This window comes from Actinomadura sp. NPDC000600, assembly GCF_040492135.1.
Classification (GTDB): Bacteria; Actinomycetota; Actinomycetes; order Streptosporangiales; family Streptosporangiaceae; genus Spirillospora.
In genome coordinates, this window is the sequence record NZ_JBEUPD010000052.1 from 1 (window position 1) to 48,655 (window position 48,655).

At 73.0% G+C, this 48,655-nt stretch carries 42 protein-coding genes and 1 riboswitch; of the genes, 25 read left to right on the plus strand and 17 right to left on the minus strand.

The window, feature by feature from the left end; all coding sequences use genetic code 11:
- On the minus strand, positions 1 to 2,397 hold a 2,397-nt coding region (fxsT, locus tag ABWI07_RS40415; RefSeq protein ID WP_353821760.1), incomplete at its 3' end, for an FxSxx-COOH system tetratricopeptide repeat protein.
- Here fxsT and ABWI07_RS40420 point away from each other — a divergent pair.
- Together ABWI07_RS40420 and ABWI07_RS40425 are read left to right on the plus strand one after the other, a co-directional pair.
- Complete coding sequence (locus tag ABWI07_RS40420) at positions 2,398 to 2,697, plus strand: hypothetical protein (RefSeq protein WP_353821761.1); 300 nt, start codon at positions 2,398 to 2,400, stop codon at positions 2,695 to 2,697. It begins immediately after the preceding gene.
- Positions 2,698 to 2,760: 63 nt separating this feature from the next.
- Entirely contained in the window at positions 2,761 to 4,311 is a 1,551-nt protein-coding gene (locus ABWI07_RS40425) for an nSTAND1 domain-containing NTPase (protein WP_353821785.1), read from the plus strand.
- A gap of 36 nt (positions 4,312 to 4,347) precedes the next feature.
- Here ABWI07_RS40425 and cmk read toward each other — a convergent pair whose 3' ends face one another.
- The gene (gene cmk, locus ABWI07_RS40430) at positions 4,348 to 5,277 is read right to left on the minus strand and encodes a (d)CMP kinase (protein WP_353821762.1); all 930 of its coding nucleotides are present in this window, start codon (positions 5,275 to 5,277) and stop codon (positions 4,348 to 4,350) included.
- A gap of 216 nt (positions 5,278 to 5,493) precedes the next feature.
- A complete protein-coding gene (add, locus tag ABWI07_RS40435) occupies positions 5,494 to 6,471 on the minus strand; it encodes an adenosine deaminase (RefSeq protein ID WP_353821763.1) in 978 nt (325 codons plus the stop codon).
- A 76-nt stretch (positions 6,472 to 6,547) separates the two neighbouring features.
- Between add and ABWI07_RS40440 the strand changes: the two genes are divergently transcribed.
- Positions 6,548 to 7,561 (plus strand): LacI family DNA-binding transcriptional regulator, encoded by a 1,014-nt coding sequence (locus ABWI07_RS40440; RefSeq protein ID WP_353821764.1) that lies wholly within the window; start codon positions 6,548 to 6,550, stop codon positions 7,559 to 7,561.
- Positions 7,562 to 7,590: 29 nt separating this feature from the next.
- On the opposite strand, the gene ABWI07_RS40445 is transcribed toward ABWI07_RS40440, so the two are convergent.
- From ABWI07_RS40445 to ABWI07_RS40460, 4 genes are all read right to left on the minus strand, one after another.
- Positions 7,591 to 8,166 carry a hemerythrin domain-containing protein gene (locus tag ABWI07_RS40445; protein ID WP_149264558.1) on the minus strand — a complete coding sequence of 192 codons (576 nt, stop codon included), beginning with the start codon at positions 8,164 to 8,166 and terminating at the stop codon, positions 7,591 to 7,593.
- A gap of 56 nt (positions 8,167 to 8,222) precedes the next feature.
- The gene (locus ABWI07_RS40450; RefSeq protein WP_353821765.1) at positions 8,223 to 8,594 is read right to left on the minus strand and encodes a hypothetical protein; all 372 of its coding nucleotides are present in this window, start codon (positions 8,592 to 8,594) and stop codon (positions 8,223 to 8,225) included.
- A 92-nt stretch (positions 8,595 to 8,686) separates the two neighbouring features.
- On the minus strand, positions 8,687 to 9,220 hold the full coding sequence (locus ABWI07_RS40455) for a thioredoxin family protein (protein WP_149264556.1): 534 nt from the start codon (positions 9,218 to 9,220) through the stop codon (positions 8,687 to 8,689).
- 48 nt (positions 9,221 to 9,268) lie between these two features.
- Complete coding sequence (locus ABWI07_RS40460) at positions 9,269 to 11,623, minus strand: arylsulfatase (protein WP_353821766.1); 2,355 nt, start codon at positions 11,621 to 11,623, stop codon at positions 9,269 to 9,271.
- Between the two features lie 350 nt (positions 11,624 to 11,973).
- On the opposite strand from ABWI07_RS40460, the gene ABWI07_RS40465 reads away from it, so the two are divergent.
- Entirely contained in the window at positions 11,974 to 13,779 is a 1,806-nt protein-coding gene (locus tag ABWI07_RS40465) for an alpha/beta fold hydrolase (protein WP_149264554.1), read from the plus strand.
- A 54-nt stretch (positions 13,780 to 13,833) separates the two neighbouring features.
- On the opposite strand, the gene ABWI07_RS40470 is transcribed toward ABWI07_RS40465, so the two are convergent.
- The gene (locus ABWI07_RS40470; protein WP_353821767.1) at positions 13,834 to 14,778 is read right to left on the minus strand and encodes a LysR substrate-binding domain-containing protein; all 945 of its coding nucleotides are present in this window, start codon (positions 14,776 to 14,778) and stop codon (positions 13,834 to 13,836) included.
- Between the two features lie 72 nt (positions 14,779 to 14,850).
- Here ABWI07_RS40470 and ABWI07_RS40475 point away from each other — a divergent pair, with 72 nt between their 5' ends.
- Genes ABWI07_RS40475 through ABWI07_RS40485 form a run of 3 tightly spaced genes read left to right on the plus strand, consistent with a single transcriptional unit; the run spans position 14,851 to position 17,412 of the window.
- Positions 14,851 to 16,062: a thiolase family protein gene (locus ABWI07_RS40475; protein WP_353821768.1), complete on the plus strand. Its 1,212-nt coding sequence runs from the start codon at positions 14,851 to 14,853 to the stop codon at positions 16,060 to 16,062.
- Positions 16,059 to 16,754 (plus strand): 3-oxoacid CoA-transferase subunit A, encoded by a 696-nt coding sequence (locus ABWI07_RS40480; protein ID WP_149264551.1) that lies wholly within the window; start codon positions 16,059 to 16,061, stop codon positions 16,752 to 16,754. The genes ABWI07_RS40475 and ABWI07_RS40480 overlap by 4 nt, the downstream gene beginning before the upstream one ends.
- Position 16,755: 1 nt before the next feature.
- Positions 16,756 to 17,412: a 3-oxoacid CoA-transferase subunit B gene (locus tag ABWI07_RS40485; RefSeq protein ID WP_149264550.1), complete on the plus strand. Its 657-nt coding sequence runs from the start codon at positions 16,756 to 16,758 to the stop codon at positions 17,410 to 17,412.
- Between the two features lie 61 nt (positions 17,413 to 17,473).
- Here the strand turns inward: ABWI07_RS40485 and ABWI07_RS40490 are convergent, their stop codons facing one another.
- Positions 17,474 to 18,367, minus strand: coding sequence for a hydroxymethylglutaryl-CoA lyase (locus ABWI07_RS40490; RefSeq protein WP_235037407.1), 894 nt, complete (start codon positions 18,365 to 18,367; stop codon positions 17,474 to 17,476).
- 112 nt (positions 18,368 to 18,479) lie between these two features.
- Between ABWI07_RS40490 and ABWI07_RS40495 the strand changes: the two genes are divergently transcribed.
- Genes ABWI07_RS40495 through ABWI07_RS40515 form a run of 5 tightly spaced genes read left to right on the plus strand, consistent with a single transcriptional unit; the run spans position 18,480 to position 25,025 of the window.
- Positions 18,480 to 19,172 carry a GntR family transcriptional regulator gene (locus tag ABWI07_RS40495; protein WP_353821769.1) on the plus strand — a complete coding sequence of 231 codons (693 nt, stop codon included), beginning with the start codon at positions 18,480 to 18,482 and terminating at the stop codon, positions 19,170 to 19,172.
- Positions 19,173 to 20,396, plus strand: coding sequence for a CaiB/BaiF CoA transferase family protein (locus ABWI07_RS40500; protein ID WP_149264547.1), 1,224 nt, complete (start codon positions 19,173 to 19,175; stop codon positions 20,394 to 20,396).
- Positions 20,397 to 20,416: 20 nt separating this feature from the next.
- The gene (locus ABWI07_RS40505) at positions 20,417 to 22,480 is read left to right on the plus strand and encodes a hydantoinase/oxoprolinase family protein (RefSeq protein WP_353821770.1); all 2,064 of its coding nucleotides are present in this window, start codon (positions 20,417 to 20,419) and stop codon (positions 22,478 to 22,480) included.
- Positions 22,480 to 24,381, plus strand: coding sequence for a hydantoinase B/oxoprolinase family protein (locus tag ABWI07_RS40510; RefSeq protein ID WP_353821771.1), 1,902 nt, complete (start codon positions 22,480 to 22,482; stop codon positions 24,379 to 24,381). Before ABWI07_RS40505 ends, ABWI07_RS40510 begins: the two co-directional genes overlap by 1 nt.
- Positions 24,378 to 25,025: an isochorismatase family protein gene (locus tag ABWI07_RS40515; RefSeq protein ID WP_149264544.1), complete on the plus strand. Its 648-nt coding sequence runs from the start codon at positions 24,378 to 24,380 to the stop codon at positions 25,023 to 25,025. The genes ABWI07_RS40510 and ABWI07_RS40515 overlap by 4 nt, the downstream gene beginning before the upstream one ends.
- On the opposite strand, the gene ABWI07_RS40520 is transcribed toward ABWI07_RS40515, so the two are convergent.
- The 5 genes from ABWI07_RS40520 to ABWI07_RS40540 form a co-directional block, all read right to left on the minus strand.
- Positions 24,999 to 26,480 (minus strand): CoA-acylating methylmalonate-semialdehyde dehydrogenase, encoded by a 1,482-nt coding sequence (locus ABWI07_RS40520; protein ID WP_353821772.1) that lies wholly within the window; start codon positions 26,478 to 26,480, stop codon positions 24,999 to 25,001. The two genes, ABWI07_RS40515 and ABWI07_RS40520, sit on opposite strands and share 27 nt — an antisense overlap.
- A gap of 10 nt (positions 26,481 to 26,490) precedes the next feature.
- Positions 26,491 to 28,341, minus strand: coding sequence for a 3D-(3,5/4)-trihydroxycyclohexane-1,2-dione acylhydrolase (decyclizing) (gene iolD / locus ABWI07_RS40525; RefSeq protein ID WP_353821773.1), 1,851 nt, complete (start codon positions 28,339 to 28,341; stop codon positions 26,491 to 26,493).
- 145 nt (positions 28,342 to 28,486) lie between these two features.
- The gene (locus tag ABWI07_RS40530; protein ID WP_353821774.1) at positions 28,487 to 29,395 is read right to left on the minus strand and encodes a Cgl0159 family (beta/alpha)8-fold protein; all 909 of its coding nucleotides are present in this window, start codon (positions 29,393 to 29,395) and stop codon (positions 28,487 to 28,489) included.
- A complete protein-coding gene (gene iolC / locus ABWI07_RS40535; RefSeq protein WP_149263892.1) occupies positions 29,392 to 30,351 on the minus strand; it encodes a 5-dehydro-2-deoxygluconokinase in 960 nt (319 codons plus the stop codon). The genes ABWI07_RS40530 and iolC overlap by 4 nt, the downstream gene beginning before the upstream one ends.
- A complete protein-coding gene (locus ABWI07_RS40540; protein WP_353821775.1) occupies positions 30,348 to 31,274 on the minus strand; it encodes a TIM barrel protein in 927 nt (308 codons plus the stop codon). The genes iolC and ABWI07_RS40540 overlap by 4 nt, the downstream gene beginning before the upstream one ends.
- Positions 31,275 to 31,391: 117 nt before the next feature.
- Here ABWI07_RS40540 and ABWI07_RS40545 point away from each other — a divergent pair, with 117 nt between their 5' ends.
- From ABWI07_RS40545 to ABWI07_RS40600, 12 genes are all read left to right on the plus strand, one after another.
- Positions 31,392 to 32,129, plus strand: a complete 738-nt coding sequence (locus tag ABWI07_RS40545) for a GntR family transcriptional regulator (RefSeq protein WP_235037338.1) — start codon at positions 31,392 to 31,394, stop codon at positions 32,127 to 32,129.
- A 127-nt stretch (positions 32,130 to 32,256) separates the two neighbouring features.
- Positions 32,257 to 33,609, plus strand: a complete 1,353-nt coding sequence (locus ABWI07_RS40550; RefSeq protein WP_149263893.1) for a phytase — start codon at positions 32,257 to 32,259, stop codon at positions 33,607 to 33,609.
- Between the two features lie 69 nt (positions 33,610 to 33,678).
- The gene (locus ABWI07_RS40555) at positions 33,679 to 34,599 is read left to right on the plus strand and encodes a LacI family DNA-binding transcriptional regulator (protein ID WP_353821776.1); all 921 of its coding nucleotides are present in this window, start codon (positions 33,679 to 33,681) and stop codon (positions 34,597 to 34,599) included.
- 412 nt (positions 34,600 to 35,011) lie between these two features.
- Positions 35,012 to 36,007 carry a Gfo/Idh/MocA family protein gene (locus ABWI07_RS40560; RefSeq protein ID WP_149263895.1) on the plus strand — a complete coding sequence of 332 codons (996 nt, stop codon included), beginning with the start codon at positions 35,012 to 35,014 and terminating at the stop codon, positions 36,005 to 36,007.
- Positions 36,004 to 36,984: an inorganic phosphate transporter gene (locus ABWI07_RS40565; protein ID WP_353821777.1), complete on the plus strand. Its 981-nt coding sequence runs from the start codon at positions 36,004 to 36,006 to the stop codon at positions 36,982 to 36,984. Before ABWI07_RS40560 ends, ABWI07_RS40565 begins: the two co-directional genes overlap by 4 nt.
- Positions 36,981 to 37,640: a DUF47 domain-containing protein gene (locus ABWI07_RS40570; RefSeq protein WP_200842348.1), complete on the plus strand. Its 660-nt coding sequence runs from the start codon at positions 36,981 to 36,983 to the stop codon at positions 37,638 to 37,640. The genes ABWI07_RS40565 and ABWI07_RS40570 overlap by 4 nt, the downstream gene beginning before the upstream one ends.
- A 60-nt stretch (positions 37,641 to 37,700) precedes the next feature.
- Entirely contained in the window at positions 37,701 to 38,894 is a 1,194-nt protein-coding gene (locus ABWI07_RS40575; protein WP_353821778.1) for an ABC transporter substrate-binding protein, read from the plus strand.
- Positions 38,895 to 38,957: 63 nt separating this feature from the next.
- Positions 38,958 to 40,781 carry an ABC transporter permease gene (locus ABWI07_RS40580; RefSeq protein WP_353821779.1) on the plus strand — a complete coding sequence of 608 codons (1,824 nt, stop codon included), beginning with the start codon at positions 38,958 to 38,960 and terminating at the stop codon, positions 40,779 to 40,781.
- A gap of 2 nt (positions 40,782 to 40,783) precedes the next feature.
- Positions 40,784 to 41,917 carry an ABC transporter ATP-binding protein gene (locus ABWI07_RS40585; RefSeq protein WP_353821780.1) on the plus strand — a complete coding sequence of 378 codons (1,134 nt, stop codon included), beginning with the start codon at positions 40,784 to 40,786 and terminating at the stop codon, positions 41,915 to 41,917.
- The gene (locus ABWI07_RS40590; protein WP_353821781.1) at positions 41,914 to 42,699 is read left to right on the plus strand and encodes an HAD family hydrolase; all 786 of its coding nucleotides are present in this window, start codon (positions 41,914 to 41,916) and stop codon (positions 42,697 to 42,699) included. Before ABWI07_RS40585 ends, ABWI07_RS40590 begins: the two co-directional genes overlap by 4 nt.
- Entirely contained in the window at positions 42,696 to 43,520 is an 825-nt protein-coding gene (locus ABWI07_RS40595; protein ID WP_353821782.1) for an inositol monophosphatase family protein, read from the plus strand. Before ABWI07_RS40590 ends, ABWI07_RS40595 begins: the two co-directional genes overlap by 4 nt.
- The gene (locus tag ABWI07_RS40600) at positions 43,517 to 44,335 is read left to right on the plus strand and encodes a Cof-type HAD-IIB family hydrolase (protein WP_149263901.1); all 819 of its coding nucleotides are present in this window, start codon (positions 43,517 to 43,519) and stop codon (positions 44,333 to 44,335) included. Before ABWI07_RS40595 ends, ABWI07_RS40600 begins: the two co-directional genes overlap by 4 nt.
- 208 nt (positions 44,336 to 44,543) lie before the next feature.
- On the opposite strand, the gene ABWI07_RS40605 is transcribed toward ABWI07_RS40600, so the two are convergent.
- Positions 44,544 to 45,230: a hemerythrin domain-containing protein gene (locus ABWI07_RS40605; protein WP_149263902.1), complete on the minus strand. Its 687-nt coding sequence runs from the start codon at positions 45,228 to 45,230 to the stop codon at positions 44,544 to 44,546.
- A 145-nt stretch (positions 45,231 to 45,375) separates the two neighbouring features.
- Here ABWI07_RS40605 and ABWI07_RS40610 point away from each other — a divergent pair, with 145 nt between their 5' ends.
- Positions 45,376 to 46,482: a response regulator transcription factor gene (locus ABWI07_RS40610; RefSeq protein WP_353821783.1), complete on the plus strand. Its 1,107-nt coding sequence runs from the start codon at positions 45,376 to 45,378 to the stop codon at positions 46,480 to 46,482.
- A 40-nt stretch (positions 46,483 to 46,522) separates the two neighbouring features.
- On the opposite strand, the gene ABWI07_RS40615 is transcribed toward ABWI07_RS40610, so the two are convergent.
- Complete coding sequence (locus tag ABWI07_RS40615) at positions 46,523 to 47,566, minus strand: NlpC/P60 family protein (protein ID WP_149263904.1); 1,044 nt, start codon at positions 47,564 to 47,566, stop codon at positions 46,523 to 46,525.
- Between the two features lie 3 nt (positions 47,567 to 47,569).
- Positions 47,570 to 47,714: riboswitch (cyclic di-AMP (ydaO/yuaA leader) on the minus strand.
- A 104-nt stretch (positions 47,715 to 47,818) separates the two neighbouring features.
- The coding region (locus ABWI07_RS40620; RefSeq protein WP_353821784.1) for a M56 family metallopeptidase at positions 47,819 to 48,655 on the minus strand (837 nt) is incomplete at its 5' end.

The following is a 48,655-nucleotide window of genomic DNA, read 5'->3' on the forward strand; positions in this document are numbered from 1 at the left end:
CGAGTTGCCGTCCATGGATCTCGAACTTGGCGAGTTCTTCCGTGAGCGCTTGCTGCGCGGCCTTCTTCGGGCGGCCGGCCGGCCGGCCGCGGCGAGGGCCGCGGCCTTTCCGAGGGCACTGATCAAGGTGAGGTGGTGCGTCTCGCCGAGCTTGGCGGTGAGCGCGTCCACCGAGGCCTTGTTGAGCTCCAGGGCCTTGCCGGCGTCCCCGGTGAGGCGCAGCAGAATGCCGAGGTTGCAGCCCGCGGCATGGGTGTAGGGGTGATCGTCCGTGTAGACGCGAGGGTAGGCCTCGTACGCCGTCCTCGTGAGTTCCAGGGCCTCCTCCAGCCGCTCCGCCTCCCGCAGGCAGTTGGCGCTGAGCAGCATCGCCGCGAGCGTGTCGGGGTGGTGCTCGCCCTGCGCCCGGCAGGTCCGCTCGAGGATCTCGGCAGCGAAGTCCACGGCGCCCGCCGTGCCGCCCTCCGTCAACCGGATGGCGATCCCGAGGTCCTTCGCGCAGCGCAGGGTGATCGGATGGTCGGGCCCCAGGTCCCTCTCGTCGATCGAGCGCAACTCCTCCCCCATGAACAGCGCCCTCTCGAAGTCCCCGCTCAGCCGGATGGCCCTGATCTGGTTGTTGCGCACGATGCGCACCATCGCGTTGCCGTCGCCCTCGCGTGCGCGCATGCGGGTGTACACCTGCTCCAGCAGGGCCCCGGCATCCGCGTACCGGCTACTGAGGATGAGGTCGAGGCCGAGATTGTTCTGCGCGCGCAGCGTCCGCGGATCTTCGGGGCCGAAGGCCAGCAGATGCCTGTCGACGGACTGCTCGGAAAGGGAGAGGGCGCCCTCGAAGTCGCCCTCCGCCCGCAGATCGATGGTGTGGCTGTTCGCCAGCCGGTACATCTCGTCCTGCAGGCGCAGCCTCTCCTCCGGGTCAGAGGGCTCGGGCAGCGCCTCAGCCTCCTCCAGCACCGTCCGGTTCAGCGCGGACGCGTCCGCGAACCGGCCGAAGGCGCGCAGGGCGAACGCCAGGTGCCGCCGGACGGCCAGCAGGTCGAGCGACCCGGGGCCGGACGCCGCGCGCCAGTGCTCGTAGCACTCCTCGGCGAGGCCGATGGCCTCCGGCGCCCGCCCCGACTCGTACAGGTAGCGGATGATGCTGCGCATCAGGTAGCGGACGCGCGGGTCCGTGCTCCGTGCCGCCCTCGTGGGCCCGATGTGCGGGATCAGGTGCCGGTAGGACGGCCAGAGGGCGCTGTTGTCGGGATTCTTCGGGTCGGCCTCCGCCAGCAGGAGATGGACCTGCTCGGTCAGGCGCCGGCTCTCCTGCGGGGGGACGGTCTCCCGGATCCAGTGCTGGAGCACCCGGTGCATCTCGAAAGTCCGGTCCATGGGGTTCACCGGGAGCAGGGAGAACCGGTTGAGGTCCCGTATCGCGCGGTTGAACCTCATCGGGTCCGCCAGGATCTCCTTCAGCGGGCTGTCCAGCGCGTCCGCACCGCCCATCAGGATCGCCCTCGATATCGGGTCGGGGCCGAAATGCGCGATGAGCTTGGCGATCTGCTGGGCGTCGGGGGTGAGCCGGCTCAGCGCCAGGAACCAGGAGGCGTTGATCCGGGCCTCCTTCTGCGGAGTGCCCTGCAGGAGCAGTTCGCCCATCCTCGCGTTGAAGAGGTCGAGGTATTCGTCCACGGACAGGCCGGTCGCACGGTTCCACCCGCTGGCGTGCTCGAGCAGGATCGGCAGATGGCCGAGCGCGGCCGCCAGGCGCTCGGCCTCTTCCGGCCCCACGTCCGGCATTCTCTTGCTCAGGAATTCGATGCTCTCCGAGGGATCGAAGACCTGGACCCCGAGGGAGCGGACGTCCGGCGTCCAGTCGAGGTTCTGCGAAGTGATGATCACTTGGCCGGGTCCGTCCGGGGTCCAGGCGAGGGTGGCCTCGGGGTCCACGGCGTTGTCGTACACCAGCAGCCAGCGGGACACCGGGTTCCCGGAGTTCAGCGCGTCCAGGACCTGGCGCGCCGTGTTCTCGACCAGCCCGCCCGGCGGAACGGAGTCGGTGGGGGAAGGGACGGGGACCGGTTCCAGGCCGAGTCGCGGGGCGAGCGCGGCCAGGGCGGCGGCGATCAGCGCGGGCTGCTCCGCCTTGATCCACCAGACGAGATCGAACCGCTCCCGGTGGCGGTGCGCGTACTCGACGGCCAGCTGCGTCTTGCCCACCCCGCCGAAGCCGTGCAGGGCCGTCGCTCCGCCCGCCACCGCCCTCGAAGGCTCCTCATCCGGGACGACGAGGGTCACATGGCCGGATTCGGCCGACAGGCGAGCGAGCAGGTCCGCCCGGCCGGTGAAGGACCGGTTGCGCCGGGGGACCTCTCCCCAGATCTGGGGGCCTTCGTACTCGGCTGTCGCCATTTGTCCTCCCCGGAGGTCGACAATATTGCTCATTCTAGGCAAGAAGAGGCCATCGGGCTCCCGGACGGCGCGCTTTTGGTGCATGATGAAGGGGCCGGACCGAACGGGGCCAAGGTGACGCGACCACGACGTTTCGAGAGTCAGATCTTTGATCTGACGGATATCGATCTGTCCGAGGTGATCAATGTTCCGGAATCGGAGCTCGAAAGGTCGCTCGGCTGGCTCATGCGCCAACGGAAACGGGTCCCCGACCCGCTGTTCGGCGGTTCCACCGGCGAGTGGGATGGTGATGAGATCTAGAGGCGGAGCAGAGCGGACTTGCCGATCAGGCACCCCGGTACAGGACCCCCCGTCGTGACCGGTATGGGAGAATCCCCGCCGGGGCGGGAGCCGCCATTTCCCGGATCGCGCCCTTACCGCCCTGACGAGGCCGCCTTCTTCCACGGGAGGAGCGAGGAGACCCGGAGCCTGGCCGCCCTCTGGGGCACGTCCCGGGTCACGGTCCTCCACGGCGCCCCGGGCACCGGCAAGACGTCGCTCCTGGAGGCCGGGGCCTATCCCCTACTGCGTGAGACGGCCCACGACGTGCTGCCTCCCGGGCGCCTGGCCCGCCACGCGGACCACCCCAGCGGTGCGCTGCCGGAGAGCGGGCGGCCCGCCTACTCGCTGCTCCGCGGCTGGCTGCCGGAGATGCCGCCGACCGCGGTGGCCGACACCACCGTCGGCCGGTACCTCGACGAACTCGCCTACCGCCCCGGCCCGGTCCTCCTCGCCGTCGACCAGGCGGAGCGGCTGTTCGGCGGCTGCGATCAGGACGGCCACCGCGCGCTGCTGGACGATTTACGGGAGACGGTCCGGCGCCATCCCTCGCTGCACGTGCTCTTCAGCGTCCGGTCCGGTCATGAGAACGAGATCGCCGAGGCGTTCGCCTTCGCCGGGACGGCGGAGTTCGAGCTGACCGGCCTGCCGGCGCCCCGTGCCGCGGGCGCGGTCGGTGCGGCGCTGGAGTCCGCCGGGCGACGGAGATCGCTGTCACGCGCCGCCGTCGACGCGCTCGCCCGGGCCCTCGGCCCGGCGCCCGAGACCGGAGAGCACGCCGAAGAGGGGGAGCCCGCCTCGGACGGTGCCGGGGTGGTCCATCCGCCCGTTCTCCAGCATGTGGCGGCAGGCCTGTGGCGCGCCTGGCCGGAGGCCCCGTTCCTCGGACCGGAGCGCATCACCAGGAGCCTGGTCAGCGACTGGATCGCGGAGGGCATCTGGAAGGACATCGCCTGGGCCGCCGCCCTCACGTCCGATGACCCCCAGACGATCGCGGAGCGGTTGGCATCGCTGGGCCGTGAGCCCACCACGCCCCCGCTCCCCCAGGACGTCGCGGATGTACTGACGGACAGGCACGTCCTGCTCCCCGCCCGGAACGGGCTCTTCACCACCGCCTCGCCGCGCCTGGCCGAGCCGATCGACGCATTGAGCCGGCGGGCGCCGTCCTTGCCGAGCCCCTCCTTCCGAGCCGGGGATTGGGTGGCCGCGGCGGCCCACGCGCTCGACCGGTGCGACACCCGCCTGGCCCGGCAGGCCGCCCTGACCGCGCTCGACCTGGCCGAAGGCATGGGACAGGGCCTCCAGGCCCGGATCCTGCTCGGCGACGCCGCCTACGAGGCCGGTGATCCGGCCGAAGCAGAGCACTTCTACGCGGAAGCGGCGGTCCTGGCCGAGGCGCACCGGGCCGGAACCCTCGTCGGCGCCCTGCTGGCATCGGTCGGCAGGATCCAGATGGCTCGCGGCGAGACCGGTGAGGCCATCCAGTCGCTGTCCTGGGCCTCGGCCCGGCTGCCGGGCGACGGGCTCGTCAGCCGGGAACTGCACCGGGCCTTCGCCCGCATGAGCGGCGGCTGGGCGGCGCGCCACTCCGTGTGAAGGGAAGCCGCCGCGGTCGGCGGGCGCCCCCGGCGGTCACCAGGGGGCGCGGGCGCCGGGGGGCAGATGGCGCGGCAACGCCAGATCGATCGCATAGGCCCGCCGCCAGCTTCTGATCTCCTCGAGCCCGGTCCGGCTCTCGAAGAAGCGTTCCGCCGTCGTTCCCTCGGGGAGCTCCTCGCCGTCTTCCGCCACCAGTTCGGCCCGGACGAAGGGGCGCCGGCCGGCCAGGGCCGCCGCGACATGCCGATGGCCGCGCACGACGAAGAACCGGGTGCCGGAGCGGCCGACACCGATCTCCGACGCGTCCGGGGCGGAGTGCGCCGGGAGGTCTAGGTACGCGTCGGGGCGGTCGGGGTGCCGTTCCGTCGGATAGAGCCTGGCCGGATGCAGCAGCAGCGCCGGCCCGCCGCCCTCCTGCCTCGACAGCGCGTCCACCACGATGTCAGCGGCCCGCTCGGGGCTGATCTCCGTCGTGTCGAGAACCAGGTCGTAGTTCCGGAGGCGGGCCTTGTCGACGTGGTAGCGCCGCAGGAAGCGCTGCCGCTCGCTCTCACTGCGCTCTTCGAGGTGCCGCCGGGCCTCGGCCTCGGAGGCGTACCGCTCGACGGCTCCCGCGCCCCGCCCCATCACCCGGCGGGCGGCCACCTTCGGATCGACGATGAAATGCGCTTTGAACGCGTCCGTGAAGAAATGCCACCCCAACCGGCTGTCGACGATCACCGGTTCGGCGGAGGCGGCCATCTCCCGCTGGATCCGGTCCACATGGTCGTCGATCGACGGGTCCCGTTCCGACTGCCGGTTGAACTGCAGGGACGTCATTCCGCGCTGGGCCGCCATCCGGCGGTGGACGTCGCCCATGGTGACGGTGGGCAGCCCGAGGCGCTCGGCCAGAATTCGGGCGACGGTGCTCTTACCGCTGCCCAGATCTCCGTTGATGGTGATCGACCTCGGCGCGTCCATCATTTCTGCCCCCGCAAGCAATACCGTCGATAGCGGCGGGAAAGTCGCGACACACGGAGCCATAGCGACGTAGTGCCGCGTATCTCAAAGATTACGCCCCCTCATGATAGCCAGGACAATGGACGCCGTCCCGGCTTTTCCGACCGATGGGGTCGGCCTCTCCGAAGTGCACGGTCTTCGCACCGGCGCGTAAGGGTGCCCGCAAGCGGTGATGCGCCTTTATCGATCACGTTCGCTCGAGGCGCCGTCGCGGGTGAATGCGGCTTGGGCGGCGGTGGATTGGGTTCGGGATTCTTCGGTGGCGGTCCAGCGGGCCGTTCTGCGGAGGGCGTCGAACTCGTGCTGGAGGGTGGTGGCGGAGGTGGTGCGGCAGTCGGTGCTGATGGTGACCGGCACGCCTTCGGCCAGCAGGGGGGCCGCGGGGTGGGCGTGGAGACTCGGTACGGCGCCTGTCTGGACGTTGCTGGTGGGGCACAGCTCCAGGGCGATCCCGTCGGTGCGCAGGCGGTCGCGGAGTGCGGTGTCGGCGGTGCATCGGACCCCGTGGCCGATGCGGTGGGCGCCGAGGACGTCGATGGCCTCCCACATGCTCTCCGGCCCTGCGGCCTCACCGGCGTGGACGGTGCAGGGCAGGCCGGCGGCGTGGGCCAGTTCGAAGGCGGCCTTGTGGGAGCGGGCGGGGTAGAGGGTCTCGTCCCCGGCGAGATCGAGACCGGCGACCAGGCCGCGGTGGCGCACGGCGGTCTCGGCCACGGCGAGGCTTTCGTCCGGGGTCTGGTGGCGCAGGCAGCACAGCAGCAGGCCCGTCCCTACGCCGGTGGCGGCGCGTCCTTGGGCAAGGCCCTCGGCGACCGCGCGGACCGCGTCGTCGAGGGTCATCCCCCGGCGGTGGTGCAGCTGCGGCGCGAAGCGGACCTCGCCGTACACGACACCGTCGTCGAGCCAGTCCTCGACGAGTTCACGGGCGGCGCGGGTGAGAGCCTCGGGCGTCTGGAGCACTTGGAGTGGGGTGTCGATGTAGGCGAGGTAGGCGGTCAGGGTGCGGCAGTGGGCGGGGGCGATGACGAGGTCGTCGACGGGCCGGTCCAGTTCGACGCCCTGCCGGCGGGCGAGGTCGGCGACGGTGGACGGGCGGACGGAGCCGTCAAGGTGGCAGTGGAGTTCGTAGCGCGGTAGCGGCGCCGCATGAGTGCTCATCGCGAGGTCCAGATCACCGGGTGGAGGAGGCGGGAGTGAGTATCTAAACGTTTAGACAGGCAGAATGCAAGGCGTCATGACGAAGCGAGCAGCAGGCAGGCCGGCGACGCTGGCGGACGTGGCCCGGGCGGCCGGGACCTCGACGGCGGTCGTCAGCTACGTGCTGAACAACGGGCCCCGGCCGGTCGCGCCCGCCACCCGGGAGCGGGTGCTGGCCGCCGCCGCCGATCTGGAGTACCGGCCCAACCGCATCGCCCGGGCCCTGCGCTCCCGCACGAGCGGCGTGGTCGGCCTGGTGCTGGCCGACGCCTCCAACCCGTACTTCGCCGCGCTGGGACGCCACATCGAGGACCTTCTAGGGCAGCGGGAGAAGCTCTCCCTGACCGGGAACGCGGGCTACTCGCCGGAGCGCCAGGAGCATCTGGTCGACCGGTTCCTCGCGGCACAGGTCGACGGGCTCGTCATCGTCTCCGCCGACGGCGGGCCCGACGCCGCCGTCCATGCCCGGCGCGCGGGGGTCCGCGCCGTCTACGTCCACCACGGGCCGCAGGAGCCGCAGGCCCCCGTGGTGCGCGCCGACAACACCGCCGCCGTGCACGAGGCCGTCGAGCACCTCCGGTCCCACGGGCATACCGAGATCGCCTTCCTCGCCGGGCCGGACGACGCCGGCCCGGTCGGCGAGCGCCGCGCCGCCTGGGAACGCGCCGGAGCGGGCACCGCCGCCCCCCTTCTGCGGTCGGAGTACACCCGCGCCGCGGCGGCCGCCCTCGTCCAGCGCTTGATCGGCGACGGCGCCCTGCCCGCGGCGCTGGTCTGCGCCACCGACGAGCAGGCCATCGGGGTCCTCGCGGCCGCCCATGCCGCCGGACGGCGCGTCCCCGGTGATCTCGCCGTCGTCAGCCTCGACGGCACCCCCGACACCGCCTACACCGCCCCGGCGCTCACCGTGACCGAGCAGCCCCTCCAGGCGATGGCCCACCAGGCCGTGAGCCTGCTTCTCGACGACCGCGCCACCACACGGCCCCTGCGCGCCGCGCTGATCATCCGCCGCAGCTGCGGCTGCCCCCTGACTCCCCCACGCCGCGGTTGAAGCCGCCGTGTGTGCGAGCACGTCGGGCGTCAGTCCTTCTGCCTGCTGAGGGCCTTGCGGATGGCGTCGCGGGCGCGGTCGGCGGCGGCCGCGAACGGTCCGGCCACCAGGTTGGCGGTGGCGGACTCGAACCCGACGTGCGGATGGGTGGGCGCCACGGCCTCGGCGGCCTTGACGGCGGTCGCCATCCTGCGCAGGTCGTGCTCGGAGGCGTGTTCGCGGAGCTGCGGGAACTCCGCTTCCTCCTCGTGCCGGGCGTGGTCCATGACGGACAGGCGCAGGTCGCCGAGCCGCTGGAGGAAGTCGGGACTGGTCGGGCCGAAGTAGTCGAGGTCCGACAGGAGCTGCTTGGCCTGGTTCTCCTCGGCCAGGCGCGCGTCGACCACCTCCCGGCCGCCCTCGATATGGCGGCGGGCGTAGGGATGCACGACCTCCTCCTCGGCCGTCTCGTGGACGGCCAGCAGCCGGCGCAGCCGCTCGAAGGCGGCGGTCCGCTCGTGCCCGGCGGCGGCCTCCACCTGGTCGAACAGCTGCCGGATCTCGGCGTGCTGCCGCAGCAGCAGGTCGACGACGTCGTGGGCCGCCGCTTCCGATCGCTCGCTCACTCTCGCCCCCGCAGAGTCGACGGTGGTGGCGAATAGGACCTGCCCCCGCTGCGGAATCAAAACACTCGGGCCTGCGCGAACGTCACCGCCGTCACCCGGTCGATCACCGGTGGGAGGCACACGCTGCGGCTGCACGCGCCGTACGAGACGACGATCTCCGCTGCGGGACCCGTCCGGCGCACCGGGAGCGAGATCGTCACCGGTCCGTCCGGGTAGACCGGGAGCCGCGTGTCCAGGAGCGGCAGATCCAGCCAGCGCACCGCCTCATCGGCGCGGGGTGCGCCGGTGGCCTCCAGGCCCGCCCGCACGCCCACCCGCGTCGGGACGCCGAGCCCGCCGGACGGCAGATCGAGGCCGTAGATGTGGAAACCGGGCCGGGTCGGGCGGAAGGTCACCTCCACCGCATGCGTCGAGGCTGCGATCGTCACATCCACCTCCCCCTCCGTGAACCGGGCGGCCGCCGACTCCTGAGCCGGCCCGCACCCGGTGAGGAGTACGGCGGCGAGCAGGAGGGCCCGTCTCACTTCCAGCGCCGGAGGAATGCGACGACGTTCTCGGACAGCAACCGGTCGCCGGCGGAGGCCGGATAGAGGCTCTTGTTGCCGGCCGTCCGCACTTCACCCTCGGGCGAGAGGACGACCAGGGCGGGGATCCCGGTGCGCTTCAGGTCCACCCCGTACTTCCTGGCCAGGTCCAGATGCCGGTCGATCCGGCCGACATCGACACTCACCAGGTGATATTGGTCGAGAAGAGGCCGCACGGTCTGGAGGTGGAAGAAGTACTGCAGCGTCGCGCATTCGCCGCACCACCCCGCACCGAAATCGAGGAGTACGGGGCGTCCGTCCGCCTTGGCCCCCGCGAGCGCGGCCGCGATCTCGGCCCGGGGGTCGGCCTTCCGGTCGTACGCGCGCGGCGACTTCGTGGGCGAGGCCGGGGCCGGTCCGGTCGTCGCGACGGTCTCGGGGCGCTCGACCCCGTCGGCTCCCCCGGCCGGTCCGCAGGCGGCGGCCAGCAGCGGCATGGCCAGGAGCAGACGTAATCTGACGGCGGACATACCCCATTGTCCCAGCAACAGGGGAAATTGTCGCTGGAACGGCCGCAGTCAGTCGACCATCAGCCAGCCGCGCACTTCCGCTTCGTGGTCGATGAAGCGGTCGCCGGAGACGTCGATGACGACGCGGTCGATGGTGCCTCCGGTGAACCGGAACGGCGGCCGGTAGTCGGGGGTGACGGGTGAGCCCTCGGCGCGGCCCACGCAGAGCCCGTCCCCGACGGGGCAGAAGTAGCTGGGCTGGGTGACGAGGCGGGCGCCGGCCATCCGCTGCTCGTTCACGTAGAGGGTGAGGTCTCCGGTGGTGCCGGGCATCTCGGGGTCGGTGCTGCGGCCCTCGGCCCTGAACTCGGCCGTGAACGTGTGCCTGCCCGGCTCGATGGCCAGGTCGGCCGTCACGACCTGCAGGCGGCTGCCCACCCAGTTGTAGACGTAGGTCAGGCGGCCGTCCTTGATGTAGAGGCTGTGCCCGCCGGAGACGCCGCCATGGACGAACAGGACGCCCTCGACCTCGTCCGAGTGGACGTCGACCCCGGCGACGATCGTGTACGACCGGCCGTTGGTCATGACGGCGGACTGCTCCGGCACCGGCGCGCAGTCGGGGTAGTAGACGTACCGGTCCCGGGCCGGGGTGCCCTGCGGGCGCTCGGACAGGGTCTGTTCGAGTGCGGTGCGGTCGTCCAGCGGAAGGCCGTTGTAGATGCCGGCGTGGTAGTGCCACAGGCCCTTGAGCCGTTCGAGCCGCTCGGGCTCCCGGTCGGCCAGGTTCCTGGACTGGGCGCGGTCCCGGGTGAGGTCGTAGATCTCCCACACGTCCTCCTCGAACCTGCCCCAGCCGCTCAGCGGCGGGTGGACGGTGCAGGCCAGCCACCCGTCGTGGTAGATCGCCCGCTGCCCCAGCATCGCGTAGAACTGCGTGAGCTTGCCCAGTGCGGACGGGTCGGTGATCGAGGCCGCGAAGCTCTGCCCCTCGATCGGGCTCTGCGGGCGGCCCTTCAGCACTTCCGGCGGTTCGATGCCCAGCAGGTCGTAGAGCGTCGGGGTCACGTCCACGGCGTGGACGTACTGGTGGCGCACCTCGCCCCGGGCCTTGATCCTGGCGGGCCAGGCCACCAGACACATGTCCGCGACGCCCCCCTCGTAGCCGGCCCAGCGCTTCCAGTACGGGAACGGGGTGTCGAACGCCCACGCCCACCCGGTGTTGTAGTGGTTGTAGGACGAAGGGGTACCGAGTTCGTCGATGTGCTCGAGAACCGACTCCGCGGGGGTCGGCAGGCCGTTGAAGAACCGCCACTCGTTGAAGGTGCCGTCCGGTCCGCCCTCGCCGCTTCCGCCGTTGTCGGAGACGGCCACGATGATGGTGTTGTCGAGCTCGCCGGCCGCCTCCAGGAAGTCGATCACCCGGCCGAGCTGCTCGTCGCTGTAGGAGACGTAGCCGGCGAAGACCTCGGCCATCCGCACGAACAGCCGGCGCTCGCCCTCGCTCAGCGAGTCCCACGGCCGGACGGTGTCGAGTCGCGGCCACGGCTGCCCGGCCGGTCCGGTGGCGTCCGGCTCGCCGTGCGGATTGATCGCGGACAGTTCGGTGTCCTCGGGCAGCAGGCCGATCTGCTTCTGGCGGCGCAGGATCTCGGGCCGGATCGCCTCGTACCCTTCGTCGAACACGCCCTTGTACCGGTCGGCCCACTCCTTGTACACGTGATGCGGCGCGTGGGCGGCGTCGAGCGCCAGGTACATGAAGAACGGCTTGTCGGGCTGGACCGCCTTGGCGTCGCGGATGAACTGGATGGCCTTGTCGGACAGGTCCTTGGCGATGTGGTAGCCCTCCTCGGGCGTCCCGGGCGTGCCGATCTGGTGGTTGTCGTGGACCAGGCTCGGATACCAGGAGCTCGACTCGCCGTTGAGGAAGCCGTAGAACCGCTCGAACCCGCACCCGAGCGGCCAGCGGCCCTTGTAGGCGGCCATGCTGGTCTCCCACCCCGGGGTCAGGTGCCATTTGCCGACGCAGTAGGTGTTGTAGCCGTGCTCGGCGAGGACTTCGGAGACGAACCCGTTCTCGACCGGGATGCGGGTGGAGATCCCGGGGAACCCGGCGCTGAACTCGGCGACCGTGGCCATCCCGTTCGAGGTCGCGTTGCGGCCGTTCAGCAGCGAGGCCCTGCTCGGCGAGCACAGCGCGGTGGTGTGGAAGTTGGAGTAGCGCAGGCCGAGGTTCGCGATCCGGGTCATCGTCGGCGTCTTCACCGGGCCGCCGTAGCAGTCCATCGTCCCGTAGCCGACGTCGTCCCACACGATCACCAGGACGTTCGGGGAGCCCTTGGACGCCCACGGCGACAGGAACGGCTCCCAGTCCGGCTCCGAATCGCGGATGTCCAGGGCGATCCTGCCCTTGAAGCCCTTCGCCATGACGTCTCTCCCCCGCAGCCCGATGCGCAGCAGCGCGCGTGGCCCGATGTGTACCGGCCGGCGCCGCCGTGAATGGCGGCGCCGGTCGCGTTCACCGGTGTGCCTGTGCCGCGTTCGTTCCCGCCATGGGAGGAGGCACCCTACGCCCCTCCTCAAGGGATCCCGATGGAACGGTCACTTTCCGGCGGGGCCGTCCGCCGAGGGGCCCGCGTCAATCCGTCTGCCGGGTGATCTTCCGGGGCGGATGTCCGGCCCGATGGTGGATCACAGGGATGAGCGCCGCGGCCGAGAATTCGGGGGACCAATCCGCACCCCGCGCGGGAATGCACCGATCCCCTGAAGGGAAGCGCATGCGCCTCAGACGAAGGATCCTCGCGGTCGGCGTGGCCGGGGCGGCCCTCGTACCCGCTTTAAGCGTCACCGCTCTGGCCGAGCCGGGGACCGCCGGCGTCCGGGCAGGCGACACGACGAGCCCGGTCGAGAAGAAGCGCGTCGACCGCGTGCCCGCCCCGAAGCCCGCCTGGTACAAGTGCTACGGCTACGCCGAATGCGCGACCGTCCGGCTGCCTCTCGACTACGACGACCCGAAGGGCGCGACCACCGAGGTCGCCGTCCTCAGGGTGAAGGCGCGGAACGCCAAGAAGCGGATCGGCAGCCTGTTCGTGAACCCGGGCGGGCCCGGCGGCCAGGGCACCGCCATCGCGTACCAGGCTCCCGACTTCCTCGGCAAGGACGTCCTCGACCGCTTCGACATCGTCGGCTTCGACCCGCGCGGCATCGGGTTCAGCTCCAACGTCGCGTGCTTCAAGTCGACCAGGGACCAGAGCCTCGCCTTGGCCGGGATGGACGTGGCGTTCCCCGTCGGGGCGAAGCAGGAGGCGGCCTACATCAAGTCGGCGAAGGCGCTCGGCAAGGGCTGCTCCACGACCGGGAAGAAGCTGGCGGGCGCGATGTCCTCCGCCGAGGCGGCCCGCGACATGGACGTCCTGCGCCGCGCGGTCGGCGACAAGAAGCTGTCCTACCTGGGCTTCAGCTACGGGACGGCGATCGGCCAGTACTACGCGAACATGTTCCCCGACCGGGTTCGCGCCGTCGCCGTGGACGGCGTCATCGACCCCGTCTCCTGGGTCGGCACCCGGAAGACCGCGGGCCAGATCCTGGACGACCGGCTGCGGTCCGCCGACGGCGCCTACAAGGCGCTGAGGGAGATCCTCGTCCGCTGCGGCAAGGCGGGCAAGGCCAAGTGCACGTTCGCGGCCTACGGGGATCCCGTCAAGAACTTCGACGTGCTCGCCAAGCGGCTGAAGGCCAAGCCGGCCGACATCGAGGGCGACAAGATCACCTACGCCGACTTCGTCGGCGGCGCGCTCGGCATGCTGTACGACCCGAGCGGCTACGAGATCATCGACGCGATGGCCACCGACCTGTGGAAGGCGACCTCGTCCTCCTCGACGGCGGCGCAGAAGGCCGAGGCGCGCAAGGCCCTCGCCAAGCGCATCGCGGAGCGCCGGGCCGAGGTCGAGCGGAGGAAGGAGGCCGCGGCCAAGGTCTCGGCCAAGGACTTCCCCTACTACAACGACCTTGAGGCGTTCAGCGGCGTCACGTGCACCGACGGCCTGCACCCGAAGAAGGCGGGGAGCTGGCCCGCGCAGACGGCCGCGTCGGACAAGCGGGCGCCCTACTTCGGGCGCGCATGGGGCTGGGGCAGCGTCCAGTGCGCCGGCGACGCCTGGAAGGTCCGCGACGAGGACGCCTACACCGGTCCCTTCAACCGGCGTACGAGCGCTCCGGTCCTGTTCGTCGGGAACTACTACGACCCCGCCACGAACTACAAGGAGGCGGTCTCGTCCAGCAAGATGCTGCCCAACAGCCGGCTGCTGTCCAGCAACAGCTGGGGCCACACCGCCTACGGAACCTCGGACTGCGTGACGAAGGCGGTCGAGGGCTACCTCGTCCGCGTGGCGCTGCCGCCCGCGGGCAAGGTGTGCGTCGGGGACGTCCAGCCGTTCGCGGGGAACCCCGGACAGGCGCTCGGCACCAGAGGGCCGGCGGACGCGAGCGCGATGGCGACGCAGGTGAGCGCCGCCGGGAACGGCGCGAAGCTGCCGCCGGTGGCGACGCGGGTGCCGTCGTCCGTCCTGCTCGGCACGCGGTGAACTGACCGCCCGTGACGCCGGGCGGGCCCGCCTCGGGCCCGCCCGGCGTTCGCGTCAGCCGAGCGGGTCCGAGGGGGGATCGCCGCCTTCCTCCCCGGGGGCGCCGTCCCCGGCCTCCTGCACGATCCGCCGGATGACCGAGACGGTGCGGGCCAGATGGGGTTCCGTGCGGTCGGTCCGGTAGGCGACCGCGAGGTCGACGCTCATGGCGGGGCGCACCAGGGGCCGGAACACGACCCCTTCGAGGGCCAGGGCCGTCACCGGTTCCGGGACGACGGCAATGCCGAGGCCGCCCGCGACGAGGGTGACCAGGGTGGAGGTCTCGCCGACCTCGTGGCGGATCCTGGGCTCGACGCCGGCCTCGCGGAAGAGCCCGAGCACGACGTCGTACATCACCGAGCGGCGGTCCGCGGAATGCACGATGAGGTCGGCGCCCGCCATGTCGGCGACCCCCAGCTCCGGCAGCCCGGCCAGGCGGTGGTCGCCGGGGACGGCGACGACCAGCCGGTCCCGGCGCAGCGGCAGGACCGTGAGCGAGAGATCGCCGATCGGCGGCCGCAGCAGCGCCAGGTCGACGGCGCCGGCCCGCAGGGCCGCGGCCTGGTCCGGGACCAGCATCTCGCCGCGGAAGGAGAAGTCGACCCCGGGCAGTTCCAGGGAGAGGCCGCGGGACAGCGCGGGCAGCAGGCTGTAGGTCGCCGAGCCGACGCAGCCGATGGCGAGATGCCCGACCGCGCCGGCCGCCACCCGGCGGGCCTCGCGGGCCGCATCGTCCACCTCGCCGAGGATGCCCCGGGCCCGGGCCAGGTAGCCGCGGCCCGCGTCGGTCAGCTCCACCCGGCGCGTGGTCCGGTGCAGCAGTTCCACGCCGAGGTCGGCCTCCAGTTGGCGGATCGCCTGCGACAGCGGCGGCTGGGCCATGGCGAGCCGCTCGGCGGCGCGTCCGAAGTGGAGCTCCTCCGCGACGGCGACGAAGTACCGCAGATGGCGTAGATCCATATGGATTAAGTCTCAATAAGAGCGAATATTGATACTTCACTGTATCAAGGGAGGCCACCTAGCCTCGAAGCCATGACCTCCTTTCTCTACTCCGCCGTACGAACCCCGTTCGGACGGTTCAACGGCGCCCTGGCGGGTGTACGGCCGGACGACCTCGCGGCGGGCGTGATCACCGCGCTGCTGGACCGGGCGCCCCGGCTGGACCCGGCCGCGATCGGCGAAGTCGTCTGGGGCAACGCGAACGGAGCGGGAGAGGAGAACCGCAACGTCGGCAGGATGGCCGCGCTGCTGGCCGGGCTGCCGACGAGCGTGCCGGGCACGACGGTGAACCGGCTGTGCGGCTCCAGCCTCGACGCGGCGATGGGCGCCTCCCGGACGATCGAGTCGGGGGACGCCGACATCGTCGTGGCCGGCGGAGTCGAGTCGATGACCCGGGCGCCGTGGGTGCTGCCGAAGCCGGCCAGGGGCTTCCCGGCCGGGGACCTCGCCGCGGTCTCCACCACGCTCGGCTGGCGGCTGGTGAACCCGCGCATGCCGGAGGAGTGGACCGTCTCGCTCGGCGAGGCGAACGAGCGGCTCGGGGAGAAGTACGCCGTCGGCCGCGAGCGCCAGGACGCGTTCGCCCTGCGCTCCCACCGGCTGGCGGCGGCCGCCTGGGACGAGGGCTTCTACGACGACCTCGTCGTCCCCGCCGGGGAACTGCGCCGCGACGAGGGCATCCGCGCGGACACCTCCCTGGAGAAGCTGGCCGGCCTCAAGCCGAGCTTCCGCGCGGACGGCACCATCACCGCCGGCAACGCCTCCCCGCTGAACGACGGCGCCGCCGCCCTGCTGCTCGGCTCGGCCGAAGCGGCCGACCGGATCGGCCTCGATCCCCTCGCCCGCATCGCCGGGCGGGGCGCGTTCGCGCTCGATCCGCAGGACTTCGGCTACGCCCCGGTCGAGGCGGCCGAACGGGCCCTCGCCCGGGCCGGGATCGGCTGGGACCGGGTCGGCGCGGTCGAGCTGAACGAGGCCTTCGCCGTGCAGTCGCTCGTCTGCGTCGACGCCTGGGGCATCGATCCGGAGATCGTCAACACCCGGGGCGGCGCGATAGCGATCGGCCACCCGCTGGGGGCGAGCGGCGCCCGCGTCCTCGGCACGCTCGCGAAGGTGCTCCGCGAGCGCCGGGAGCGCTGGGGCGTCGCCGCGATCTGCATCGGCGTCGGGCAGGGCCTCGCCGTCGTGCTGGAGAACACGGATCTGGAGAACACCGCCATGGGGAGCACGGGGGCCGGAGCATGAGCCGCACCGAGATCCTCGAAAGCGTCGACGAGGCCGTCCGCGGGATCGAGGACGGCAGCACCGTCCTGGTCGGCGGCTTCGGCTTCGCGGGAATGCCGTTCGACCTCATCGACGGGCTGATCCGGCAGGGCGCGACGGACCTCACCATCGTGTCCAACAACGCCGGCAACGGGGACGTCGGGCTGGCCGCGCTGCTGAAGGCCGGGCGCGTGCGGAAGGTGCTCTGCTCCTTCCCCCGGCAGCGCGACTCCCACGTCTTCGACGGGCTCTACCGGGCCGGGAAGATCGAGCTGGAGGTCGTGCCGCAGGGCAACCTCGCCGAGCGGATGCGGGCGGCGGGCGCGGGCATCGGCGCCTTCTACTGCCCGACCGGCGCGGGCACCTCCCTGGCCGAGGGCAAGGAGACCCGGACCATCGACGGGCGCGTCCACGTCCTGGAGTACCCGATCAAGGGCGACGTCGCCCTGATCAGCGCCCACCGCGCCGATCCGATGGGCAACCTCGTCTACCGCAAGACCGCGCGGAACTTCGGCCCCGTCATGGCCGCGGCCGCGACCACCACGATCGTGCAGGTGTCCGACGTGGTCCCGGTCGGCGCCCTCGACCCGGAGGCGGTCGTCACGCCCGGCATCTACGTCGACCGCGTAGTGCGCGTCGAGCAACGGCACTACACCGTCCAAGGAGCGCGCTGACATGCCCCGCACCACCGGTCCCCTCACCCCGGACGAGCTCGCGGAGGTCGTCGCCCGCGACATCCCGGCCGGCTCCTACGTCAACCTCGGCATCGGGAGGCCGACCAAGGTCGCCGACCATCTCCCCGACGGCTCGGGCATCGTGCTGCACACCGAGAACGGCATGCTCAACATGGGCCCCGCCGCCGTCGGCGAGCAGGTCGACCCTGATCTCACGAACGCCGGCAAGGTCCCGGTGACCGAGCTCCCCGGAGCCTCGTACTTCCACCACGCCGACTCCTTCGCCATGATGCGCGGCGGCCATCTCGACGTGTGCGTGCTCGGCGCGTTCCAGGTCTCGGCCACCGGCGACCTCGCCAACTGGCACACCGGCGCTCCCGACGCCATCCCGGCCGTCGGCGGCGCGATGGACCTGGCCATCGGCGCCAAGCAGGTCTTCGTGATGATGACGCTCTTCGACAAGGAGGGCCGGTCCAAGCTGGTGCCCGCCTGCACCTACCCGCTGACCGGGGTCGGCTGCGTCAGCAGGGTCTACACCGACGTCGCCGTCATCGACGTGGGCCCGGACGGGGCGGCGGTCCGCGAGACCTTCGGGGTCACCGTCGAGGAGCTCCGCGACCGCCTCCCGGTCCCCCTCAGGACCGCGTCGCGCGACTGAAAGACCCCGTCCCTTTACATTGTAGATTTCTAGATCGAGGACGTTCCGCCTCCAACGGCGCTCAGCCCTGGGCGGGGAACGGGCCGGCGCGGCCGAGCAGGGCCGGGACGGGCTTGCCGAGGCGTTCGCCGAGCCAGGCCGCCGTCTCCGCGACCGCGGCCATCCGGACCCCGGTGTCGACGCCCGACCGGTCCAGCGCGTACAGCAGGTCCTCGGTGGCGATGTTGCCGGTGGCGGCGGGGGCGAACGGGCAGCCGCCGAAGCCGCCGGCGCTGGCGTCCAGGGCGCTCACCCCGCAGTCGAGGGCCGTGAGGGCGTTGGCGTAGCCGGTGTTGCGGGTGTTGTGGAAGTGGCAGCGCAGCGGGACTCCGGGGGCGGCCTCGGCGGCGCCCGCCAGCAGCGTGCGGACCTGGGCCGGGACGCCGACACCGATCGTGTCGGCCACGGCGATCTCGTCGGGCTCGCTTTCGGCGACCCGCCGGACCAGGTCGAGCACGCGGTCCGCGGGGACCTCGCCCTCGAAGGGGCAGCCGAAGGCCGCGGCGATCGTCACGGTCCGGCGGAGGCCGGCGGCGCGGGCGTCCGCGGCGACGGCGGCCCAGGCGGCGACGCCCTCCTCGACGGTGCAGCCCTGGTTGCGGCGGCTGAACTCGTCGGTGGCCACCACGACGACGTTGACCTCGTCCACGCCGGCGGCCAGCGCGCGGTCGAGCCCGCGCCGGTTGAGGACCAGCCCCGCATAGCTGACACCGTCCGGCCTGGGGAGCCGCTCCATCACCGCCTCGGCGTCGGCCATCTGCGGGACCCGCTTCGGGTTCACGAAGCTGACCGCCTCGATCCGCCGCAGCCCCGCCGCGACGCTGCGTTCGATGAGCCGCACCTTGTCGGCGGTCGCGAGGACCGCGGACTCGTTCTGCAGCCCGTCCCGGGGCGCCACCTCGATGAGTTCGACCATGAGCATCCTTTGTATGCAATCTGACGTCACCTGCAGGATTCTCCTGGGGAGTCTCTTGTGTCAAGGGACACATTGTGTCTATGTTGCATGCAATCAACCGGAGGAGGTCGGGATGGTCCGTGCCGTGGACCGTGTCTACACACGGCTGCGCGCCGACATCCTGGACGGCGTCCACCCGCCCGGGGCACGACTCGGCGAGGCCGAACTCGCCGAGGCCACCGGCTCCAGCAGGACGCCCGTCCGGGAGGCGCTGCGGCGGCTGGAGGTCGAGGGCCTGGTCGAGGTGCTGCCGCACCGCGGCGCGCGGGTCCCGGACTGGACGCCCGAGGACCTGGAGGAGATCTACGACCTGCGGATGCTGCTGGAGGGCGCCGCCGCACGGCGCGCCGCCACCCGAGTCACCGCCTCGGACGCGGACCGGATGGACGAGCTGTGCCGGCTGATGGACGAGGCCGTCGAGCCGGGCGCCGGCCAGGACCTGGACCGCGTCGCCGAGCTCAACGCCGAGTTCCACGACGTCATCCGCGCCGCCGCGGCCAGCGGCCGGCTCGTGTCCATGCTCAACGCGGTGGTGCAGCTCCCCCTCGTCATGCGGACCTTCCACCGCTACTCCCCCGCCGACCTGGCCCGCAGCTCCGCACACCACCGCGAGCTGGCCGCGGCCCTGCGCGCCCACGACGGCACGTGGGCCGAGTCGGTGATGCGGGCGCACGTGCTCGCCGCGAAGGCGGTGCTGCTGCGCGCCGCCCGCACCCCCGACGACCCGAACGACCCGAACGACCACACGGAAACGAGGACCGGCTAGATGTCAACGCACGACGGCGCCGCGCCGGACGCCCGGGGCCCGCTCGCCGACCTCCGCGTCGTGGAGATGGGGCAGCTGCTCGCCGGACCGTTCTGCGGCCAGCTGCTCGGCGACTTCGGCGCCGAAGTGATCAAGCTGGAGTCGCCCGGCGCCGGCGACCCGATGCGCCAGTGGGGCCGCGAGAAGCCGCACGGCAAGTCCCTGTGGTGGCCCGTGGTCGCCCGCAACAAGAAGTCGGTGACCTGCGACCTGCGCACCCCCGAGGGCCAGGACCTCGCCCGGCGGATCATCGACCGCGCCGACATCGTGGTCGAGAACTTCCGGCCCGGCACGCTGGAGCGCTGGGGGATGGACTTCGACCGCCTCCGCGAGACGAACCCCGGCCTGATCCTGGTCCGCGTGTCCGGGTTCGGGCAGACCGGCCCCTACGCGCCCCGGGCGGGGTACGGGTCGATCGGCGAGGCGATGGGCGGCATCCGCTACGTGACCGGCGATCCCGGCGGCGCGCCCGCCCGCGCCGGGATCTCGCTCGGCGACTCCCTGGCCGCGGTGTTCGCCACGATCGGCGCGCTCGTCGCCGTCCACCACCGGACCGCCACCGGACGCGGCCAGGTCGTCGACTCGGCGATCTACGAGGCGGTGCTGGCGATGATGGAGTCGCTGCTGCCGGAGTGGGCGGTCGCCGGGTACCAGCGCGAGCGGACCGGTTCGGTGCTGCCCAACGTCTCCCCCAGCAACGTCTACCCGACCGCGTCGGGCGAGATGATCCTCATCGCCGCCAACCAGGACACCGTGTTCGGACGGCTCGCCAAGACGATGGGCCGGCCCGAGCTGAGCGCCGACCCGCGGTTCGCCGGGCACGCCGACCGGGGCCGGCACATGGCCGAGCTGGACGAGATCATCTCGGCCTGGTCGGCCCGGATCGAGACCGGGGACCTGCTGGAGCGGCTGCACGCCGGCGGCGTCCCGGCCGGCCGGATCTACACCGCCAAGGACATGTTCGACGATCCCCACTTCGCCGCCCGCGAGGCGATCGTGCGCCTGGTCCACCCGGACTTCGGCGAGCTCCCGATGCACAACGCGTTCCCCAGGCTCAGCGAGACCCCGGGGTCGGTGCGGCGGCCCGGCCCCGAGCTCGGCGAGCACAACCGGGAGGTCTACGGCGGCCTCCTGGACCTTCGAGAAGACGAGATCGCCGCGCTGTCCGAGCGCGGCGTCATCTGAGCACAGCACCGGGAGAGCAGATGGGTTATCGACTGGGCGTCGATGTGGGCGGCACGTTCACCGACGTGCTGCTCGTCGACGAGCAGACCGGCGTCAGCCACCGCGCCAAGACGGCCTCCACTCCGGCGGACCAGTCGGAGGGCGTGCTCAACGGCATCCGCAAGGTGTGCCGCGACGCCGGCATCGAGATGAGCGAGGTGGCGCACGTCCTGCACGGCACCACCGTGGCGACCAACGCGATCCTCCAGGGCCGGGGCGCGCGGGTCGGGCTGGTGACGACCGAGGGGTTCCGGCAGGTCCTGCAGATCGGCCGGTCGTTCGTCCCCGGCGGTCTCGCCGGCTGGATCATCTGGCCGAAGCCGGAGCCGCTGGCCCGGCTGGAGCACACCGTGGAGATCCCGGGCCGGATCGCCGCGGACGGCACGGTCGTCGCCCCGCTGGACGAGGAGCGCGCGCGTGCGGAGCTGCGGCGGCTCCGCGGGGCCGGCATCGAGGCGCTGACGGTCTCGCTGATCAACTCCTACGCCAACGACGAGCACGAGCGGCGGGTGGCGGAGCTGGCCGGCGAGGAGCTGCCCGGAGTGCCGGTGTCGCTGTCCAGCCACGTCCTGCCGGAGATGCGGGAGTACGAGCGCACCGTCACCACCGTGGCGAACAGCTACGTCCAGCCCGAGGTGTCCCGCTATGTACGCAACCTGGACCGGTCCCTGAGCGGAAGCGGGATCGAGGCGCCGCTGTCGGTGCTGCGCAGCGACGGCGGGCTGACCAAGGCCGCCAAGGCGGCCGAGGACCCGGTGTCGCTGCTGCTGTCCGGCCCGGCCGGCGGGGTGACGGGGGCGGTCTGGTTCGCCGAGCAGGCCGGGTTCCCCGACTTCCTCACCTTCGACATGGGCGGCACGTCCACGGACGTGGCGCTGGTGCTCGGCGGGCGTCCCCGGATCGGCCGGGAGACCACCGTCGGCGACCTCACCGTCCGCGCCACCAGCGTGGACGTCCGCACGGTCGGCGCCGGAGGAGGCTCGATCGCGCACGTCCCCGAGCTGACCAAGGCCCTGCGGGTCGGCCCCCAGTCCGCGGGCGCCGACCCGGGCCCGGCGGCCTACGGGTCGGGCGGCACCGAGCCGACGGTCACCGACGCCAACGTCGTGCTCGGCTACCTGCCGACGCGGCTCGCCGGCGGGGAGATCGCGCTGGACGCCGAGGCCGCCCGCAAGGCGCTGCGCTCCATCGCCGACGCGATGGGGCTGCCGAGCGTCGAGGCGGCGGCGGCCGGCGTGATCGACATCGTCAACGAGAACATGCTCGGCGCGCTCCGCCTGATCAGCGTCCGGCAGGGCTACGACCCCCGCGACTTCGCGCTGATGTCGTTCGGCGGCGCCGGCCCGCTGCACGCCAACGCGCTCGGCCGGCTGACCGGCTCCTGGCCGGTGATCGTGCCGCCGTCGCCGGGCGTCCTGTGCGCCTACGGGGACGCGACCACCTGCCCCCGCGACGAGAGCGCCCGCACGATGGTGCGCCGCTTCTCCACCCTCGACGACGACGAACTGCGAACCGCGCTCGCCGAGCTGGCCGACGCCGCCGCCGCGCGGCTGGAGGCGGAGGGCGTGCCGCGCGAGAGCCAGACCGCGACGTACCAGATCGACCTGCGCTACCACGGGCAGGGCTTCGAGATCCCGGTCGAGGTGGACCGCGCGACCGTCGACGGCGACCTGCTGGCCGAGCTCGGCGCCGCCTTCGACGCCGAGCACGAGCGGCTGTTCTCCTTCCTGCTCGACAACGAGCGCGAGGTGATCAACCTGCGGGTCACGGTGAGCGGGCCGCGCCCGGAGGTCGCCTGGCGCGTCCTGCCGGAGGGGACGGGCGACCCGTCCGCCGCCCTGATCCGCGAGACCGAGGTGTGGATGGACGGCGCGACGACGTCCGCCCGCATCTACGACCGTTCCAAGCTGCTCTCCGGTGACGTCGTGGCCGGGCCGGCCGTGGTGGTCGAGATGGACTCCACCACGCTCGTGCTGGCCGGGCACGCCGCGACCGTGCACCCCAGCGGCAGCCTGCTGATCCGTCCGCTGAACGAGGAGGGCTGATGGCCGAGATCCTGCAGACCGAGACCGCACCGGTCGGACGGGTCGACGTCGACCCGGTGACCCTGGACATCATCGAGAACGCGCTGCGCAACGCCCGGCACGAGATGGACGAGGTGCTGTTCCGCACCGCGCTGTCGCCGGGCATCCGCGAGCAGCACGACGAGTTCCCGCTGATCGCCGATCCGGCGGGGAAGATGGTCGTCGGCCAGTTCGGGCTCTCGGTCCCCGACTTCCTGGAGAACTTCGACGGGACGATCGGCGAGGGCGACATCCTGATGACGTCCGACCCGTACGCGTGCGGCGCGGCGATCAGCCACGCCAACGACTGGCTGCTGGTGGTGCCGATCTTCCACGAGGGCCGGCTGGTCGGCTGGTCCTCGATGTTCGGCCACATGTCGGACGTGGGCGGCAAGACGCCCAGCTCGATGCCCGCCGACGCCCGCACCATCTACGAGGAGGGCGTGGTCGTACCGCCGTTCAAGCTGTACGAGGGCGGCGTGCTGAACGAGTCGGCGCTGCGCATCATCCTCAACCAGGTGCGCATGCCCGACTGGAACCGCGCCGACCTCAACGGCCTGGTCGCCGCGTGCACCACGGCGGCCCGGCGGGTCTCCGAGCTGTGCGCGCGGTTCGGCGTCGAGACCTACCTGTCCGCACTGGACGCCCTGCTCGACCGCAACTACCAGGCCATGAAGGTGCTGCTGGCCACCCTCTTCGAGGAGGGCCGGACGCTGGAGTTCGCCGACTACATCTGCGACGACGGCTGCGGGTACGGCCCGTACGAGCTGAAGATCTCGCTGACCCGGACCGGCGAGAAGATCCATCTGGACTTCTCGCACGCGGCCCCGCAGGCCGTCGGGCCGGTGAACTACTTCATCAACGAGAACCTCGTCCGGATGTTCTTCGGCATCTACGTGATCACCGTCGCGGACCCGCAGATCCTCTGGAACGACGGCTTCTACCCGCTGATCGACGTGACGATCCCCGAGGACTCGTTCTGGAAGCCGCGCCACCCCGCCGCGCTGAACGCCCGCAACCACGGCATCGGCCGGGTGTTCGACCTGTTCGGCGGGCTTCTCGGCCAGACCAACCCGGAGATCCTCAACGCGGCCGGCTTCTCGTCCTCGCCGCACTTCATGTACTCGGGGCACTACGCCTCGGGGCCGCGCGAGGGCGAGTGGTTCCAGCTGTACTCGATCGGGTTCGGCGGCGTGCCGGGACGCCCCGTAGGGGACGGCCCTGACGGGCACTCGCTGTGGCCCTCGTTCGTCAACATCCCCTGCGAGTACCTGGAGTCGTACTACCCGCTGCGCATCGAGCGGTGGGAGACGATCGCCGACTCCGGCGGCGCGGGCCTGCACCGGGGCGGCAACGGGGTCGACGTCGCGTACTGCTTCGAGGAGCCCGGCACGATCGCGATCCACGACGACCGCTGGCTCACCTACCCGTGGGGGGTGAACGGCGGACGTCCGGGCGCGCGGGGCCGCAAGTGGATCGAGCGGGCCGACGGCACCCGCGAGGTGCTGCCCAGCAAGATCCACGACGTTCCGGTCCGGCCCGGCGACGTCCTGCACTTCGTGACCTGGGGCGGCGGCGGATGGGGCGACCCCCTGGCCCGCTCGGCCGAGCTGGTCGCGCTTGAGGTGAAGCGCGGCCTGGTCACCGCGGACGGCGCCCGCGGCGGCTACGGCGTGGTCTGCACCGCCGAGGGCGTCCTCGACGAGCAGGCCACCGAGGCGCTGCGGGCGAGGATGGCCGCCGAGCGGACCGAGATCCCGGTGTTCGACATGGGCCCGCCGCTGGACCAGATCCTCGCCCGCTGCGAGGAGGAGACGGGCCTCCCCGCCCCGCGCCCGCCGGTCGACGTCCGGTCCGCCGCCGCATTGGGCGACCGCCGGTGAGCGACCTCGCCGCCGACTACCGCGCCTCGGGCTTCGGCCGCGGCCTCGGCTGCGGCCGGTCGCCCGCGGTGCTGGTGGTGGACCTCGTCCGCGCCTACCTGGTGGACGGGTCGCCGCTGCGCGCCCCGGTCGAGGACGCGGCGGCCGCCGCCGTGGCCCTGATCGGCGCGGGCCGGGCGGCCGGGCTGCCGGTGCTGTTCACCCGGGTGGAGTACCGGCCGGGCGGCGCGGACGGCGGGCTGTTCCGGCTCAAGGTGCCCGCGCTGCGCGTGTTCGAGGAAGGGAGCCCCCTCGGCGACTTCGCCGAGGGGGCGGCCCCCCGTCCCGGCGAGACCGTGGTCACCAAGCAGTACGCCAGCGCGTTCCACGGCACGTCGCTGGCGGCCACCCTGACCGCGTCCGGCATCGACACCGTGCTGATCTGCGGGCTCACCACCAGCGGCTGCATCCGCGCCACCGCGACCGACGCGTTGCAGCACGGGTTCCGGCCGCTGGTGGTGGACGAGGCCTGCGGCGACCGGGACCGCCGCCTCCACGAGGCCAACCTGCTGGACCTCGGCGCCAAGTACGCCGACGTCCTGCCCCTCGACGAGGCGCTCACCACCGTGCGCGGCTTCTCACCGCGCGGTGGGGAAGGCCATTGAGGACGCCCCGTCGGTCGCGACGGGGGCGGGCCAGCGGGAGGTGACGGCCTTGGCGCGGGTGTAGAAGCGCACCCCTTCGGCCCCGTGGACGTGGGTGTCCCCGAACAGGGACGCCTTCCAGCCGCCGAAGGAGTAGAACGCCATCGGCACCGGGATGGGGACGTTCACCCCGATCATCCCGACGTGCACGGCGCGCTGGAACCGCCGCGCCGCCTCCCCCGACGAGGTGAAGACCGCCGTCCCGTTGCCGTAGGGGTTGGCGTTGATCAGCGCGATCGCCTCGTCGAGCGTCTCGGCGCGCAGCACCAGCAGGACCGGCCCGAAGATCTCCTCCTGGTAGGCCGCCATGTCCGTGGCGGCGCCGTCGAGGAGGCACGGGCCGACGAAGTACCCGGGGCCGTCCAGGCCGCGCCCGTCCACGACGAGCTTCGCGCCGGCCCGCTCCGCCTCCTCGACGTGCCCGGTGACGCGCTCCCGCGCCGCCTCGTTGATCAGCGGGCCCATCTCGCTCGCGGGGTCTGCACCCGGCCCCACCCTGATCGCGCGGGCCCGCTCGGCGAGCCGCTCGACCAGCGGGTCCCCGGCGGCGCCGACGGCGACCGCCACGGAGACGGCCATGCAGCGCTGCCCCGCCGATCCGTACGCCGCGGCCGTGATCTGGTCCGCGGCCAGGTCGAGGTCGGCGTCGGGCAGGACGACCGCGTGGTTCTTCGCGCCGCCGAGGGCCTGCACCCGCTTGCCCGCGGCGCTCGCCGCCTCGTGGACGTGCCGCGCCACGGGCGTGGATCCGACGAACGACACCGCCGCCACGCCGGGATGCGTGATGAGGGCGTCGGCGGTGACGTGGTCGCCGTGCAGCACGTTGAACACCCCGTCCGGCAGCCCCGCCTGCGCGTACAGCTCGGCGACCAGGTTGGACGCGGAGGGCACGCGCTCGCTCGGCTTCAGCACGAACGTGTTGCCGCACGCGATGGCGATCGGGTGCATCCACAGCGGGACCATCACCGGGAAGTTGAACGGGACGACTCCCGCGCACACGCCGAGCGGCTGCCGGAAGGAGAACGCGTCCACTCCGGACGACACCTGGTCGGAGAACTCGCCCTTGAGCACCTGCGCGATCCCGCAAGCGAACTCGACGACCTCGCGCCCCCGCACGACCTCTCCGCGCGCGTCGTCCAGGACCTTGCCGTGCTCGGCGGTGACCAGGCGGGCCAGCTCGTCCTCGTGGCGCTCCAGCAGGTCGCGCAGCGCGAACATGATCCGCGCGCGCCGGCTGAGCGACACCTCGGACCAGGTCTCGAACGCTCGCGCCGCGGCTCCCACCGCCGCGTCCACCTCGGCGCGGCGCCCGAGGACGACCTCGCCGGACTGCCGGCCCGTCGCCGGGTCGTGCACGGCCGCCGTGGTGCTCCCGCCCACCGGGACACCACCGATCCAGTGCTGGATAGAACGCATCGGGTTCCTTTCACAGGTAACGGCGCTGGGCCTTCTTGTCGTCTTCGTAGCGGGCGCGCGCCTGCCGGGTCTGCTCCAGCGCCGACACCTCGGCGACCGGGACGTCCCACCAGGCCTCGCTGTCAGGCGCCGCGGCCAGGGGATCGGTCTCCACGTGGACGACCGTCGTCCGGGGTGAGGCGATCGCCTGGCGGAGCGCCTTCCTGAAACCGTCGGCGTCGTCGGCGCGGATGACGTCGGCGCCGAGGCTGGCGGCGTTGGCGGCGAGGTCGACGGGGATGGGGTCGCCGTCCAGGCCGGTGGGGGTGCGCAGGCGGTGGCGGGTGCCGAAGCGCTGGGCGCCGACCGATTCGGACAGGTTGCCGATGGAGGCGTAGCCGTGGTTCTGGACCAGGACGACGACGAGTTTGACGCCTTCGGCGGCGGCAGTGGTGAGTTCCTGGGCCATCATCAGGTAGGAGCCGTCGCCGACCATGACGAACACCTCGCGGTCGGGCGCGGCCATCTTCACCCCGAGCCCCCCGGCGATCTCGTAGCCCATGCAGGAGTAGCCGTACTCGACGTGGTAGCCCTTGGGGTCTCGGGCCCGCCACAGCTTGTGCAGGTCGCCGGGCATCGACCCGGCCGCGCACACCACCACGTCCCGCGGACCGGACTCGGCGTTGACGATGCCGATGACCTCCGTCTGGGCCGGCGGCGTTCCCTGCCGCCCGGCGAACGCGGCGTCGACGACGCCGTTCCACCGCCGCGCCCGCTCGCGCGCCTCGTCGCGATACGACTCCGGCACCGACCAGCCGCCGAGCGCTCCGTCCAGGGCGCGGATCCCTTCCCGCGCGTCGGCCACGACCGACACTCCCCCGAGCTTCATCGCGTCGGGGCGGGCCACGTTGATGTTGACGAACTTGACGGCCGGGTCGGCGAACAGGCTGTGGGAGGCGGTGGTGAAATCGCTGTAGCGGGTCCCGATCCCCACCACCACATCGGCCCGGCGCGCCAGCGCGTTGGCCGCCGCGGTCCCGGTCGCACCGACCGCACCCACCGAACAGGAGTGGTCCCACGCCAGCGCGCCCTTGCCCGCCTGGGTCTCGGCCACCGGAACACCCGTCCGCTCGGCCAGCGCCCGCAACTCCTGCGTCGCGCCGGAGTAGATCACCCCGCCCCCCGCCACGATCAGCGGACGCTCCGCCGCCCGCACCAGCGCCGCCGCCTCCTCAAGGGCGGCCGGCTCGGGGACCGGACGCGCGATCCGCCACACCCGCTCGGCGAACAACTCCTCCGGCCACTCGAACGCCTCGGCCTGCACGTCCTGCGGCAGCGCCAACGTCACCGCCCCGGTCTCGGCCGGATCGGTCAGCACCCGCATCGCCGCCAGCAACGCCCCCGGCAACTGCTCCGCCCGATTGATCCGATCCCAGAACTTCGACACCGGCTTGAAGCAGTCGTTCACCGACACGTCGTAGGAGCGAGTGTCCTCCAGCTCCTGCAGCACCGGGTTCGCCGGACGCGTGGCGAACACATCCCCGGGCAGCAGCAGCACCGGCAACCGGTTGATCGTGGCCAGCGCCGCACCCGTCACCATGTTCGTCGCACCCGGCCCGATCGACGTCGTGCACGCCAACGTCGACAACCGGTCACTCATCCGCGCGAACCCCGCCGCCGCATGCACCATCGCCTGCTCATTACGCGCCATGAAGTACGGCAGCCCATCACCGTGCTCCAGCAGCGCCTGCCCCATCCCCGCCACATTGCCGTGCCCGAAAATCCCGAAACACCCAGCGAAGAACCGCCGCCGCACCCCATCACGCTCGCTGTACTGCACCGCCAGGAAACGCACCAGCGCCTGCGCCACCGTCAACCTCATGACCGCTCCTCCACACCGCGTGCCGGGGGCGAGGGCAGCCGCGGCCCCGCCGGCTGCCCCTTCCGGCTGTTCCGGATATGCGCCGGCCCGGCCGGCACAGGCGGGGAGTGCCGGTCGTCACCCGGCACTGCCCTCGGTTCCTCGTTCACAGGAGTTCCACTGCGGCGTCCACGGCCGCGGCGACGTTGCCGTCCGGCGGATACAGCAGGGACCGGCCGACCACCAGGCCCCGGACCGTGGGAAGACGCAGCGCACGCCGCCACCCCTCCCGCGCCGCCTGGGGATCGGCGGCCACCTCCCCGCCCAGCAGCAGCGCAGGAAGCGTCGACGCCGCCATCACCCGCTCCATGTCCGCCACCACCGGCACCTTCAACCACGTGTACGCCGAGGTCGTGCCCAGCCCCGACGCGATCGCGACCGCACGCGTCATCGCCTCCGGCGACAGGTCGTTGCGGACCCGGCCGTCCACCCGACGCGAGATGAACGGCTCCACCATCGCCATCAACCCACGCCCGGCAAGCTCCGACACCGCCCGAGCACACGCCTCCAACGTGCGAACGGTCGCCGGGTCCTCATCGTCCACCCGCAGCAGCATCTTCCCGCCGTCCAACCGCGACGCCGCGATCGCAGCCGCACTGTAGGCGGTGAAACGGTCGTCGATCTCAAACGACGACCCCGCCAGCCCGCCCCGGTTCATCGAACCGATCACGACCTTGCCCTCCAGCACGCCCAGCAGCAGCAGATCCTCGATGACATCCGCCGTGCCCATCACGCCGTCCACACCCGGCCGTTCCAAGGCGACGCACAGCCGGTCCAGCAACTCACCCCGATCGGCCATCGCCAGCGGATCACCACCGGCCGCCAGGGCGCCACGCGCCGGATGATCGGCGGCCAGCAGCATCAGCCGCCCCGACTCCCCGACCAGCGAGTCCCGCCTGGTCCTGCGCTCCGCCGCCCCGGCGACCGACTCCGGACGCATCACCCGCGCCTCGGTCAGCCCCGCGATCCTCTCCGCCCGCGCGTCGGCGGGCGGCACCGGAATGTCGAGCGTCATGCGGCCACCCGCCCGGCCAGCGAGAGCACCTCGTCCGTCGTGGGCATCGCCGCCGAGCACGCCAGCCGGGACGCGACGATCGCGCCGGCCGCGTTGGCGAAGCCGAGGACGCGCGGCAGGTCCCAGCCGCTCAGCAGGCCGTGGCAGAGGGCGCCGCCGAAGGCGTCGCCCGCGCCGAGGCCGTTGACGACCTCGACCGGCACCGGCGGCGCCTCGGCGGTCCGGCCCTCGGCGTCGACGGCGAGGACGCCGTCCGGCCCGCGCTTGACGACGGCGAGCCGGACGCCCCGGTCGAGCAGCGCGCGGGCGGCGGCGAGGGGGTCGCTCTCCCCCACCGCCACCTCGCATTCGGCGGTGTTCCCGACGGCGACGGTGGCGTGTTCGAGTGCCTCGCCCGCCCAGCGCCGCGCCTCGTCCCGCGACTCCCAGAACACGGGCCGGTGGTCGAGGTCGAGGACGGTGAGGGCGCCGCGACGGCGGGTGCCGAGCGCGGCCAGCGTCGCCGTCCGGGACGGTTCGGCGCAGAGCCCGGTCATCGTGACCCACAGCACCCCTGCGGCCTCGATCGCGGACCGGTCCAGCTCGTCCGCGCGGATCTCCAGGTCGGGGGCCTTCGGGAAGCGGTAGAAGTACAGCGGGAAGTCGTCCGGCGGGAACAGCTCGCAGAAGGTCACTGGGGTCGGCAGGCCGGGGACGTCGGCGACGTACCGGTCGTCGACGCCGTACTCGGCGAGCGCCCGGCGGACGAAGCGGCCGAACGGGTCGGCGCCGGTCCGGGTGACCACGGCGGTCCGGCGGCCGTGCCGGGCGGCGGCGACCGCGACGTTGGTGGCGCTGCCGCCGAGGAACCGCGCGAACGTCTCGACCTCGTCCAGTCCGACACCCGACGTGAGCGGGTAGAGGTCCACGCCGACGCGGCCCATGGTGATGACGTCGAAGGACGCGGCGCCGCTCATGCGCCGATCCCGGCGAGGAACTCGACGCAGGCGCGGACGTCGGCCAGCGGGCCTTCGCCGGGGGCGGGCTCGCGGTCGAGGACGGTGTCCTGCTCCAGGACGTACCAGCCGTCGTATCCGGCGCCTTCGAGAGAGCCGACGATGGCGGCGATGTCGATGTCCCCCGCGCCGAGCGGGCGGTAGAGGCCGGCGCGGACGGCGTCGGTGTAGGACGTCCGGCCGTGCCGCACGCTCTCGGCGAGGTCGGCGTCGACGTCCTTGAGGTGGACGTGCGCGATCCGCCCGGCGGCGCTCGCCGCCAGCTCGACCGGATCGGTGCCGCCGACCAGCAGATGGCCGGTGTCCAGGCACAGCGGGACGGCCGATCCGTCGAGGACGCGCAGCACTTCGTTGGATCGTTCCACCATCGTCCCGGCGTGCGGATGAAGGACGGCCCGGACCCCGGCCTCCGCGGCAAGCGAGGCGATCCGGTCGAGGTTGGTGAGCAGCGCCGTCCAGCCGACGGTGTCCAGGGAGGGGCGCTCGTCGTAGCCGCGCAGCCCGTGGACGGCGGCCAGCACCAGCGTCTGTTCCGAATTGGAGCGTTCCACATCGAAGCCGGCCAGGATCCGGCGGACCTCGGGTAGCGGGTCGCGGTCCGGGTCGTGCAGCACGACGGGCGCGAAGCCGCCCACCGGGCGGAGGCCGTACTCGGCGAGCAGCGCGGCGCGCTCCTCCGCCCCGGCGGGCAGGAAGCCGTCCGGCCCGAACTCCGCGGCGGCCAGCCCGAGGTCGCGCATCTCCGCCAGCACCCGCCCGGGGTCCATCTGGTGCCCCCAGCCCGGGACCTCGCACACCCCCCACGAGATCGGGGCTCCCGCGACGCGGTCGTTGATCATCGGCTCACCATCTCCCTGGGACGCGCCCGGCTCCGTACTCGGCATCGGCGCCGAGTCTGCTGAAGGCCGGGAAGGTATGTCAATAGTTTGTTATGACATTATGAGGTAATAAGCTAGCGGGCGGCGGCGGGTACGATCGACCCGGAGGAGAGGAGGCGCCGGGTGTACCGACCGCGCGTGACCGTGGACCGCAGCAGCCCCGTGCCGCTGTACTACCAGCTCGCCCAGCAGCTGGAGGCGGCGATACGGGCGGGTGAGCTGTCCCCGGGCACCCGTCTGGAGAACGAGGTCGAGCTGGCCGACCGGTGCGGGCTGTCGCGCCCGACGGTCCGGCAGGCGATCCAGCACCTGGTCGACCGCGGCCTTCTGGTGCGCAAGCGCGGCGTCGGCACGCAGGTGGTGCAGTCGGAGATCCGCCGGCCGATCGAGCTGACCAGCCTGCACGACGACCTGGCGGCGGCCGGCCGCGACCCGCGCACCGAGGTCCTGGAGCTGGGCCGCGTCCCCGCCGAGGACCAGGTGGCCAAGGAGCTCGGCGTCCCGCCCGGCACCGAGGTCACCCGGATGCGCCGCGTCCGGTTCACCGGCGACGAGCCGCTCGCCCTGCTCACCAACTACCTGCCGGTCGACCTGCTGAGGATCACCGAGGCCGACCTCGCCGAGCACGGCCTGTACGAGCTGCTCCGGTCCAAGGGCGTCAACCTGCGCATCGCGAACCAGACGATCGGCGCCCGCGGCGCGACGGCGGCCGAGGCCCGGCTGCTGGACGAGCGGCGCGGCGTCCCGCTGCTGACCATGACCCGCACCGCCTACGACGACAAGGGCGGCGCGATCGAGTACGGCTGCCACGTCTACCGCGCCGACCGCTACTCCTTCGCCCTCACCCTCGTCGAGCGCTGACCGGACCCTCGGGGACAAAACGGCGAACCCCCGATGAAAATCTCTTGATCAATTAGAGCGCTCTATTGAATTAGAGCGCTCCAATGCCTACGGTGCAGGCATCCCCCCACGCATCAGGAGGAACCCGATGCCGTTGCGACCCACCCCCCAGGGCGTCCGCCTCGCGGCCGCCGCGACCACCGCCGCGCTCGCCGCGGCCTTCCTGTCCGCCGCGCCCGCGTCCGCCGACGGCGACGAGCTCGCCGAGGTCCGCGCCGCGCTGGAGACCCCGGCCAACTTCGACGACGACGCGGGCGGCAACGCCAACGCCGACGACCCGGCGATCTGGAGCCACCCCGACGACCGCGACGGCGACCTGATCGTGGCCACCCTCAAGGAAGGCGGCCTCGCCGTCTACGACGCCGCGGGGCGGCAGATCCAGCGGATCGCCGCGCCGGCCCCGCCCCGGGCCGGCGACGAGCCCGGACGGTTCAACAACGTCGATCTGGTCTACGGGTTCCAGCTCGGCCGCCGCAAGGTCGACCTGGCGGTCGTGTCCGACCGGGGCCGGGACACCGTCCGCACCTACGCGATCGACCCCGGCAAGGCCGAGGACCACCGGGCCCCGCTCACCGACGTCACCGACCCCGGGGTCGCGCCCGTCTTCTCGTCCTCCCTCGACGAGGTCAACGAGCAGGCGACGGCGTACGGGCTGGCGTCCTGGAAGGACTCGCGCGGGACGGCCTACGTCGCGCTCAGCCGCCGGCACACCTCCCGGATCGGCACCGTCCGGCTGGAGGCCACCGCGGCGGGCACCGTCACCTACCGGCACGTCCGCGACCTCGACCTGCCCGCGTCGTTCGCGCTGCCCGGCGGCGGCACCTGGACGCCGTGCGAGGACCCCGGCGAGGGGCCGCAGGTCGAGGGCATGGTCGCCGACCCCGAGAACGGGGCGCTCTACGCGGCGCAGGAGGACGTCGGCATCTGGCGCATCCCGCTGGGCAGCGGCTCGCCCCAGCTCATCGACAAGGTCAAGGAGTTCGGCGTCCCCGCCGCGTACGACCCCGAGACCGAGGAGTGCAACCCGAGCGGACCCGACCCCGGCGTCGGGGGAACGCACCTCACCGCCGACGCCGAGGGCCTGTCCATCTACCGGCAGGACGGCGGAGAGGGCTATCTGCTCGCCTCCAGCCAGGGTGACAACACCTTCGTCGTCTACGACCGCGAGGACCCGCGCCAGTACCTCGGCCACTTCCGGGTCGCCCCGGGCACGACGGTGGACGGCTCCGAGGTCTGCGACGGGGCGATGGTGACCAGCGCCCCCACGGGCGGCTTCGAGAACGGCCTCCTCGTCGTCCACGACGGCGTCAACACCCCCGAGGTCACGGACGGGAACGGCGAGGTCCGGGAGAACACCGACTTCAAGCTCGTCGACTGGGAGGATGTGGCGGACCCGCTGGACCTGGACGTCACGCCCGGCGACTGGGACCCGCGCGACTAGCACGAACAGCACCGACGCGAGTCGCCGCCGCACCCCGGCGGCGACTCGCCGTACCCGGGAGAAGACCGCATGGCCCACCCGACCCTGGAGGACGTGGCAGCGCGAGCCGGAGTGTCGCGCGCGCTCGTGTCGCTGGTGATGCGCGGCTCCCCCAAGGTCGGGCCGGAGCGCCGGGAGGCGGTGCTCCGGGCGGCCCGGGACCTCGGCTACCGGCCCAACATGATGGCCCGGGGCCTCGCTTCCGGCCGGACGGGCATGATCGGCGTACTCCTCTCCGACCTCCACGATCCCTGGTTCGCCGCGGTCCACGACGGGCTCGCCGACGAGGCCGCCCGGCGCGGCGTCCGGCTCCTGCTGGCCACCGGGCGCGGCGGCCCGGCGCGCGAACGGGCCGCCCTGGACGACCTGCTCGACCTGCGGCCGGACGGGGTCGTCCTGGCCGGGCCGAAGACGTCCGCCGCCGACATCGAGCGCGCCGCCGCCGGGTGCCCCGTGACCGTGGTCGGGCGCCCGGTCCGCACCGACCGCGTCGACTGCGTGACCGGCGACGGCGCCGCGGCCGTCGAGCGGGCGCTCGGGTACCTGTCTGACCTCGGCCACCGGCGCGTCGCCTGCCTCGACGTCGGCCCCCGCCCCTCGCCCCTGCGCCGCGCGTGCCCGGACGGCGCCGTCGTCGCCGGCCCCGACGAGCTGTGGCGGCCGGCTGAGGCGCCGACGGCCGTCCTCGCGCTCGGCGACACGACGGGCACCGCCGCGCTCACCGCGCTGCTGCGCGCCGGGAGGCGCGTGCCGGAGGAGATCTCGCTGATCGTCCACGGCGACCCGCCGGGGGCGCGGGACGCCGGGGTGACGACGGTCGCCTCCCCGCCGGCGGAACTGGGCCGCGAGGCCGCGGCCGTCCTGCTCGACCGGATCGGCGACGGCGCGTCCGCGCGCACGCGGCGCATCACCGTCCCGCCCCTCCTCACCGAGCGCGGCACCACCCGGTAGCCCTGTCCGGCCTGGACGGCGCCCCTCCAGGGAACCGAAAAGAGCCCTCTGGGCTCCGGTCGAGCGGCGCGCGCGTCAGCCATGCCTTCGGCGCGCCGCTCCGCCGTGCCCGCGGACGCTCCGCTCCGCCCTGCCCGCGGCCTGCGCAACGCTTTGGCCGCACCCGGCCGACCGGGGGCGGCGCCGCGTACCGCCGTTCCCGCAGGTCGGCCCCGGCCTGCCGGCGAGCGGCATGGGACGCCCGTCTAGGTCAGAACGTCAAGATGTAAGAACAAAGTATTGACGGGCGTTCCGGCGCGGGCTACAAATGTGGCCCGAACCACACGAAGATGACGAGCAGATGAACAACCGGTGCTCAATGCCGGTCCATCAGATGAACTCGCCATCCGATCGGACGGCCATGGGAGGCACCATGCGGGTCGGACTGCTGGGCGCGGGACGGATCGGGGCGTCGCACGCCCGGTTCCTGGGAGGGCATCCCCAGGTCGACGCCCTGCTGATCGGAGACGCCGACGTCCGCCGCGCCGAGGCGCTGGCGGGCCCGATCGGCGCCCGGGCCGGGGACCCGGACACCGTGCTCGCCGCCGGGCTCGACGCCGTCGTCATCGCCACGCCGACCTCCACGCACGCCGAGCTGCTCGTCCGGGCCTGCGACTCGGGCGTGCCCGTGTTCTGCGAGAAGCCGGTCGCGCCCGACCTCCGCACGACGCTGGAGGTCCGCGACCGCGCCGCCAAGACGGGGGTCCCCGTGCACGTGGGCTTCCAGCGCCGGTTCGACGCCGGATACGCGGCGGCGCGGCAGGCCGTGCTCGACGGACGGCTGGGAACGCTCCACCGCGTCCACCTGGTCACCGCCGACCCGGCGCCGCCCCCGGCCGAGTACGTCCGCTCGTCCGGCGGGATCTTCCGCGACTGCCACATCCACGACTTCGACATGCTGCGCTGGGTCACCGGGCGGGAGGTCGACTCGGTCACCGCCGTCGGCGCCAACCGCGGCGACGCCTACTTCTCGGACGCCGGCGACGTCGACATCAGCGCCGCCGTCCTGGTCATGGACGACGGGACGCTCGCCACCCTGCAGGGCTCCCGGTACAACGGCGCCGGCTACGACGTGCGCATGGAGCTGTCGGGCACCGCAGGCACCTGGGTGGTCGGGCTCGACGAGCGCGCCCCGCTCCGGTCGGCCGAACCCGGCGTGGACTGGCCTCCCGGCGACCCGTGGACGGACTTCCAGGAGCGCTTCGAACCCGCGTACGCGAACGAGATTGGAACGTTCCTCGAAATGGCCAGGGGCCGCGCGGGCAGCCCCTGCACGGTGGACGACGCGCTGGAGGCGCTCCTCGTCGCCGAGGCCGCCGCGCTGTCGCTGCGCGAGGGCCGCCGCGTCCCGCTCGCGGAGCTCCGGTGATCTGGGCGGTGGCGTTCGGCGCGGTCGCGCTCGCCTTCGTGTGGGTGACCGGCGTCAACGACGGCGCGGCCCTGCTCGGCCTCAGCGGGCGCTACCCCCGCTCGTCCGGGCTGCTGCTGACCGCGCTGGTGCTCGTGCCGCTCGTCCTCGTCCCGCAGGTGACGGTCGCCGTCGCGCGGACGTTCACCGAGGGCCTCACCGACCTCGGCGACCGGCGCGGCGCGCTCGCCTTCCTGCTCGGCGTCACCGTCGCGCTCGCCGTCGTCGCCGCCCTCACCGGGCGCGGCCTGCCGACGAGCCTGACCCTGGCGATCGTCGGCGGCATCGGCGGCGCCGGGCTCGGCATGGGCCTGGACGTGGCCTGGGGCGGGCTCGGCCTCGTCCTGCTCATCGGCGCCGCCGCCCCGCTGGTCGGCACGTCCGTCGGGTTCGCGCTCGGGCTCGCGGCGCGGCGCGTGCCGTCCTTCACCGGGATGCCCGGCGCCGTCCGGGCCGCCCACGTCCTGGCCTACACCGCCCAGTGCGCCGCCTACGCCGCCAACGACGGGCAGAAGATGCTCGCCGTCGTCAGCGTGGCGCGGCACGTCGTGTCCACGCGGCGGCTCGGCGCGGTCGGCCCCGTCCAGCCGACCCCGGCGGTGCTCATCGCGATCGCCGTCGTCTTCTGCGCCGGCGCGCTGAGCGCCGTCCACCGGGTCGGGGACCGGCTCGGCCGCGGGCTCGTGCTGGCCAGGCCGCTGCACGTGGTGTCCACGGAGGCGGCGGCGGCCGCGTCGGTGGCGGCCAGCTCGATCGCGGGCGCGCCGGTCAGCATGACGCAGTCGGTCACCGCCGGGGTCGTCGGCGTCGCCGCCAGCGAGGGCGCCTCCCGGGTGCGCTGGCAGAACGTCGTCGGCATCGGCGCCGCGTGGCTGTTCACGCTGCCGCTCGCGTTCGCCGGCGGCACGCTCGGCGGCGTCGCGGCGAGGGCGCTGTGAGCGCCGCCGTCCGGCCCGTCCGCCGGATCCGGCTCGTGTGGGACGACCTGCGCGGCCGCTCCGGGGACCGGGTCGTCGGCCAGGTCGCCCGGCAGATCCGCGCCGCCCGCGACGGCGCCGAACTGGCCCGGGAGATGGCCGCCGGGCGGGTCCCCTCCGGGGCGGCCCGCGCCCGGATGGCCGAGATCGAGCACGCCGGGGACGCCGAGCGCGCCGCGCTCGCCGCGATGCTGCGCGGCGTCCTCGCCACCCCCATCGACCGGGAGGACCTCTACCGGCTCTCCCGCTCCGTCGACGACGTCCTGGACAACCTCCGCGACTTCGTCCGCGAGGCCGACCTGTTCGGGCCGCCCGGGCTCGGCTTCGCGGTCCCGCCGCTGGACGCGGTGCTGGAGGGGCTGACCTCCCTCGACGCCGCCGTCCGGAAGGTCCTCGCCGAGCCCGCCGCGGTCACCGTCGCGGCGCTCGGCGCGCGCAAGGCCGGCAACCGCGTCCGGGAGACCCGGCAGGCGGCGCTGACCCGGCTGTTCGCCGGGCCGCTCGACATCGACGTCCTGCGCAGGCGCGAGCTGCTCGACCGCCTGGACGCGGTGGGGCGGCGCCTCGGCGAGGCGGCCGACGCGCTCTCGGACGCGATGCTCAAACGCAGTCACTGATCAGGAACCGATGAAGCCGCAGGTCGGGGCTGCGGGCAGAGGGCAAGGAGAGAACCCACCATGATCCGCACCATGATGAGAGGGCGCCGGGCACGGGCCGGCGCCGCCGTCGCAGCGGCCCTCGCCACGGCGGCGCTGGGCGCGTGCGCGCCGTCCAGCGGCGGTCAGGCGGGGGCCGACCAGCCCCTCCCGACCGTGACCGTGGAGGACGCGGCGTCCTTCGACCTGAACGCGCTGATCGCCGCCGCGAAGAAGGAGGGCAGCGTCCTCGCCTACGACGGCAGCGGCGACGTCAAGGACATGGCCGCCGCGTTCGAGAAGAAGTACGGCATCAAGGCCGAGGGCGAGAAGTCCAAGGCCGCCGCGACCGCGGAGAAGATGACGCGCGAGGCGCAGGCCGGCAACGTCACCATCGACGTCAGCCTGTTCGAGGACGGCCCGATGCTCGTCGGCCAGCTCCTCCCCCAGAAGATCGTCACCACCTGGATCCCGCCGGACCTCGCCAAGACCATCGGCGAGAAGAACCGGAACCCGCTGATGATGATCTCGAAGGCGTACGTGTTCGCCTACAACCCCAAGCTCAATCCCGCCGGCTGCCCGGTGAAGAACGTCTGGGACCTGACCGACCCCGAGTGGAAGGGCAAGGTCATGATGCAGGACCCGCTGGGCAAGGAGGTCTTCACCCAGTGGTTCACCCAGCTGTCGGAGCGGAGCGCGGGCAAGCTCGCGGCCGCCTACGAGCAGCTCGGCAAGGGCAGGCTCAAGACCGGCGAGAAGGACGCCGCCTACGAGTGGGTGAAGCGGCTGGCGAAGAACGACCCGGTGCTGACCACCGAGGACGAGGACGTCGCGACCGCCGTCGGCGCGCCCAACCAGACCCGGACGACGATCGGGCTGTTCTCGATCGCCAAGTTCCGCGACCTGGAGGGCAAGGGCTTCAACATGAAGGTCTGCGAGGGCCTGAGCCCCTGGACCGGCTTCGCCTACCCGAAGTTCGCGACGATCGCGGCGAAGTCCAGGCACCCCAACGCCGCGAAGCTGTTCGTCCACTTCGCGATGACGAAGGAGGGCTTCGACCTCGAGGCCCACTCCGGCGGCGTGTCCGGCAACGACGCGGTCGGGGTCAGCCCCCACAACCCGCCCGGCCTGACCGACTGGAACACCCAGCTGTACTGGTTCTCCTCCGACCAGCTGATCGCCGACTTCCGCAACCGCCAGGACATCAAGGACTTCTGGCGCGTCAACCACTCCTGAGCACTGCCCGACCCCCGGCGGGCCGCCGAAGCGGCCCGCCGGGCTCCACCTCGGAGGAAGCCCATGGCGGTCGCCGCCCCCGCACGGCCCGTGTCACGCGGCCGGCGCGTGCTGTACCGGTCCCGCGTCCTGCTGCGCAACCCCACCGTGCTGCTCGGCCTGGTGCTGAGCGCCGCGCTGCTCTACCTCGTCATCGCCCCGCTCGTCTCGGTCGTCTCGGACGCCGCCCGCGTCCAGTACGGCGACGAGGCCCGCTCCGGACAGGGGGCCGGATCGTGGACGGGCTACTACCTGTGGCGGGTGTTCCGCTCCCCCGTCAGCAGGCTGCTGTTCTGGGAGCCGCTCCTGCACACCCTCACGGTCGCGGTCGGCGTCATCGCGTTCGCGCTCGCCGTCGGCGGGACGATGGCGTGGCTCGTGACGCGCACGAACGTCCCGGGCCGCAAGTTCCTCGCCGGCGCGCTGGTGGTGCCGTACATGCTGCCGTCCTGGACGTTCGCGCTGGCGTGGCTGTCGCTGTTCAAGAACGAGCGGTCCGGCGGCCAGGTCGGCTACCTGCAGGGGGCCGGGATCCACACCCCCGACTGGCTCGCGTACGGGCCGGTGCCGATCATCGTGACGCTCGGGCTGCACTACTACCCGTTCGTGCTGCTGCTGTTCGGCAACGCGCTGCGCCGCATCGACTCGCAGTTGGAGGACTCGGCGCGCATCCTCGGCGCCGGCGGCCGGACGGTCCTGCGCCGCATCACGCTGCCGCTGATGCTGCCGGCGCTGTCGTCGGCGGTGCTGCTCGTCCTCGGCCGGGTCCTCGGCACGTTCGGCACCCCCTACATCCTCGGCCTGCCCAGCGACTACAACGTCCTGTCCACGAGCCTGTACCACGCGATCCGCGACCGCAGCACCGGCGTCGCCTCGACGATCGCCGGCGTGATCGTGCTGGTCGGGGTGCTCGTCGTCGTGGTCGACACCCGGCTGGTGCGCGAGCAGCGCCGGTTCGTCACGGTCGGCGGGAAGGGCGCCATGGACCGGCGCGGCGACCTGCGCCGGTGGCGGTGGCCCGCGTTCGGGCTGGCCATGGCGGTCTTCGCCGCGAGCGTCGTCGTCCCGGTGCTGACGCTGCTGCTGTCCACGGTCACCAAGACGCCCGGCGTGTTCAACCCCGGCAACTTCACGCTGAAGTACTGGTTCGGGTCCCATATCGAGGGCGCGGTCGGGTTCCCGCACGGCGTGCTCCGCGGAGGCGAGATGTGGGAGGCCGCCTGGAACAGCCTGCGGATCGTCGGGCTCGCCGCGCTGGTCTGCGGCTTCGTCGGCCTGCTCATCGGGTACGTGGTGGTGCGCGGCGCCGGAAGCCGCGTCTCGGCGTTCCTGCGGCAGGTGTCGTTCCTGCCGTACCTGGTCCCCGGCATCGCGTTCGCCGCCGCGTGCCTGTCGCTGTTCGCGGTGCGGCGCGGCCCCGTGCCCGCCCTCTACGGGACGATCACGCTGCTCGTCCTGGTGATGGTGGTGACGCACCTGCCGTACTCGTCCCGGTCGGGCATCTCGGCCATGATGCAGCTCGGCCGGGAACCGGAGGAGGCCGCGCAGATCAGCGGCGCGCGCTGGCCGGTCCGGATGGTCCGGATCATCATCCCGATCCAGCGGGGCGCGCTCGTCACGGGCGTCGTCCTGCCCTTCATCTCCGGGCTTAAGGAGCTCAGCATCGTCATCATGCTGACCACGTCCGGGACGCAGCTGCTCACCACCCTGTCCATCGGGCTCGTCGACTACGGCTACACCCAGCTCGCCAACGGCGTCGTGCTCGTCATCGCCCTGCTCTCGTTCACCATGACCTACCTGGCCCAGCGGCTCACCAAGAGCAGCCTGGCCTCGGGCATCGGAGGTTGACCATGCCGGCCATCACCCTCAGCGGAGTGGTCAAGAACTACGTCGGCGGCGGCCGCGCCGCGGTGTGCGACCTCGACCTCGTCATCCCGGACGGGTCCTTCACCTGCCTGCTCGGGCCGTCCGGCTGCGGCAAGACCACCACCCTGCGCATGATCGCCGGGCTGGAGCAGCCGACCCGCGGCGAGATCAGCGTGGGCGACCGGGTCCTGGACTCGGTCGAGCGCGGCGTCTACGTCCCCCCGGAGAAGCGGGACATGGGCCTCGTGTTCCAGAACTACGCGCTCTGGCCGCACCTCACCGTCCGCGGCAACACCGAGTTCGGGCTCCGGATGCGCAAGGTGCCTGCCGAGCGCCGCAAGGCCCGCGCGAAGGAGGCCCTGGAGAAGGTGCGCGTCGCCGACTGCATGGACCGGTACCCGTCCCAGCTGTCGGGCGGCCAGCAGCAGCGCGTCGCGCTGGCGCGGATGCTCGCCGTCGACCCCGACGTCCTGCTCCTGGACGAGCCGCTGTCCAACCTCGACGCGCGGCTGCGGCTGGAGATGCGGACGGAGCTGAAGCGCATCCACGAGGAGACGGGAGCGACGGTCGTGTTCGTCACCCACGACCAGATGGAGGCCATGACGATGGCCACGCACATCGCGGTCATGTCGGAGGGAGAGCTGCAGCAGGTGGCGCCGCCGATGGAGATGTACGAGCGGCCCGCCAACCGGTTCGTCGCCGAGTTCGTGGGGAGCCCGCCGATGAACATCGTCCCTCTGGACGCGGAGCCCGACGGGCTCGCCGGGTCGCTGCTGCGCTTTGTGGAGAAGCGCGCCGCCCTGAGCGGGGCCGCGTGCGCGGGCGTCCGGCCCGAGGCGCTGAGGCTGGCGCGGTCGCGGGACGACGTGCCCGACACCGCCTGGGCGGACGAGGCCGTCGTCGAGACCGTCCTGCCGACCGGGTCGAGCTGGACCGTGCAGCTGCGCGTCATGGACACCGACCTGTTCGCCGTCACCCACGAGGACCCCGAGGCTGCGCCGGGCGACCGGCTCCACTGCTGGACGCGCCCCGAGCGGCTCCACGTGTTCGCCGGAGACGGTTCCCGGATCGGTGCCTGGGACGACGCCGTCGCCCCCGTCCAGAAGGCCGCCTCGTGACCGCGCCCCTGCGCCGGCCGCGGGCGCTGCTGCTGGACTTCGGCGGCGTGCTGGTCGAGACCTCCAGGCGGGACGGATGGCAGGCGGCCCTGGCCGAGGAGGTGCACGCGGCCCTCCTCGGCGCCGGATGCCGCGACCTGGACGCCGCCGCGATCGAGACCGACATCAGGGCGGGCGCGGCCGCGGACAAGTGCTGGAAGGACGCGATGTCCCGCCCGTTCGCGCCGGCGGAGATGACCCACGCCCGCTTCTGGGGCGACTTCGTCGCGGCCGACTGGCCCGTGCCCGCGCGGCAGCTCGTCGTCGCGCACGCCGCCCCGCTGTGCAAGCGGATGGGGGAACTGCGGCAGGACCGCCACACCCGTCCCGGCATCCCCGAACTGCTCGACGCCGCCGCCGGGTCCGGCATCCCCTGCGCGATCGTCAGCAACGCGCTGTCCGGCGCCGTGCACCGGGACTACACGGCCTCGACAGGGCTGGCGGGCAAGCTGGCCCTGGAGGTCTACAGCGACGAGGCCGGGGTCCGCAAACCCAACCCGGAGATGATCTGGATCGCCACCCGCGCCCTCGGCGTCGAGCCCTCGGACGCGTGGTACGTCGGCGACAACTTCGACCGGGACGTCCTGTGCGGGCACCGCGCCGGCGTCGGCGGGAACGTGCTGATGGTCGCCAAGGGCACCCACGACGTCCCGTACGAGGTCCGGTGCCGCCCCGACGCCGTCGTCGACGACGGGCACGGACTGCTCGACCTGCTCAAGGCCACGATCGAAGGAGAAGGATGAGCGCCGATGTCCCCGCCTCGCGGGAGCTCGCCGGGATCGCCGAACTCGCCGCCCGCGCCACCGGGGACCGCCTGCGGACGGCGTTCCGCTCGCGCCCCGAGATCGATCTGAAGCGCGACTTCCACGACCCGGTCACCGAGCACGACCGGGCGGCGGAGGAGACGATCCGGAATGTGCTGGCCGAGCACACCCCCGGCAGCGCGGTCGTCGGCGAGGAGGGCGGCGTGGGCGGCGGGGACGGCGACCTGCGCTGGTTCGTCGACCCGATCGACGGGACGGCCAACTTCGCCGTCGGCCTGCCGTTCTTCTGCGTGTCCATCGGCGCCGCCATCGGCGACGAGCTGGTGGCGGGCGTGGTGTACGACCCGGTCCGCGAGGACATGTTCACCGCCTCGCTCGACGGCGCCACCTGCAACGGCGAGCCGATCCGCAGCCGCGGCGCGGCCCGCGACGAGACCGCGGTGCTCGTCACCGGCTATCCCAACGCGCGGGAGATGCACCGCCGCGGCGAGGAGTCGCTGCGCAGTTTCGGCCGGATGGTGGACGCGTTCGCCACCGTCCGCCGCCCGGGCAGCGCCGCCCTCACCCTCGCGCACGTCGCCGCCGGATGGGCGGACGTGGCGTACGGCACGTCGGTCAACGCGTGGGACGTCGCGGCGGCCGTGCTGCTGGTCAGGCAGGCCGGCGGCACGTACCTGCCGCTGAACGGGGAGACCGGGGGCCGCGACTGGGAGGCCCCCGGCTACCTGGCCTGCGTCGGCGGCTTCGACCTGGCCGGCTCCGCCATCGCCGGGATCGCCGGGCTGGGTGGGCCGGCATGAGCGCCACCGAGGTGCGCACCGTCGACTGGATCGTCACGGACCTGGACGGCACCCTCGTCGGACGCGACCTGAAGATCGTCGAGCCGAGCCTGGCCGCGCTGCGCCGCTTCATCGCCGCCGGCGGCACCGTCGTCATAGCCACCGGGCGCAGCGAGGAGGCCGCGCTGCCGTACTACCGGACGCTCGGCCTGACGACCCCGGCGATCCTCTACAACGGGGCGCGCGTGGTCGACCTCGCCACCGGCGCCGTCCTGCACCGGCGCTGCCTCGGCGTGGCAGCCTGGGCGAAGCTCACGATGCTGTTCGCCGAACTGCCCGCCGGAGTGTGGCCGGTCGCCTTCAGCAGGGGCCGCGCACACACCACGGGCTCCTCGCCGGCGCTGCTGCAGTACGCCCGCCGCGACGGGATCGAGCTCGCCCGGATCGGCTCGTGGGGCGACCTGCCGTTCGACGACATCGTCAAGGTCATGCTCATCTGCGACCGCCCCGAGTTGATGGACCCGGCCGAGGAGACGGTGTCGGCGGCCGTTTCCGGCGTCACCCTCGTCAGATCGGAGAGCACCTACCTGGAGGTGCTGCCCACGGGCGCGACCAAGGGCGCGGCGCTGCGCGAGCTGGCCGCGTCCCAGGGCGTGGCCCTGAGCGACATCGCGGCGATCGGCGACAACCCGAACGACCTGGACATGATCCAGGCCGCCGGCCTCGGCGCCGCCGTCGGCGACGGGGCCGAGTCGGTCCGCGCCGCCGCCGACGTGGTCGTCGCCCCCTGCGCCGAGGGCGCCGTCGCCGACCTCGTCGCCCGCGTCCTCCCCTGATCCGGCCGTCGCCGGCTGCTCGGGATCGGCCCAGGGGCCGGAGGCCGCGTGCTCCTGCCACCTGCTGGAACACGACGGCTTCCGGCTCCTCCCGGACGCCGGGACTGGCCCGCCCGAGACCCCGGGTCGGCCTCGTCCCCTTCGGACCCCGGCTCTGCCCCCGCAAGGCCGGGGTTCCGACGGGTGCGGGCCGCTGCCGGCCGGCTGGTCAGCCGGCCATGGTGGCCGTGGTGGCGGCGTGGCGCAGGGAGGTCGCGGCCTGGGCGGGCAGCACGCGGTCGGCAATGGCCAGTACGCCCGCAAGGACCTGGGGCGGGGCCGTCCGGGCCATCCCGGCGACCAGGCCTTCCCGGGTGGGGCGGTCCAGCGCCGGCAGCAGCAGTTCCAGGGTGGTGGCGGTGATCTCCGGCGGGGTGGCGGCCATGAACGCGACGCGGGCGGCGCCGATCTCGGCGTCGTCGCAGTGCGCCCAGATCCGCGGCATGATCAGCGTCTCCTCCTCGTGCAGGTGCGGGAGGTAGGCGGCGGTGAAGCGGGCCAGGTCCCGGTAGAGGTCCAGGCCGGCGGCCGCCCCCGGGGCCGCCAGCACGGCCTCGAACCGCCCGGCGAGGTCGTCGAGCAGGTCGTCGAGGTCCCGGTGCTGCTCCTCGGTCGGCTCGGCGGAACCGGGCTCGTGCGGGTCCAGCAGCCGCAGGATGTGCTGGTCCTCGTGCTCGGTGTGGCTGCGCAGCAGCGCCAGCAGCCGCCGCCACCGCTCCCCCAGCGCGGCGACCTCGGCGGCGTCGGCCCAGTCGGTGGCGCCGGCCTGGACGGTGACCGCGAACAGCCCGTTGCGCAGCGCCTTGTGGATGTGGGTGAACAGGTCGTCGCGGCCCTCGGGACGCTCGTCGTCCATGGTGGTCCTTCCTCTCGTGTCCTGTCGCGCACCGGGCCGGAATCAGGCTCGGCGCGCGTCTCGAACGTAGGGCGGAGAGCGCTGACCTGCGTATCCCTGGAATCTGGGGGTGGCGATCCGGGCCTTCGCCCGCGATGCTTGAGGCATGGAACTCCTGGACCGGATCCACCGGCTGGCCGCGCGCGGTGACGATCTGACCCGGGTGCGCGCCGAGGTCGACCGCCTGCTGCGCCGCGCGGTCGGGTACGACATCGCCGCCGTCTCCACGGTCGACCCGGCGACGCTGCTGTGGACGAGCTGCTTCGTCAGCGGGCTCGACCCGCAGGGGTCGGCCGAGCGCGAGCGGGTCCTGTTCGGCCTGGAGTTCGAGGGCGGCGACCCCAACGGCTACGCCGAGCTCGCGGCGGCCCCCTCGCCCGTCGCGAGCCTGCACCGCGCCACCGGCGGGGACCTGTCCCGCGCCCGGCGCTACCGGCTCCTGCTGCGCGGGCTGGACGTCGTCGACGAGGCGCGGGTGGTCCTGCGCTCGCGGGAGGGCTGCTGGGGCTCGCTCACCCTGTACCGGCGCGCGCCCGCGACGCCGTTCACCGACGACGAGCTGGCGCTGCTGGCGGCGGTCTCCACGCCGATCGCCGACCTGTTCCGGCTCACGCTGCTGCGCGCCGCGCTCGCCGCCCCGGACGGCCTCGACCATCCGCCCGGCATGCTGCTGGTGACCGCGGCGGGCGAGGTCGAGGTCAGCAGCGCGGACGCGCGGGCCTGGCTGGAGGCCGTCGACGACCGGGGGCGCCTGCCGAGCGCGCTGCGCGCCGTCGCGGCGGCCGCCTCCTCCGGTGACGGGCTGGCCAGGGCGGCCCTGCCGGCCAGGGACGGGCGCTGGGTGGTGCTGCACGGTTCCCCGGCGTCCGGCGGGGAGGGTGCCGCGGACCGCGTGGCGGTCATCATCGAGGGGGCCAGGCCCGCGGTGCTCAGCGAGGTGATCGCGGGCGCCTACGGGCTGACGCCCCGGGAACGGCAGATCACCGGGCTCGCCGCCCAGGGGCAGAGCACCAGGCAGATGGCCGCCGCCCTGGGGATCTCACCGTTCACGGTGCAGGACCACCTCAAGGCGGTGTTCGGCAAGACCGGCGTGCGGAGCCGCGGCGAACTCGTAGCGGCGCTCTACTCCCGGCACTACGCTCCCCGCGCGGCGGCCGGTACGGCCCCGGGCCCCTACGGCTGGTACCTCGACGAGCACGTCGCGGCAGTGTAGGAGGCCCGGGACGGCGCGGCGCGCAAGGCCGCGCCCGGCGTCAGGCGACGCGGACCCCGCCGGCGAAGGGGCGGCCGGCGATCGGGGCGATCTTGACGACGTCGCCGGTCTGCGGCGCGTGGACCATGTTGCCGTTGCCGATGTACATGCCCATGTGGTGCAGGTCGCTGTGGAAGAACACCAGGTCGCCGGGCTTGAGCTGGCTCATGCTCACGTGGGTTCCGGCGTTGTACTGGCTGCCGGTGTAGTGGCCCAGGGTGATGCCGACCTGCGCGTAGGCGTACAGGGTCAGGCCGGAGCAGTCGAAGCCCTTGATGTTGGCGCCCTGCGCGGTGCCGTAGGACGGTCCAGAAGCATTGCCGCCGCCCCAGGAGTAGGGCACGCCGAGCTGGCTCAGGGCGGCCCGGACGGCCGTCATCGCCTTCGCCGACGCTCCGCCGGAGCCGACGTTGGGGATGGAGCCGGGCCGTGAGCCCGCGCTGTTGTAGGTGCCGAGCTGCTTCTCGACCTTCTTGAGCTTGATCTGCAGTTCGCGGCGCTTCTTCTTCGCCTCGCCGGTGAGCGCGCGCACCTGGGCGGCGCGCTGCTCGGCGGCCTTGCGGGAGCGGTCCGCGCCTTGCATCACCTGGAGCATCTGCGTGATGCGGACGTCGTTCTGCTTGGCGAAGTAGTTGAGGGTCGCCGACTGGTCCAGGACGGCCTGCGGGTCGGAGGACGAGGCGAAGGCGATGGCCGGGTCCACCGGGCCGTTCTTGTAGCTGTCGGCGGCGATCTTCGCCATGCGCTCGCGCGCCTCGTCCAGGGCCTTCTGCTGGCGCAGCGCGCCGGCCCTGGCGGTCTTCGCGGCGTGCTCGGCCTGCTTGAGCCGTTCGCGCAGACCGTTGTACTGCTCGCTGAGCTTCTCGGCCTCGTCGGCGAGCTTCTCCTGCTGGGCGGTCAGCTGCTTGCGCGTCGGCTTGGGCTCGGCGTGGACGGGCGCAGGCGTGAAAAGCCCGGTGGACAGCACGATGGCGGTCGTCCATGCCGTGCCGGTGACGGCCCGTCGCCGGGCCGTCCTTCGGGTGCTGGCAGCGCGTGGCTGCATGCGGCGTCCTCTCCTGTACCGCCTACCGGGTCAGCTGCCGGGTTCGGGCCGGAGTCGCCCTACCGTCCCGCTGGACGGATTCACCCCTGGAGATCGGGTCCCCGGTTCCCGGGACGGAGCCGTCCGCGGGATTCGGCGTGGTCGCCGGCCGTCCCCGGCGGGGACGTCGGACCGCGACCTCCTACGGAGCGTAGGAGATCATGGGGCGATTCGCCACATCATCCCGCATTTCGCCACACCTCCGAGCCCGTCTCAGCACGTCCGCGCCAGCTCGGCGACCGCCACGGCCCCGGCCAGGAGCGGCACGGCGACCGCCGCCACCACGAACAGGGCCGCCGCGAGGCGGGCGGCGCGGCGCGGCTTCTCCGGAGCGCCGCCCTCCAGCCGCAGCACCCGCTCCAGCAGCGCACCGGCGGCCGGCGCACCGGCCGCCCCGAGCGCTCCCGCGACGGCGGGCCCCGCCGAGAGCCGGCACAGCGCGGCCACGAGCGCCCTCCTGCCGTGAGCGCGGGCCGCGGCGTCGTCCGCGGCCATCTCCAGCAGCAGCGGCAGCCGCGCCTTCGCGCGCCGGACGGTCGGCAGCCACGGCAGCATCGCGTGGAGCAGGTCGAGCGCCAGCAGGAGCACGTGGTGCCGCTGGCGCAGGTGCGCCCGCTCGTGCGCCAGGACGGCGTCGAGCTCCTCGGCGCTGAGCGCCTCCAGGGCCCCGGTGCTGACCACGATCGCGCGGCGCCGGGACGGCAGCGAGTACGCCGCGGGCACGGGGTGGTCGAGGACGAGGACGTCCGGGTGGCGGCCGTCCGCGCGGGCGACCAGCCGCAGCGTCTCCCGGTGCCGCCTGCGGCGCCGCACGGCCCGGCCGAGCCTCGGCAGGCCGCGGGCGAGCACGGCGCCGCAGGCCGCGGCGAGGACGGCGCTCGCGGCGGCAGCGGCGGCGGTGGCGAGGCGGCCGTGGTGGGGCAGGCAGTCGCGCAGCCAGGACAGGAATCCGTGGCCCGGCCCGGGCGGCGCGAGCAGCGCCGCGCCGGGGGGGGGGGCGGGCGCGATAGAGCACCCGGCGAGGCGCGCCAGACCGGCTGCGACCGCCGT

Excerpts from the sequence above, each read along its gene's own strand:
- ABWI07_RS40425 (WP_353821785.1), top strand. The coding sequence starts at position 2,761 with ATGGGAGAATCCCCGCCGGGGCGGGAGCCGCCATTTCCCGGATCGCGC.
- cmk (WP_353821762.1), bottom strand. The coding sequence starts at position 5,277 with ATGATGGACGCGCCGAGGTCGATCACCATCAACGGAGATCTGGGCAGC.
- add (WP_353821763.1), bottom strand. The coding sequence starts at position 6,471 with ATGAGCACTCATGCGGCGCCGCTACCGCGCTACGAACTCCACTGCCAC.
- ABWI07_RS40440 (WP_353821764.1), top strand. The coding sequence starts at position 6,548 with ATGACGAAGCGAGCAGCAGGCAGGCCGGCGACGCTGGCGGACGTGGCC.
- ABWI07_RS40455 (WP_149264556.1), bottom strand. The coding sequence starts at position 9,220 with ATGTCCGCCGTCAGATTACGTCTGCTCCTGGCCATGCCGCTGCTGGCC.
- ABWI07_RS40460 (WP_353821766.1), bottom strand. The coding sequence starts at position 11,623 with ATGGCGAAGGGCTTCAAGGGCAGGATCGCCCTGGACATCCGCGATTCG.
- ABWI07_RS40465 (WP_149264554.1), top strand. The coding sequence starts at position 11,974 with ATGCGCCTCAGACGAAGGATCCTCGCGGTCGGCGTGGCCGGGGCGGCC.
- ABWI07_RS40470 (WP_353821767.1), bottom strand. The coding sequence starts at position 14,778 with ATGGATCTACGCCATCTGCGGTACTTCGTCGCCGTCGCGGAGGAGCTC.
- ABWI07_RS40475 (WP_353821768.1), top strand. The coding sequence starts at position 14,851 with ATGACCTCCTTTCTCTACTCCGCCGTACGAACCCCGTTCGGACGGTTC.
- ABWI07_RS40480 (WP_149264551.1), top strand. The coding sequence starts at position 16,059 with ATGAGCCGCACCGAGATCCTCGAAAGCGTCGACGAGGCCGTCCGCGGG.
- ABWI07_RS40485 (WP_149264550.1), top strand. The coding sequence starts at position 16,756 with ATGCCCCGCACCACCGGTCCCCTCACCCCGGACGAGCTCGCGGAGGTC.
- ABWI07_RS40490 (WP_235037407.1), bottom strand. The coding sequence starts at position 18,367 with ATGGTCGAACTCATCGAGGTGGCGCCCCGGGACGGGCTGCAGAACGAG.
- ABWI07_RS40495 (WP_353821769.1), top strand. The coding sequence starts at position 18,480 with ATGGTCCGTGCCGTGGACCGTGTCTACACACGGCTGCGCGCCGACATC.
- ABWI07_RS40500 (WP_149264547.1), top strand. The coding sequence starts at position 19,173 with ATGTCAACGCACGACGGCGCCGCGCCGGACGCCCGGGGCCCGCTCGCC.
- ABWI07_RS40505 (WP_353821770.1), top strand. The coding sequence starts at position 20,417 with ATGGGTTATCGACTGGGCGTCGATGTGGGCGGCACGTTCACCGACGTG.
- ABWI07_RS40510 (WP_353821771.1), top strand. The coding sequence starts at position 22,480 with ATGGCCGAGATCCTGCAGACCGAGACCGCACCGGTCGGACGGGTCGAC.
- ABWI07_RS40520 (WP_353821772.1), bottom strand. The coding sequence starts at position 26,480 with ATGCGTTCTATCCAGCACTGGATCGGTGGTGTCCCGGTGGGCGGGAGC.
- iolD (WP_353821773.1), bottom strand. The coding sequence starts at position 28,341 with ATGAGGTTGACGGTGGCGCAGGCGCTGGTGCGTTTCCTGGCGGTGCAG.
- ABWI07_RS40530 (WP_353821774.1), bottom strand. The coding sequence starts at position 29,395 with ATGACGCTCGACATTCCGGTGCCGCCCGCCGACGCGCGGGCGGAGAGG.
- iolC (WP_149263892.1), bottom strand. The coding sequence starts at position 30,351 with ATGAGCGGCGCCGCGTCCTTCGACGTCATCACCATGGGCCGCGTCGGC.
- ABWI07_RS40540 (WP_353821775.1), bottom strand. The coding sequence starts at position 31,274 with ATGCCGAGTACGGAGCCGGGCGCGTCCCAGGGAGATGGTGAGCCGATG.
- ABWI07_RS40550 (WP_149263893.1), top strand. The coding sequence starts at position 32,257 with ATGCCGTTGCGACCCACCCCCCAGGGCGTCCGCCTCGCGGCCGCCGCG.
- ABWI07_RS40555 (WP_353821776.1), top strand. The coding sequence starts at position 33,679 with ATGGCCCACCCGACCCTGGAGGACGTGGCAGCGCGAGCCGGAGTGTCG.
- ABWI07_RS40560 (WP_149263895.1), top strand. The coding sequence starts at position 35,012 with ATGCGGGTCGGACTGCTGGGCGCGGGACGGATCGGGGCGTCGCACGCC.
- ABWI07_RS40575 (WP_353821778.1), top strand. The coding sequence starts at position 37,701 with ATGATCCGCACCATGATGAGAGGGCGCCGGGCACGGGCCGGCGCCGCC.
- ABWI07_RS40580 (WP_353821779.1), top strand. The coding sequence starts at position 38,958 with ATGGCGGTCGCCGCCCCCGCACGGCCCGTGTCACGCGGCCGGCGCGTG.
- ABWI07_RS40585 (WP_353821780.1), top strand. The coding sequence starts at position 40,784 with ATGCCGGCCATCACCCTCAGCGGAGTGGTCAAGAACTACGTCGGCGGC.
- ABWI07_RS40595 (WP_353821782.1), top strand. The coding sequence starts at position 42,696 with ATGAGCGCCGATGTCCCCGCCTCGCGGGAGCTCGCCGGGATCGCCGAA.
- ABWI07_RS40600 (WP_149263901.1), top strand. The coding sequence starts at position 43,517 with ATGAGCGCCACCGAGGTGCGCACCGTCGACTGGATCGTCACGGACCTG.
- ABWI07_RS40605 (WP_149263902.1), bottom strand. The coding sequence starts at position 45,230 with ATGGACGACGAGCGTCCCGAGGGCCGCGACGACCTGTTCACCCACATC.
- ABWI07_RS40610 (WP_353821783.1), top strand. The coding sequence starts at position 45,376 with ATGGAACTCCTGGACCGGATCCACCGGCTGGCCGCGCGCGGTGACGAT.
- ABWI07_RS40615 (WP_149263904.1), bottom strand. The coding sequence starts at position 47,566 with ATGCAGCCACGCGCTGCCAGCACCCGAAGGACGGCCCGGCGACGGGCC.